The 57,671-nt window shown below is 45.7% G+C and carries 49 protein-coding genes and 1 riboswitch (2 of these 50 cut by a window edge); of the genes, 28 read left to right on the plus strand and 21 right to left on the minus strand.

Features of this window, described 5'->3' with window-relative positions:
• Positions 1-116 carry the 5' portion of a GNAT family N-acetyltransferase gene (locus NB463_RS02040; protein WP_025499054.1) on the minus strand. Its footprint begins 340 nt before the window's first position, so only the first 116 of its 456 coding nucleotides appear in the window; it begins with the start codon at positions 114-116; the stop codon falls past the left edge of the window.
• 25 nt (positions 117-141) lie between these two features.
• A complete protein-coding gene (locus NB463_RS02045) occupies positions 142-612 on the minus strand; it encodes a GNAT family N-acetyltransferase (RefSeq protein ID WP_005499894.1) in 471 nt (156 codons plus the stop codon).
• Between the two features lie 132 nt (positions 613-744).
• Between NB463_RS02045 and NB463_RS02050 the strand changes: the two genes are divergently transcribed.
• The 10 genes from NB463_RS02050 to NB463_RS02095 all read left to right on the plus strand — a co-directional run bounded on the left by NB463_RS02050 (position 745) and on the right by NB463_RS02095 (position 11,944).
• The gene (locus tag NB463_RS02050) at positions 745-1,935 is read left to right on the plus strand and encodes an MFS transporter (protein ID WP_114322763.1); all 1,191 of its coding nucleotides are present in this window, start codon (positions 745-747) and stop codon (positions 1,933-1,935) included.
• On the plus strand, positions 1,910-2,878 hold the full coding sequence (yidZ, locus tag NB463_RS02055) for an HTH-type transcriptional regulator YidZ (protein WP_258432042.1): 969 nt from the start codon (positions 1,910-1,912) through the stop codon (positions 2,876-2,878). The genes NB463_RS02050 and yidZ overlap by 26 nt, the downstream gene beginning before the upstream one ends.
• Before the next feature lie 141 nt (positions 2,879-3,019).
• On the plus strand, positions 3,020-3,889 hold the full coding sequence (locus tag NB463_RS02060; protein WP_258432041.1) for a DMT family transporter: 870 nt from the start codon (positions 3,020-3,022) through the stop codon (positions 3,887-3,889).
• Between the two features lie 388 nt (positions 3,890-4,277).
• A complete protein-coding gene (locus tag NB463_RS02065) occupies positions 4,278-6,452 on the plus strand; it encodes an FUSC family protein (protein ID WP_258432040.1) in 2,175 nt (724 codons plus the stop codon).
• A 10-nt stretch (positions 6,453-6,462) separates the two neighbouring features.
• Positions 6,463-8,106 carry a TolC family protein gene (locus tag NB463_RS02070; protein WP_258432039.1) on the plus strand — a complete coding sequence of 548 codons (1,644 nt, stop codon included), beginning with the start codon at positions 6,463-6,465 and terminating at the stop codon, positions 8,104-8,106.
• Complete coding sequence (locus NB463_RS02075) at positions 8,106-8,309, plus strand: DUF1656 domain-containing protein (protein WP_005462724.1); 204 nt, start codon at positions 8,106-8,108, stop codon at positions 8,307-8,309. Before NB463_RS02070 ends, NB463_RS02075 begins: the two co-directional genes overlap by 1 nt.
• 12 nt (positions 8,310-8,321) lie before the next feature.
• Positions 8,322-9,212: an HlyD family secretion protein gene (locus NB463_RS02080; RefSeq protein ID WP_258432038.1), complete on the plus strand. Its 891-nt coding sequence runs from the start codon at positions 8,322-8,324 to the stop codon at positions 9,210-9,212.
• A 16-nt stretch (positions 9,213-9,228) separates the two neighbouring features.
• On the plus strand, positions 9,229-9,915 hold the full coding sequence (locus tag NB463_RS02085) for a potassium channel family protein (protein ID WP_005396612.1): 687 nt from the start codon (positions 9,229-9,231) through the stop codon (positions 9,913-9,915).
• Positions 9,908-11,056: an AI-2E family transporter gene (locus tag NB463_RS02090; protein WP_005396613.1), complete on the plus strand. Its 1,149-nt coding sequence runs from the start codon at positions 9,908-9,910 to the stop codon at positions 11,054-11,056. Before NB463_RS02085 ends, NB463_RS02090 begins: the two co-directional genes overlap by 8 nt.
• Positions 11,057-11,272: 216 nt before the next feature.
• Positions 11,273-11,944 carry a DUF2057 domain-containing protein gene (locus NB463_RS02095; RefSeq protein WP_237311376.1) on the plus strand — a complete coding sequence of 224 codons (672 nt, stop codon included), beginning with the start codon at positions 11,273-11,275 and terminating at the stop codon, positions 11,942-11,944.
• 134 nt (positions 11,945-12,078) lie between these two features.
• Here the strand turns inward: NB463_RS02095 and NB463_RS02100 are convergent, their stop codons facing one another.
• Positions 12,079-12,843 (minus strand): ferredoxin--NADP reductase, encoded by a 765-nt coding sequence (locus tag NB463_RS02100; RefSeq protein WP_258432037.1) that lies wholly within the window; start codon positions 12,841-12,843, stop codon positions 12,079-12,081.
• Between the two features lie 210 nt (positions 12,844-13,053).
• Here NB463_RS02100 and NB463_RS02105 point away from each other — a divergent pair, with 210 nt between their 5' ends.
• Positions 13,054-13,506: an acyl-CoA thioesterase gene (locus NB463_RS02105; RefSeq protein WP_005374933.1), complete on the plus strand. Its 453-nt coding sequence runs from the start codon at positions 13,054-13,056 to the stop codon at positions 13,504-13,506.
• Between the two features lie 864 nt (positions 13,507-14,370).
• Here the strand turns inward: NB463_RS02105 and NB463_RS02110 are convergent.
• A complete protein-coding gene (locus tag NB463_RS02110) occupies positions 14,371-14,589 on the minus strand; it encodes a VF530 family DNA-binding protein (protein WP_005396617.1) in 219 nt (72 codons plus the stop codon).
• A 150-nt stretch (positions 14,590-14,739) separates the two neighbouring features.
• On the opposite strand from NB463_RS02110, the gene NB463_RS02115 reads away from it, so the two are divergent.
• Positions 14,740-15,663: a LysR family transcriptional regulator gene (locus NB463_RS02115; protein WP_015313624.1), complete on the plus strand. Its 924-nt coding sequence runs from the start codon at positions 14,740-14,742 to the stop codon at positions 15,661-15,663.
• Here the strand turns inward: NB463_RS02115 and NB463_RS02120 are convergent.
• Both NB463_RS02120 and nfsB read right to left on the minus strand, forming a co-directional pair.
• The gene (locus NB463_RS02120) at positions 15,660-15,950 is read right to left on the minus strand and encodes a putative quinol monooxygenase (protein ID WP_021822050.1); all 291 of its coding nucleotides are present in this window, start codon (positions 15,948-15,950) and stop codon (positions 15,660-15,662) included. The genes NB463_RS02115 and NB463_RS02120 overlap by 4 nt on opposite strands.
• A gap of 69 nt (positions 15,951-16,019) precedes the next feature.
• Entirely contained in the window at positions 16,020-16,673 is a 654-nt protein-coding gene (gene nfsB, locus NB463_RS02125; protein ID WP_258432036.1) for an oxygen-insensitive NAD(P)H nitroreductase, read from the minus strand.
• A gap of 167 nt (positions 16,674-16,840) precedes the next feature.
• On the opposite strand from nfsB, the gene NB463_RS02130 reads away from it, so the two are divergent.
• Together NB463_RS02130 and NB463_RS02135 are read left to right on the plus strand one after the other, a co-directional pair.
• Positions 16,841-18,304, plus strand: coding sequence for a helix-turn-helix domain-containing protein (locus NB463_RS02130; protein ID WP_258432035.1), 1,464 nt, complete (start codon positions 16,841-16,843; stop codon positions 18,302-18,304).
• A 129-nt stretch (positions 18,305-18,433) separates the two neighbouring features.
• Positions 18,434-21,091: an alpha-amylase family glycosyl hydrolase gene (locus NB463_RS02135; RefSeq protein ID WP_258432034.1), complete on the plus strand. Its 2,658-nt coding sequence runs from the start codon at positions 18,434-18,436 to the stop codon at positions 21,089-21,091.
• Between the two features lie 146 nt (positions 21,092-21,237).
• Here NB463_RS02135 and NB463_RS02140 read toward each other — a convergent pair whose 3' ends face one another.
• Positions 21,238-22,395: a D-alanyl-D-alanine carboxypeptidase family protein gene (locus tag NB463_RS02140; RefSeq protein ID WP_258432033.1), complete on the minus strand. Its 1,158-nt coding sequence runs from the start codon at positions 22,393-22,395 to the stop codon at positions 21,238-21,240.
• Positions 22,396-22,605: 210 nt separating this feature from the next.
• Between NB463_RS02140 and NB463_RS02145 the strand changes: the two genes are divergently transcribed.
• Complete coding sequence (locus NB463_RS02145; RefSeq protein WP_258432032.1) at positions 22,606-23,901, plus strand: alpha/beta hydrolase; 1,296 nt, start codon at positions 22,606-22,608, stop codon at positions 23,899-23,901.
• Between the two features lie 58 nt (positions 23,902-23,959).
• On the opposite strand, the gene NB463_RS02150 is transcribed toward NB463_RS02145, so the two are convergent.
• Positions 23,960-24,451, minus strand: a complete 492-nt coding sequence (locus NB463_RS02150) for a GNAT family N-acetyltransferase (RefSeq protein WP_258432031.1) — start codon at positions 24,449-24,451, stop codon at positions 23,960-23,962.
• Positions 24,452-24,774: 323 nt separating this feature from the next.
• Here NB463_RS02150 and trhO point away from each other — a divergent pair, with 323 nt between their 5' ends.
• Entirely contained in the window at positions 24,775-25,755 is a 981-nt protein-coding gene (gene trhO / locus NB463_RS02155; protein ID WP_145472286.1) for an oxygen-dependent tRNA uridine(34) hydroxylase TrhO, read from the plus strand.
• A gap of 70 nt (positions 25,756-25,825) precedes the next feature.
• Here the strand turns inward: trhO and NB463_RS02160 are convergent, their stop codons facing one another.
• Positions 25,826-26,131 (minus strand): DUF6482 family protein, encoded by a 306-nt coding sequence (locus tag NB463_RS02160; RefSeq protein ID WP_258432029.1) that lies wholly within the window; start codon positions 26,129-26,131, stop codon positions 25,826-25,828.
• A 108-nt stretch (positions 26,132-26,239) separates the two neighbouring features.
• Here NB463_RS02160 and NB463_RS02165 point away from each other — a divergent pair, with 108 nt between their 5' ends.
• From NB463_RS02165 to gbpA, 3 genes are all read left to right on the plus strand, one after another.
• Complete coding sequence (locus tag NB463_RS02165; RefSeq protein ID WP_258432028.1) at positions 26,240-27,721, plus strand: cryptochrome/deoxyribodipyrimidine photo-lyase family protein; 1,482 nt, start codon at positions 26,240-26,242, stop codon at positions 27,719-27,721.
• Between the two features lie 80 nt (positions 27,722-27,801).
• Complete coding sequence (locus tag NB463_RS02170) at positions 27,802-28,302, plus strand: fasciclin domain-containing protein (protein ID WP_258432027.1); 501 nt, start codon at positions 27,802-27,804, stop codon at positions 28,300-28,302.
• A gap of 272 nt (positions 28,303-28,574) precedes the next feature.
• Positions 28,575-28,675: riboswitch (cyclic di-GMP riboswitch) on the plus strand.
• A 105-nt stretch (positions 28,676-28,780) separates the two neighbouring features.
• Positions 28,781-30,244 (plus strand): N-acetylglucosamine-binding protein GbpA, encoded by a 1,464-nt coding sequence (gene gbpA, locus NB463_RS02175; protein ID WP_258432026.1) that lies wholly within the window; start codon positions 28,781-28,783, stop codon positions 30,242-30,244.
• Between the two features lie 53 nt (positions 30,245-30,297).
• Here the strand turns inward: gbpA and NB463_RS02180 are convergent, their stop codons facing one another.
• A complete protein-coding gene (locus tag NB463_RS02180; RefSeq protein WP_258432025.1) occupies positions 30,298-31,170 on the minus strand; it encodes a patatin-like phospholipase family protein in 873 nt (290 codons plus the stop codon).
• 179 nt (positions 31,171-31,349) lie between these two features.
• On the minus strand, positions 31,350-31,991 hold the full coding sequence (locus NB463_RS02185; RefSeq protein WP_046875716.1) for a MarC family protein: 642 nt from the start codon (positions 31,989-31,991) through the stop codon (positions 31,350-31,352).
• Between the two features lie 195 nt (positions 31,992-32,186).
• Here NB463_RS02185 and nfsA point away from each other — a divergent pair, with 195 nt between their 5' ends.
• Positions 32,187-32,909: an oxygen-insensitive NADPH nitroreductase gene (gene nfsA / locus NB463_RS02190; protein WP_006740796.1), complete on the plus strand. Its 723-nt coding sequence runs from the start codon at positions 32,187-32,189 to the stop codon at positions 32,907-32,909.
• 64 nt (positions 32,910-32,973) lie between these two features.
• Here nfsA and NB463_RS02195 read toward each other — a convergent pair whose 3' ends face one another.
• Positions 32,974-33,867, minus strand: a complete 894-nt coding sequence (locus tag NB463_RS02195) for a hypothetical protein (RefSeq protein WP_005397797.1) — start codon at positions 33,865-33,867, stop codon at positions 32,974-32,976.
• A 455-nt stretch (positions 33,868-34,322) separates the two neighbouring features.
• Here NB463_RS02195 and NB463_RS02200 point away from each other — a divergent pair, with 455 nt between their 5' ends.
• From NB463_RS02200 to NB463_RS02220, 5 genes are all read left to right on the plus strand, one after another.
• Complete coding sequence (locus NB463_RS02200) at positions 34,323-35,441, plus strand: polysaccharide export protein (RefSeq protein WP_006740798.1); 1,119 nt, start codon at positions 34,323-34,325, stop codon at positions 35,439-35,441.
• Between the two features lie 130 nt (positions 35,442-35,571).
• Positions 35,572-36,012, plus strand: coding sequence for an arsenate reductase/protein-tyrosine-phosphatase family protein (locus NB463_RS02205; RefSeq protein ID WP_047009636.1), 441 nt, complete (start codon positions 35,572-35,574; stop codon positions 36,010-36,012).
• 55 nt (positions 36,013-36,067) lie between these two features.
• Positions 36,068-38,233, plus strand: coding sequence for a polysaccharide biosynthesis tyrosine autokinase (locus NB463_RS02210; protein WP_258432024.1), 2,166 nt, complete (start codon positions 36,068-36,070; stop codon positions 38,231-38,233).
• A 366-nt stretch (positions 38,234-38,599) separates the two neighbouring features.
• Complete coding sequence (locus NB463_RS02215) at positions 38,600-39,865, plus strand: DUF1835 domain-containing protein (RefSeq protein WP_258432023.1); 1,266 nt, start codon at positions 38,600-38,602, stop codon at positions 39,863-39,865.
• Between the two features lie 389 nt (positions 39,866-40,254).
• Positions 40,255-41,559, plus strand: a complete 1,305-nt coding sequence (locus NB463_RS02220; RefSeq protein WP_182035969.1) for a dicarboxylate/amino acid:cation symporter — start codon at positions 40,255-40,257, stop codon at positions 41,557-41,559.
• Between the two features lie 104 nt (positions 41,560-41,663).
• Here the strand turns inward: NB463_RS02220 and NB463_RS02225 are convergent, their stop codons facing one another.
• The 4 genes from NB463_RS02225 to NB463_RS02240 all read right to left on the minus strand — a co-directional run bounded on the left by NB463_RS02225 (position 41,664) and on the right by NB463_RS02240 (position 44,542).
• Entirely contained in the window at positions 41,664-42,038 is a 375-nt protein-coding gene (locus NB463_RS02225) for a YkvA family protein (RefSeq protein ID WP_031818445.1), read from the minus strand.
• Positions 42,039-42,203: 165 nt separating this feature from the next.
• Entirely contained in the window at positions 42,204-43,328 is a 1,125-nt protein-coding gene (locus tag NB463_RS02230; RefSeq protein ID WP_258432022.1) for a M20 family metallopeptidase, read from the minus strand.
• Between the two features lie 9 nt (positions 43,329-43,337).
• Positions 43,338-43,805: a YjiG family protein gene (locus NB463_RS02235; RefSeq protein ID WP_005499945.1), complete on the minus strand. Its 468-nt coding sequence runs from the start codon at positions 43,803-43,805 to the stop codon at positions 43,338-43,340.
• Positions 43,805-44,542, minus strand: coding sequence for a nucleoside recognition domain-containing protein (locus tag NB463_RS02240; RefSeq protein WP_124008114.1), 738 nt, complete (start codon positions 44,540-44,542; stop codon positions 43,805-43,807). The genes NB463_RS02235 and NB463_RS02240 overlap by 1 nt, the downstream gene beginning before the upstream one ends.
• A 448-nt stretch (positions 44,543-44,990) precedes the next feature.
• On the opposite strand from NB463_RS02240, the gene NB463_RS02245 reads away from it, so the two are divergent.
• Positions 44,991-45,278, plus strand: coding sequence for a hypothetical protein (locus tag NB463_RS02245; RefSeq protein ID WP_054866868.1), 288 nt, complete (start codon positions 44,991-44,993; stop codon positions 45,276-45,278).
• Between the two features lie 96 nt (positions 45,279-45,374).
• A complete protein-coding gene (locus NB463_RS02250) occupies positions 45,375-46,091 on the plus strand; it encodes a DsbA family protein (RefSeq protein ID WP_145533895.1) in 717 nt (238 codons plus the stop codon).
• A 67-nt stretch (positions 46,092-46,158) separates the two neighbouring features.
• On the opposite strand, the gene NB463_RS02255 is transcribed toward NB463_RS02250, so the two are convergent.
• From NB463_RS02255 to NB463_RS02275, 5 genes are all read right to left on the minus strand, one after another.
• Positions 46,159-48,219, minus strand: coding sequence for an alpha-amylase (locus NB463_RS02255; protein ID WP_145533898.1), 2,061 nt, complete (start codon positions 48,217-48,219; stop codon positions 46,159-46,161).
• 180 nt (positions 48,220-48,399) lie between these two features.
• Complete coding sequence (mtgA, locus tag NB463_RS02260; RefSeq protein ID WP_145533901.1) at positions 48,400-49,077, minus strand: monofunctional biosynthetic peptidoglycan transglycosylase; 678 nt, start codon at positions 49,075-49,077, stop codon at positions 48,400-48,402.
• Between the two features lie 151 nt (positions 49,078-49,228).
• Positions 49,229-51,424 carry a 1,4-alpha-glucan branching protein GlgB gene (gene glgB / locus NB463_RS02265; protein WP_258432021.1) on the minus strand — a complete coding sequence of 732 codons (2,196 nt, stop codon included), beginning with the start codon at positions 51,422-51,424 and terminating at the stop codon, positions 49,229-49,231.
• Between the two features lie 282 nt (positions 51,425-51,706).
• Positions 51,707-53,887 carry a 4-alpha-glucanotransferase gene (malQ, locus tag NB463_RS02270; protein ID WP_258432019.1) on the minus strand — a complete coding sequence of 727 codons (2,181 nt, stop codon included), beginning with the start codon at positions 53,885-53,887 and terminating at the stop codon, positions 51,707-51,709.
• Positions 53,888-54,004: 117 nt separating this feature from the next.
• Complete coding sequence (locus NB463_RS02275; RefSeq protein WP_005396762.1) at positions 54,005-56,458, minus strand: glycogen/starch/alpha-glucan phosphorylase; 2,454 nt, start codon at positions 56,456-56,458, stop codon at positions 54,005-54,007.
• A 734-nt stretch (positions 56,459-57,192) separates the two neighbouring features.
• Between NB463_RS02275 and malT the strand changes: the two genes are divergently transcribed.
• Positions 57,193-57,671, plus strand: the start of a protein-coding gene (malT, locus tag NB463_RS02280) for an HTH-type transcriptional regulator MalT (RefSeq protein WP_005396763.1). The gene runs 2,230 nt beyond the window's last position; the window shows 479 of its 2,709 coding nt (coding positions 1-479); its start codon is at positions 57,193-57,195; the stop codon falls past the right edge of the window.

The raw sequence follows: 57,671 nt of genomic DNA on the forward strand, positions 1-57,671 counted from the left end.
CTTACATCTAACGCATGCACGCTCTCTGGTGGCGATGTAGCGTACATGTCCTGTAAATGCTCTTCCAACAACGCAAGCACCTGCGGCCGTTCTAAATCGTCGATTTCAATTCTCATATTTCCATCCTTGGTGTTTTCCTAGTTAAAGCGGTTGTCTCATAATGTGCTGCGGTCCAACGGGGCCGCCGTGGTAAAGCTCATTGGTATCTTCAAACCCTGATTTTAAATAGCACTGATAAGCAGGTATGTTACGGCAATTCACGGTGAGATAAAGCGCATCAAACTCGGGATAATGGCGTTTGGCGAAATCGGCAAACTGTTGAATGGCTTGCTTGGCGATGCCTTTGCCTTGATGACGGTGATCCACCAGCAAAGCACGTACGCCTAAACTGTTTTTCGGGCAAAAATCGTATTTCTCGCTGTAAGCTGCATCAAATAGAAAAAAGCCAACCACGTCATCGTCTGCCAGAATCAGATGCGGAAGCTCTGTGGGTTCAAGACGTGTAAGCATTTCACCCACATCTGCGACCGTAAACTGCGATTGCTCTTCTAGCACGCTAAGTTCGCAAGTTTGTTCATGTCGCTCAGGCGAATACTTTTCAATGGTAATCATAATCTTCCTTGTTGTTTTTATGCTCAATTCATACAGGGTATGTCGTAAATAGAAATACCTAGTGTCGTATTTCCCACTCGCAGGCAAACGTTTAGCACTCTATTATCCTCGCCATTCGATAGAGAGGTTTCCATGTCCCGTTTTTTACTTTGTAGTTTTGCACTCGTTTTACTCTACCCTACTGCCATTGATTTGTATCTTGTTGGTTTGCCTCAAATTGCGTCAGATCTCAACGCCAGTGAATCTCAGTTGCATATTGCGTTTTCGATCTATTTAGCTGGCATGGCTACCACCATGTTATTCGCGGGAAAAGTTGCAGACTCTGTGGGACGAAAGCCTGTTGCCGTCGTCGGCGCGATGATCTTCGTGCTCGCGTCTTTTCTCGGCGGGATGGCTGAGCAACCAAACACTTTCTTGATTGCTCGCTTTTGCCAAGGCATCGGAGCTGGATCTTGCTATGTCGTCGCATTCGCGATTTTACGCGACACGTTAGACGATGAACGCCGCGCGAAAGTATTGTCGATGCTCAATGGCATCACCTGTATCATTCCAGTGATCGCACCCGTGATTGGTCACTTGATTATGCTGAAATTTCCTTGGCCGAGTTTGTTTACCACAATGGCAGGAATGGGCATTCTCGTCAGTGTATTGGCCATTTTTGTTCTCAAGGAATCACTACCCAGCCAACAAGGTGAAGAACAGACAACGCCAGAGAGCCATCAAGAGACTTTCTTCGAGCGATTTTTTATCAGTAGGCTGATCATTACTGCACTTGGAGTGACCACCATTCTGACCTTTGTTAACGCTTCACCAATTGTCGTGATGAGCATGCTTGGTTTTGATCGCGGCGGCTATTCTTCCATCATGGCAGGGACTGCGACGATCAGCATGTTGATTTCGTTCTCGGCGCCATTGGCATTGGGGATTTTTAAGCAGCGAACCTTAATGATCACCTCTCAAGTATTGCTCGCTTGTGCAGCCATAGTACTCAGTGCTGCCCATTTCCATGATGGACAATCTCTTTACTATGTATTCGGACTTGGGCTGATTTGCGCTGGCTTCGCTTGTGGCTTTGGCGTGGCTATGAGCCAAGCGCTCAGCCCATTCTCTCAACAAGCTGGCGTGGCAAGCTCGTTACTGGGCATTGCTCAAGTTTGTAGTTCCGCGTTCTATATTTGGTTTATGGGTTTCATCGGCGTTAGTGCTCTGAATATGTTGGTGTTTATCTTAGTGTTAGGTAGCGTAATCAGCCTTGCTCTAATACTATTGATTCCAAAGCCTGTTCACGATACCCATTATGAAGAAATCCCTAGCGCGACTTGATTTAAACTTACTGTTCACTCTGCAATTATTGCTGCAAGAGCAAAGCGTCTCGAGAGCCTCGAAAAAGCTGAACGTTACGCCCTCTACCGTAAGTAAGTCGCTCAACAAACTTCGTCATTGGTTCGATGATCCTTTGTTTGTCAAAACACCTAAAGGTCTTGCGCCAACGCCTTTGGCACAAAGCATGGAGCAAGATCTTGCAGAATGGCTGCAAATTGGCAGCCAGATTGCAGAAAAACGCAGCGATATTACGCCTAAAGGAGTGCGTTTTGATATCACGATTGAGTCGCCATTAGTGCTCACGGTGCTGGACAGACTCATCATCGCTATCCACCAGCGATACCCTGAAGCGAAAGTAAAAACCAGTAACTGGGATTACGATTCACTCGACGCCATCATTCGAGGCGAGGCGGATATCGGTTTTACCGGCCGAGAAAGTCACCCGAGATCGAAAGAGTCGTTGGATCTTCTGCCATATTTCTTGGATTTTGAGATTCTATTTTATGACCTGCCGATGGTGTATTTACATAAAAATCATCCGGCATTACAGCAAGAGTGGAATCTCGAGACCTTTCTGAGCTACCAACACATCAATATTGTTTGGGAAAAAAGTGAAACTTGGGCGTTGGATGAAGTGTTAACGGAACTAGGGCTACAGCGCTCTATCGGGCTGACGATGTCCAACTTTGAGCAATCCCTTTTTATGGCAGCGCAGCCGACGCATGGCATGATCACCACCGCGCCGCACTATTGCAAAAGCTACACAGAAAAGCTGCATCTCGATTTGGTGTGCTTGCCAATTCCGTTAGACCAAACTCAACAAGACAAGTTACTGATTCCATTTACCATGATTTGGCATAAACGCAATGCGTACAATCCCAAATTGCTATGGTTGAAAAACACCATCAAGTCATTGTACGAACAACCATCCCTACCACAGTAACACTCAGGCTAAGGTCAGGTTTTCTTTGGTGATTTTTGCTGGTTTTCTCGCTCTGACAGCTATAACTAATCACTTTATCAACTAATGAAAAAGGTCGTTTGACGCTACACTCAATCCATATTTCTGCGTTAAGGGGCAAGGATGTCGACCTTTTTACTCACTGCTATTACGATGCTGGCGTTCGCCGCCAATTCATTATTGTGCCGACTTGCATTGGCCGAAGGGTTAATTGATGCAGGAAGCTTCACTCTCGTCCGATTGATATCTGGCGCGTTTACCTTAATCGCATTGCTTGTCGTGAGAGGTCAGTGGAAAGCCGATCGGCCAACTTCTCGCTTTCGCTTTTTTGCTGGCGTGGCGTTATTTGGTTATGCTGCCCTTTTTTCTTTCGCGTACTTACAACTGGCGACAGGAACTGGTGCTTTGCTTTTGTTTGGTGCCGTGCAACTTACATTACTGGCAATCTATTGGTGGCAAGGTGAGCGCTTTCAGTTTCTCGAAATCATCGGTATCGGCCTTTCGATTGTTGGCTTTGTTTGGTTAATGTTGCCATCAGCCACTCGCCCCGATATCAGTTCTGCACTTCTCATGTTGATTTCTGGCGTTTGTTGGGCTGCGTTTACTGCTCTCGGTAAACAAGCGCCTTCTCCAAGTAGTGGCATCACCTGGGGATTTATCGCTGCATCTATGATTGGCATACTGCTATCGCCGTTGATGCTGTCCTCAATCCATCTCTCTCTGAGTGGAATCTTGCTCGCTATCACGTCTGGCGCCATTACCTCTGGCCTTGGTTATACGCTTTGGTATCAAGTCATGCGTAAGCTCTCTTTACTTCAGGCCGCCGTCAGTCAACTTTCCGTGCCGGCCATTGCTTTGCTGCTAGGCACCGTCGTACTCCACGAGCCTCTTTCACTACACACACTTTTAACCAGTGGCATCATTCTTGGTGGCATCGCTTTGGTTTTTTTATCTCGATCCAAAAAAGCAAGCGAACAATCGGCAAGCCGATAAAAAATAATAACTTTCCCTCTCAAATACCCATTCATCATCTATGCTTTTTAAAGCAGCAAAGCTCATTGCAGATGGTACGAGTGGCCTGCTTTAGTATCAGGCGAAGGATATAAGGTGAGAATTGGCTCACACAACACAACGATTTTGTTTCAAAAGTGAGAATCGTCATAGATCGAGATTTTGCTCGTTTTAGCCGTTTCGTCAATAACGCCAAGGGCTAGCGCGAGATCGAGCCAAATACGCACTTTGTGTTTTGACAAAGGGTTTACAAAGCACACTTTTTCACCCGCTATATTCCGCCCCCCGAATTTATTCAGAACAAGATTCTGATTATTCACATAAGAAATTCATCAACTTATAACGATAAGCCTGAGCAAACTTTGACACTATGAACGACAAAATAAAATTCGCTATTAAAGTATCGCTTAGCCTGACTCTGGCTTATCTGATCCCGTTTGCCATGGGTTGGCCGCAAGCATCGACGGCTGCAACCACAGTGATGCTGATTGCATCCACAGGCAGTCGTCGTGAATCACTCGCCAAAGGTACCTTACGCGTGTTCGGTACGTTGGTTGGCGCCGTCGTTGGCTTGTTACTGGTGGGATTGTTTGCTCAAGACCGCTTGCTGTACATGCTGAGCGTGTCGGTTGTGGTCTCTTTCATTTTTTACTTCCGTAATGCCTATCAAAAAGATCCAACGTTACTCATGCTGACCGGTGTGATGACGCTGATGATGTCCAATGGCGGTGACGCAGAAGGTGCGTTTCTTTATGGCGTTGACCGCGCTTATATGACGGTGTTTGGGGTAGTGGTTTACACGCTCGTGGGGACTTTCTTATTCCCGACCAAAACAGAACAAAATCTAAGACAGCTCATCGAACAACTCAACCAAGCACAACGCGCGTTGTTCACCGCTATCTTGCAAAATTTCGAGCAAAAATCGGCAGGGCAAGTCTCTCCTCAACAAGAGGGAGAAGAAAATCCAGAAGCAGGAGAGCCACAACCTAGCGTGGATTCTCTTATCGAACAGATGTTTGCCGCCCAAAATGCGCTCGAACAGCGTTTTGCCACAGTCAGTATGGAATGCAGCGACGTGTCGGCCTACATGAAAGAGTGGCGCTTGGCGGTTCATTTGAACAAGCAGGTAACGCAACAATTGACCGTCGCGGCGCACAGCCACTTTAGCCACCAGCAAGACCGTGAAAGCATCAGCAACTTTGATCAAGCCGTTGCGGAAATTGACGCGCTATTTGATACCTGCCAACAAGTGTGGGACGAAAAAGAGCCCGCTTTTCGTGCTCAAGAATTCAAAGTCGAATACAACCAAGCGTTGCTTGAAGACGCAGCGCACCTAGAGAAAGGCTCTGCGCTTATGCTGGGGCACCTCTTGGGGCTCATGCATCAAAACTTGTCGCGTTTGGCGGAGAGCATTAGCTGCATTGACTCTGTAACGAACAATGTCTCCTTTGACGTGCCACTGCCGAAACCGAAAGGCAAGTTTCTATGGTGGGACGCAGAAAACTTTAAAACCGCGGTCAAGACCTTTGTCACCTATTGGGTTGCAGGACTAATTTGGATTTATTTCAATCCACCAGGCGGCTACTCGTTCGTGGTCTTCTCGACCATGTTTATGTCTTTGCTGTCGTTCGTGCCTGTGCACCCGATTTTGTTGCTTGTGCTGTTCACTTTCGGCTTCTTGTTCGCGGTGCCTTCTTACGTCTTCATTCTTCCGCAATTGGATCTCGGATTAGAACTTGGCCTGTTTATCTTTATCTACACCTTTATCGGCTTTTATCTGTTTAACGGGCCAGTGACGATTTTCTATATGATTGGCTTGTTTGTTCTCGGTTTAGACAACAACATGTTTTATCACTTCGGGATCCTCATGACGATCATGCTGTTGTTCTACATGGTGGTGTTCATGATTATTTTCGCGCACTACTTCCCGTTTAGCTCACGACCAGAACACCTCTTTTTGACCATAAAAGAACGCTACTTCCGACATACCCGAGAGCTGTTCACTACCTATCAACAGCAGTCTAGCTCGGTTATTACGCCGCTCAAACGGGCCTTGCACTTGGTGACGCTCAATGTCTCATCGAAAAAGCTCAAAGTCTGGGGTTCGAAAATCAACCACAAACACTTTGACAAAACCACGCCAGAAGCGATTGGCGCGTTTAGCAAAGCGTGTGATGTACTCAGTAATCACATCAACATCTTAATGGCCGCCGAGAAAAAGTTGCTGACCAATCCGCTGATCACTCAACTTCGTCAACAACACCGCGATTCCATCATTCCTTTGATGGCGGGCGCTTTAGCCAGCCATCAAGCAACACAAGAACTCGATTCCGTATTCGACCAATACAGTCAGGATTACCAATCATTCGAAGATAAACTGGAAGATTTTTTTAGTGAGTTGGATTTATCTGACTACGCTTATTCTGAGATAGCCGGTTTTTATATCTTGCTGAATTTAAAACGGAACGTGTTCGAAGCAATCAAGCATTGCAAGCAAACCTACGAGGATATCGATTGGGTGAACTTACAACAAAAGCGGTTTTAAAGGTGGGGATATGATGCTTCCAAAACTAACCAAACCAAGCCTCGCCATACTTTCCCTGCTCGGGCTCAGTGCGTGTACCACTGTGGGGCCAGACTATGTTCATCCAAAGCAGGCGCCAATGCCAAGTGACTGGTCGGTGCAAAAAGCAGCCAAAGATACGCAGCAGTCAAAGCAACAGCTACAACAATGGTGGCAGCAATTTAATGACTCCACTCTCAATCAGCTGGTTGAGTTGGCGAATGAGCAAAACCTAGACATCGAAGCCGCGGGGCTGCGCATTGTTCAAGCGCGTTCATTACTTGGCATTTCGACCGGCTTGCAATACCCGCAAGTTCAAACCGTGTCAGGAAATCTAGCGCGTGCCTACGTGAATGATAAGGGTGTAAACAACGCCGCTCTGTCGTTTGATGCTGCGTGGGAAATGGATATTTGGGGCAAATACGCTCGTGGTATCGAATCTGCAGAAGCTGGTTATTACGCATCCATCGCGTCGTATCACGACATCATGGTCACCATCACAGCTGAGGTGGCGCGCAATTACATCAACTATCGCACATTCCAAGAACGTATTTTGCTGTCTCGCCGCAATATCGAGATTCAAGAACGCGTTGTGCACATCACCCAAGTTCAGTTTGATTCCGGCAACGTAACAGAGCTAGACGTACAGCAAGCGAAAAACCAGCTTTACACCACAAAAGCCGCGCAACCAAGCCTCGAAGTCGCAATGAAGCAATCGCGCACGGCACTGGCTTTGTTACTGGGCGTATTGCCTGAAGAAGTAGAGAAATTGCTGCAATCGGACGGTTTGACGCAGCAAATTGCTGACTATGAAGCGCAGTTCAAATCGACGGGCAGAAAATCGGCGCTATCGGGCACCGACGAGCGCTCCATTGTGCCGCGCCCACCGCTGTTGGATACCCAAGTGGACGCGAACTTAGTGATGCGACGTCCTGATTTGCAAGTTTCTGAGATGCAAGCTCGCGCGCAAAGTGCGCAAATTGGCGTGGCGGAAACCGCTCTGTACCCAAGCTTTTCGCTGTTCGGTTCCATCGGTATCGACAGTACGGTTCCCGATGGCAGCAGTTTCAGTTTTAGCGATTCGCTCACCATGGTGGTTGGCCCAACGTTCAGTTGGAATATTTTCCAATACGGACGCGTGAAAAATAACATTCGTTTCGAAGATGCTCGCTTCCAAGAAACACTGACCAACTACAACAAAAAAGTGCTGCAAGCCGTTAATGAAGTCACCAATGCAATCGAAGCGTATGACCTGTATTTGCAGCAAAAAGATTTACGTTTGCAATCGGTCAACTCTTCCATTCGTGCATTCAACATCTCCATGACGCAGTACGAAAATGGCCAAATTTCTTTTGAGCGACTGCTCAACTCGGTAGAGAAAATGACCCGTGCGGAAGACAGCTACGCAACGATCAAAGGGAACGTCGCGAACCAAGTTGTAGCGCTCTACAAAGCCCTAGGTGGAGGCTGGCAAACCCAAACAGGCAAACCCTTCCTCAGTGAATCTATATCCAAGCAAATGACAGAACGTACTGACTGGGATGGTTATTTAAATGAAGAAAACCGCGTATTGCCGCCTTTGCGCCTCGAAACTCAGGCTGAGACCAGTGATGAGAACAAAACGGAGGATCTCTAATGCCTCATGAACTCTCTTGGGGAGACATTTACTTTTCTCCCACGTTACTGGTGCTCTTTCTCGCCGTCACGGCAACGTGGATAACGGTGATGATATTGAACAAGACACGTCTGTCTCGCTTCATTGCTTTTCCGTCTCTGACGTTTATTGCCATCATGGTCGGTTATGTGGTGGCCATCGACAGCTTTTATATTCAATTTTAGGTGCCAAACAAGATGAAAAAACTATTCGTAATCGCACTCAATCTTGTCATTCTTGGTGGCGCAGCTTGGCTCGGCTATCAAAAATTTGAAGAGTATTTTAATAACCCTTGGACACGCGACGGCCAAGTGCGCGCGAACGTCATCAAAGTAGCTCCTCGTGTATCAGGCCCAATTGTAAATGTCGCGGTGCAAGACAACCAAGAAGTGAAAACAGGCGATTTACTGTTTGAAATCGACCCTGCGACTTACGAAGTTGCTTTGTCTCAAGCCGAAGTGGCACTAGAACGCGCCATTGTTAGCTCTCGCGGTAAAAAAATCGAATACGACCGCCTTAAAGATATTCGCGCCAAAGACCGCGGCGCGGTTTCTCACAAGGATCTGATTCGTCGTGAAATCGCTTACGAAGAATCGCTACTGCAAATCAAATCTGCAGAAGAGCAATTAAAATCAGCGCGCCTTAACCTCAGCTTTACCAAAGTTTATGCGACCGTCGATGGTTTTGTGTCTAACCTCGATATTCGAAACGGTACGCAAGCGGTCGCAAACCAGCCACTGCTGGCGCTGATCGACAAGAACAGTTTCTGGGTGTTTGGTTTCTTCCGTGAAAACCAACTCGCGCAAATCGAACCGGGTAGCCAAGCACGTGTCACTTTGATGTCTCACCCAGACACGCCAATTGACGCAACGGTTGACTCTATCGGTTGGGGTATTGCGCCGAAAGACGGCACGGTCGGCTACAACCTTCTTCCAAACGTGAACCCTGTATTTCAGTGGATTCACTTAGCACAACGTATTCCGGTGCGAATCTCAATCCAAGAACTTCCAGAAGATGTTGATCTTCGATTCGGGCTTTCTGCGTCCATCATGGTGATGAAAGATTCATCGGCAGAAAATGAACAATAACTAAGTGAGAAGAACCATGGTCATTGGTAAAAAACTCAAAAACATTAATGAAGAAAACAACTTCTTCTATCTAACTTTAGCGCTGGTGATTTTGTTGCTAGGGAGTGCGATGGCACAAGTGGTAGGTGAAGGTACGATTGAACACATACTGCAGGCGTTCACGGTTCTCACGTTCATTGTCTGTTTTGCCAGCCTTCGCTTCGACAAAATGTGGTCTCGTTTCCTCTATACCCTGTTTGGCGTTTGGGTTCTTGTGATTGTGATCAAGACCGTTTTCAACATCCGAGAGATGAATGTAGTGATGCTTGCCCTCACCTTCGCATTCTTTTTCGGCACTTTTAAATCCATCGCAAGGCAGATTCTTTTCACTGGCCACGTCAATAGCAACAAAGTCATTGGCTCAGTCGCGCTTTTCTTACTGCTTGGTCTGATGTGGGCAATTGCCTATCTCATTCTTCTAGAGTTCTCGCCAACCTCATTCACTGGGATGGAAGCCATTTCTTGGGGGCAGAATTTCTCTAATGCGGCGTATTTCAGTTTCGTCACCTTAACCACGCTTGGTTATGGCGATATCAGCCCTCTAACACCTCTGGCTCAAGTCGTGGTGTATTTAGAGGCCATTACAGGTGTGTTCTATATGGCGATTGTTGTTTCAAGTCTCGTCAGTTCTAACATTGATCATCAGGTAAACAAAAATGGATAAACAATCGGTAAAAATCGACAGTAAGCTTTTCATCAGCAATATGGTGGAATCGGCAATACGCATTGGCTTGATCTTCGTCTTGCTGATGTTTACGTACGACATCATCAAACCCTTCATTCTTCCAGTTATTTGGGGTGCAATTATAGCCGTCGCTTTAATGCCACTTACAAAAAAGCTGGAGCGTGCATATGGCGGTCGTAGAGGCCTGGCAGCCACAACGATTGCTTTACTTGGTATTGCACTCTTAGTCACACCACTTGTTATGGTGTCAGGTTCTATTGTGGATGGTGCAACGCATGCGCTTGAAGTATTGCAAAACGGACAAGTGAAGATCCCAGGTCCAAAACCTTCCGTTGCGGATTGGCCTGTCGTAGGTGATAAGCTCTATGAGGTGTGGACCCTATTCGCGACTAACCTTGAACAAGCGATTCAAACCTTTATGCCGCAGATAAAGTCCGCGCTCACTTCTTTGCTAGGCACACTTGGCGGTGTATTGGGCAGTTTACTGCTTTCAATCTTGTCACTTGCGATTGCAGCAGGTTTTATGACGTACTCTGAATCTGCAGCATCAGGTCTAAGAACCATCGCTATTCGTACCGCTGGTGAAAACGCTAAAAGCTGGACCACGCTTATCGCAGCAACCATTAAAAGCGTACTGCTTGGCGTAGTCGGTGTGGCGGCGATTCAAGCGCTACTGATCGGTGCTGGTTTCTTTGTATTTGGCGTTCCGGCAGCTGGTTTGCTCACTCTGATTCTGATGATCTTATGTATCGCTCAGCTACCAGCGCTGCTTGCCGTACTACCAGTGATTGGCTTCATGTACATGACTCAAGATACAACGACAGCAACCATGTTTACTGTCTGGGTAGTTGTTGCAGCACTTTCTGAAAACCTGTTCAAACCAATGTTAATGGGACGTGGTGTCGACGTACCAATGCCTGTGATTCTGCTCGGTGCCATCGGTGGTATGCTTTTCTACGGCATCGTTGGTCTGTTCTTAGGTGCCGTTATCCTGGCGATTTGGTATGAGTTATTTGTTTGGTGGTTGAGCATTGAGAAAGCACAACAGCAAGAAGAAATGGCAGAACAACAAGACGCTTCTGATGACCAATCAGAGCCTGGACACGGTGCAGGCATATAATAAATCAATAAGTTAGAAAGAAATTTAATCTATAACTTATGATATCAAACCGCTCTATTGCAGCGGTTTGATTCTATTTGGATCACAGTTTCCCCGTAATAAATGCGATAAAAATGACGTTCTTGTTAAATTTTCATACTTCTTACACTTGGGAGTTGCAATCGGGCAATGAACGATGCACTCTCGATGACCACTAATTTGCTTAGGATAAAAACAATGAAATTGATCAAGCCTTTAACTTGTGCGCTTGCTCTCGCAATGAGTGGCATGGCATTCGCAGATGTAACCGTGAGTGTTCCTGACAACGTTTCAGTATTAGCGGCTAACGGTGAAAAAGCAGACCTTTCGGGTGGTTTTTTCGCCTCGGAAAGAACACTAACGTTACCTGATGGCGTTAACCAAGTCGTATTTCGCTTCGCCCCTTACTTTAACCAAGGTAATGACCGTTTAAGTGTTGAAAGCGATGTTATCGTTACACGATTTGACGCTGCCAATGCCGAGCTGACGCTACAAATGCCAGAATACCGCAACCTTCGCGATGCGGAAGAAAAGATCAAGGACTTAGATTGGAAACTGGTTGATGATTCAGGCAACACCGTCGCCGTTGAGCAAGACAAATTGATCAAACCGGGTATGCAAATCGGTCGTGATTACGTACGTGAAGTGGAAAGCTACAACAAAACAGGCGGCGTTGCTGCTATCGCTGTTGCTGGTGCAGCCGTTGCTCAACCAGTCACACTGCCAGCAAAGATTCCTGAAGATATGAAACAAGCGAGAGCGACTGCGGCTAAATCAGATTCGACAGCAGAAGAGATGCTGCACTTCTGGTACCAAAAAGCAGACGCAGAAACCAAAGCTCGCTTTAAAGCGTACGTTAATCAACAATAAGTCTGATTAACTCTATCGATATTAAAAAAGCCACTTCATGTGGCTTTTTTGATCGAACAAGCTAGGACGTTTGAACGACTTTGGTATTGGTGATCATCATGTCTTCAATATGGTTATATCAATTTAACCAAACGCTACCAGTAACGCTCATAGATGATATTGCCTCCTGTTTTAGGACGATACTTTTCCAACCCAAGCCCTTGTAAGACTGGCAAGGTATCTTTGATCATCTGCGGGTTCCCACACATCATGACAAAACTACCCTGAGCAGAGAATGGCACATCAGCAGCGTTGGACAGTCTACCAAATTCGATGAGTTCAGGAATTCGACCTTGTAACTGACCATCCACCACTTCCCTACTGACTATCGGGATGTACTTTAATCTGCCTTCATATCGTTGCTGTAGTTGCTCAATCAGATATTTGTAGACCAGATCTTTTTCGTAGCGAACCGCATGAACAAGCACAATTCGCTCATTATGAGGTGGTAAGTTTATATCATCCAGTAGCGATAAAAACGGTCCAATACCTGTACCTGTAGATAGCAGCCACAGATCATGAGCCTGTTTAGGAATAGAATCGTGGATTAAGTCACCATGTGCGGTCTCACCAACATAAATGCTATCACCAGATTTAAGCTTTTGGAGCCTTGGAGAAAGTTGTCCTTGAGGGTCGGCTACTATTAGGAACTCCAACCAATCGAACTGTTCGCTTGGCGCATTAACCACAGAGTAAGCACGACTGATCAGCTTGCCTTCATCATCAAGCAAAGCAAGCTTGGTGAACTGACCAGCTTTAAAGGAAAGAGGCGCGCCTGAAACCCTTAAACTGAACAGTTCGCCAGTCCAGTCAATGCGTTTTTCCACCTTGGCTAGATTGAAACCTTTCAGCTCAGTCATAAGACACCTCCTATTTGGTTACTCTTAGTTAAACTTACGCCTTCAACTCAATTATGTAAAGTTTCTAGTTTACATAATAAGATCGCCATTTCATTTCACATTTTAAAAACAATTTTATTACATATTAAATGATTACATCTAGAATAAATGCTCAAAGTGATAAGTCGCGTCGCAATTTGTGGCAAAGCAGATGAAAAAGGAGCACTAAAAATGGACACACTGTTAAAAGACTTTCCCGTTATCACAGAGATCAAAGTCGCATGGGGTGAAATGGATGCTCTGCAACACGTCAATAACGTGGTCTATTTTCGCTACTTCGAGACGGCGCGTTTAGATTACTTCAACAAAATTAATCTGCTAGTCGACCTGCAAACCTCGCAAATTGGGCCAGTACTGAGCGAGACGCAATGCCGCTACAAGCTTCCTGTCACTTACCCAGACACGTTATTAGTCGGCTCGCGCGTAATCGACATGCAAGAAGATCGCATCACGATGGAATACCAAGTGCTGAGTAAGAAGTGGGGTAAGATTGCGACCATCGCGACCGCTACTGGTGTGATGTTTGATTTTAAGAACAACGTAAAAGCTGCGATTCCAGACCACGTTCGCCAGTCGATTTTAGACTTGGAAGGAACTGTGGGTAGCACGCATCATTTAGAGTAGCAAGAAACGAGAGATTAAAGGCGAGGTTCTCGACAGCGATTCTTCATCGCTGTCGGGAATAACGTAGGGCTAATCTTCCAACCTACGCGATAAGAGAACTAGCGTCATTCTAGCGAGCCATAGCGAGACGAAGAATCTACTGACAGCTTGCTGCAGACCATAGAGCGATGAATAAACTCAATACAATCTGAGGGTAGATTCTGAATCACGCTCGTTCCTCGCTGTTCAGAATGACGAACCTCGTTTAGGTTCTGACTCTAAAACACTATCTAAAAAAACCATCCCGGACGAGCACAAGCGAGTCATCCGAAACCTCGCTTTAGACGTAATAGCAGAGCTATTCTTCCAGCCTACGGGATAAGAGGACTAGCGTCATTCTAGCGAGCCATAGCGAGACTAAGAATCTATTGATAGCTTGTGCAGACCCTAGAGCGATGAATCTACTCAATACAATCTGAGAGTAGATTCTGAATCACGCTCGTTCCTCGCTGTTCAGAATGACGAACCTCGTTTAGGTTCTGACTCTATAACACTATCTAAGAAAACCATCCCGGACGAGCACAAGCGAGTCATCCGGAATCTCGCTTTAGACTTGATAACAGGGCTACTCTTCTAACCTACGCGATAAGAAAAACTGCGTCATTCTAGCGAGCCATAGCGAGACTAAGAATCTACTTACCGCTTGCTGCAGACCCTAGAGCGATGAATAAACTCAATACAATCTGAGGGTAGATTCTGAATCACGCTTTAGACGTAACAGCAGAGCCACTCTTAAAGCCCACACGATAAGAAAAGTGACGTCATTCTAGCGAGCCAAGGCGAGACTAAGAATCTACATAACGCTTGCTGCAGACCATAGAGTGATCAGCAGAACGTCTCGATATATAGCGCTTCCACCTTATCTCTTGCCCATTGCGTTTTACGCAAAAACTTCAGCGAAGATTTGATCGACGGATCTTTCTTAAAACAGTTCACTCGAACGCGCTCATACAGGCCATTCCAACCAAAGTGTTCAACTAGTCGGGTGACGATTTTTTCTAAACTCAACCCATGCAGAGGGTTATTCGGCTGTTCGTTGCTCATGTTGTTGATCCAGTAGCGATGTAAGTGGCGGGCTAATCTAACTCAAAGTGACCACTTAACCTAATGTTTTCACCTTCAAAGGCGTTTAGCTTGAATTACTTTGCTCATCTCCCCTATAGTAGCTCAAACTTCACAAACATCCTTTTCACGATGAAAGCCCTCAACGACCTCAATATTTTTGTCGAAACAGCGCGCCAAGGCAGCTTTTCAAAAGCTGCTAACAGCATGGACATGACACCTGCCGCCATTAGTGCATCGATTAAGCGTCTTGAGGGGCAAATCGGTTTCCCGCTGTTTGTGCGTTCTACCCGAAGCCTGCGTTTAACCTCAGAGGGCGAACTGTTTTTGGACAAAACCACGCAAGCGTTGGCAACATTGCAAGAGGGGTTGGATCAGATCTCAAGTGCGCGCGGTGAACTGTCTGGTCAGCTACACATTACCGCGCCCTCCGATTTTGGTCGCAACATGTTGCTCGATTGGGTGGATGAGTTCATCGATCTCTACCCAAATGTTTCCATCAAACTAGAGCTGTCCGATAGCTTGACGGATATGTACACCAAGCCTGTCGATATTGCGATTCGCTACGGCGAGCCGGCCGACTCCAATCTGGTCGTATTGGCATTGTGTGGGTCAAACGAACGGATCTTATGTGCATCGCCAGAGTACGTAGCTACACATCCAGAACTCACCTCTCCTGCCGATTTAATGCAACACAACTGCTTGTGCTACATGGTCGCGGATTCGGTCTACAATAAATGGACGCTCACACGTGACGGCGAGAAAGAACAAATCGTGGTCAGCGGTAACTTGATGAGCAACGATAGTGACTTGCCACACCGGTTAGCGATCAAAGGCAAAGGCATTGCGAATAAATCGTTGATGGACATTAGCCGAGACTTAATCGAGGGAAGATTGGTGCGAGTGTTACCAGAGTGGGATTGCGGCCCAGTGCCGCTCTACATGGTATGTGCCGATCGTCGATTATTGACGCCAACGATTCGGACTTTCCGTGACTTTATCCAACAAAAATGCTGCCAGCAACGCGCCAACGTGCTGGCAACCTTCTGTCATTAGGCGATAAATCGAAGAGGACGAATCTGGGTATATTCAACCCAATCGTTCTCTTCCAATGTTTCAAGAAACGTCGCCATGTGCGGGCTTTGCAAATGCTTATCCAAGGCCTCTTGCGATGCCCAAATCTCTTGGAACATAAATAGGCCTTCAACTTTTTCGTCGAGATACAACTCGTATTGGCAACAGCCTTCTTCTTTGCGAGTTGGCTCTAGTAAACCAGCAAGCAAATTCACCACCTGATCCTTGCTGTCCGGGTAGGCTTTCACTTCTGCAACTAAGTGGATCATCGTTTTATCACTCTTTTGCGATTTATATATTGATTACAGGGTTCTACATAACCTGCAAGTAAGCTCGAATTAGATCTCGGTGAATACGGTTTCTGCGTCCCAGCGAGACTTTGGCGTTTTCGCGTTGAAGTCATCTTCCGCGTGGTAGCCCAGCGGCACGATCACAACGCTGGTGTAACCTTTTTCACGCAAGCCAAATTCTTCATCCAGCACTTTCGGATCAAAACCTTCGATTGGCACCGCATCAATTTCTAGTGTTGAAGCGCCCAACAACAACGTACCCACGTTGAGGTAAATCTGTTTCTCCATCCAATGATTAGCATCTTTTAGATCAAAACGGTGCATGTTTACAAAGTAACTACGACCGCCACGTACTGCTGCTTTTGCTTCTTCGGTTGGGAATCGACCGTCTTTTTCTTCCTGCGCCAATAACGCTTCAATGTAGTCGTTATCGATACCCGTTTTGGCACAGAACACCAACACGTGTGACGCATTCAAGATCTTCGCAGCATTGAACGCGTAGTTCTCTTGCGCTGCTTTTGCGATACGTTGCTTGCCCTCTTCTGTACTTGCCAGAATGAAATGCCAAGGTTGAGAGTTCACACTCGATGGACTAAAACGAATCAGCTCTTTAACTGCATCGATTTTTTCTTGAGATAGCTTGCGCGTTGGGTCAAACACTTTCGTTGAGTAACGAGATTTTGCAGCTTGTACGATATCCATGAGGTTCTCCAATTAATGAATTTAAGCTGTGTAACAGCATAACCTCATGAGATAAAGGGAAAAACCGATTTCGATTAAAAACATTTTCAAAATAAATTTGAAAATATAACGATAAGAAAGGCTTTGAGCGTTCTCACTGAACTTCTTCATCTTTTCAGCAATAATGCATGTTTGCTCGCAACCAAACTCAACTCATGCTGCCTCAAGATAACGTTATTACATCCTTTCTGTGCAAAAAGCTCGGTCACAATCACCTTCGAATTGCCGGCGAATATTGGCACATTGAGAAGTTGGTGGCCTTGCAATGCATGATGTTGAAAGAAGCGCCTAACCTCCAAGAAGGGCTGCTTTGGTGGAGTAAAAGTGTCTCATTATTCGACCGCCGTTTGTACGTCACATTGCAACATGGTGATGCCCAAATCCATCTGCAAGTCGAATGCAGAACGGCCGATATGCCAAATTGGGCGGAGTCGGTGTTTGGCTTGCTCAAAATGCAGTTGGAAATGCTTGAGTTAAGCGAATCAATACAGGTACAAGTTCACGCCAACAATCCACTCGCGGCCGATATTTTTCTAAAGGAAACGCGAGATTCTAAAACGAGTTCAAGCGTGTTTGAACTGGTGAAACATGTTTATTTGCTGCTTTCTCACCAGCCAATTGAACAACCCGAATTGCTGAGTGTTTTGAACGCCTTGTTCATCAAAAACAGTAATTACGCGCTCAAGTTAGAGCAAGCGGCAAGGCAACTGGGCGTCTCCAAACGCACCTTGCAACGTCGACTGCAAGAAAAGCAAATGAGCTACTCTCAATGCGTTAATTTCGCTAAAAGAAAGCAAGCACTCACTTTGCTTGCCGACACCCAACTCACAACGCAGCAAATCGCCTATCAACTCGGTTATGAAGAACCATCGAACTTTCACCGCACTTTTCGTCGTTGGTATCCGTTTTCACCCATGCAGTATCGCCAACAATGTTTGGATAACCGAACTCATCTAAATCAGCAACCGATCCGCTTGTACTACGCCAAAGCCAATACCTTCGACGATAACCATATCGACCAACCTGTCGGCAAAATCTGGATGGAAGTAGACAATATTGCTTTTGAGAAAGTGGTCTCGGTAGAATGCCGTGACCGTGATGGCGCATGGCGGCGCTACCCCGCTTTCTTCGAGCGTTTTTTAAGTCATGGCACCGAACTATGGGCAACGACCGAACTTCCGGTAGCGCATCCCCTTACCTTTCGCCTGTGTTATGAAGTCGATGGGGAACGTTACATTGAGAATAACCACCAGCGTGATTATGTGGTTTCTAAGGGGCTTTTAATTGGCGCAACGGAATACATTGTCCCGACTCGGCAGCTTATTAATATTGGGGCGCAATACACGCTCTTTATCGAACTGGCATGCCGACTTGAAAACGTTGTGAGGATTGACTGTTACGTCGATGATGACCCCACACCTCACGCAATGCGCTTAACCCAACACTCGCTATATTATGCTTGTTGGGTGCTGCAATTATCGCTCACTCAAACTGCAAAGCAGTGCCGTTTCCGCCTTTATGATGAATCCGACAACGAGCTCGCGAAAGAGCATTACCCGATACAATATCCTATTGTGCAACCGCTCAATTAAAACTGTCGGTCAGATCAAAGTCGCCGCTTCGTGACATCATTTCACGTCTTTTTTGGCGTGAAATGACACCCTCAATTTCAAACCTTTGCTTTATCGTTTCTGCATTGCTGCATAACGGAGGCAAAAACTGTGTTTGAAACTCTACCTAACCCAATGAATAAAATAAAAATACTTCCTTTAGCGATCGCTCTTGCTCTTTCTGGCTGTGGAAGCGACGAAACCACACCAATCGATACAGGCAGCCACGTGGCATCTCCTGATTGGCAAGATCAAATTATTTACTTCCTGATGATCGACCTTTTTAACGACGGCGACAGCGCTCTTAATGATCAAGGGCAAAACGAATTCGATCCAACTTCGGATAAAAAATTCAGCGGCGGCGACCTCGTTGGCGTGAGTGATAAGTTAAGCTACATCGAAGATCTCGGTGCCACATCGATCTGGATTACTCCGCCAGTTGCTAACCAATGGTGGGATGCAGAGCAAAACTACGGCGGCTATCACGGGTACTGGGCGCGCGATTTCCAAAAAGTGGATGAACACTTTGGTAACATGGAAAGCTACCAAGCGTTAGCACGCGAAGTGCATGCGCGTAACATGTTCTTAATTCAGGACATCGTGACTAACCATGTAGGCAACTTCTTCACCTACGATGATCCTTACAGTTATGATCCAAGCCTACCTTGCCAAGGTTTCCGTTTGATAAAAAATGCACTACCTGCCGGGCAAGAGCTGCCGTACCCACTCAACATGAACGAGTGTAAAACAGACGGCACAGGTAGTTACCATTGGACGCCAACCATCACCGACCACAACGATCCCGTCCAAGAAAAAACCTGGCAGCTCTCTGATTTAGATGACCTTAATACGTCCAATCCTGAAGTACGCGCTTATCTAAAAGAGAGCTACCGAAAATGGATTCGCGAAGTCGGCGTTGACGGTTTCCGTATCGATACCGTGAAGTTTGTTGAGCACGATTTCTGGAACGACTTCCTGCACGCCGATGATGGTGTGATGACTCAAGCCGTTGATACCGGTCGTGACAACTTCCTCACTTTTGGTGAAGTATTCGAAACATCTACGCCTTACAACACCGAAGGCGAAGAGAAGATGCTGACTTACATCGGTGAAAGTGGTTCGCCGAAACAGCTAACCTCGGTACTGAACTTCCCATTGCAAGCGACCATGACGCGCGTATTTGCATCAGGACAACCGACCGACTATTTACGTTTCCGTCTTGAGAAAATGATGGAGATGTTCCCAAATCCATACATCATGCCGAACTTCATTGATAATCACGACATGCCGCGTTTTCTATCGCAAGGCAGTGTCAACGATATGAAGCAAGCTCTGATCACCATGATGAGCGTACCCGGTATTCCTGTGATTTACCAAGGTACAGAGCAAGCGATGTCAGCAGCGCGTGATGCGATGTTCGCCGGAGGGTACCGTGAAGATGGCAACTACGTAGATTCATTCGACCAAAACAGTGAGATGTACTTGTTTATTCAAGAACTTGCCAAGCTACGCACTGAAAACAAAGTCATGACACGTGGCGAAATGAAAGTGATTGGCAGCGATAAAGCGGGCGCGGGCGTCTTCGCCTTTACTAGAACGTTGGATAACGACGAAGTCTTGGTGGTGATGAACACATCCAACTCGCCGATGTTGATGAACCAACTCGATGTAGAACAAGTTGGCGGCACCGTCTTCCAACAACAAATCATGTCGAACTGGGCAGAAGCTCCAGAACAGTTAATCGCCGATGAAAACGGTCACGTAACCCTTGAGCTTCCAGCCAAGTCTGCAGTGATTTACTCAAAAACAAGCAGCAATCAATCGGTAGATACCCCAAACCTCAACATCCAACTGGCACAGGATTGGGAAGGACAAACCATCACTGACGACATCGTGATTGCTGGTACTGCTAATGCAAACGAGAAATTAAACCTCGTCGTGGACGGTAATCTAGAAACCGCACAAGCCGTTACCGTAAGTGCTGACGGTCAATTTAGCGTGACTTTATCTACCCGTCACTTTGCGATTGGCGAACAGCAACACCGCTTCGCGATTTACTCCACTGAGAAAAAAGCAGGCACTGAAGATGTGAACTTTGTGTCGGACTTAAGCTGGTCGAACACGCCAGACGACACTATTGATGACGCAGGTGATGCGCAAGATGGCATGGGCGGTCCTAACGGTAACTACTCGCTACCAACGGACCCAACGTTCGACAAAGACAACAGCCAACTCGCAATCAACAAAGCCGAGGTGTTTACCGTCGGTAGTAATGTGCGCTTGACCTTCACCATGGACAAGATCACCGATACTTGGCTGCCGCCAAACGGCTTTGACCACGTTGGTTTCACCATCTTCATTGATTTACCGGAAGAAGCAGCAACCAACCTAACGGAACTGCCTAAGATCAACGCTTCTATGCCAAGCGGAACATGGAGTCGCAACGCTGTAGTCTTCGGCTGGCAAAGCTCGATTTACAACACCCAAGGAGCAAACGCGACAACATGGGGCGAAGCCGTAACACCGGCACCAATGGTCACGGTAGACAAAGCCAACAACACCATTTCGATGGACTTCGCGAGTGACGCACTAGGTCGACCTGATTCACTGGATGGCATTCGATTCTATGTGACAACTTGGGACTTGGATGGATTGTCTGCCACTTACCGTCCCCTTGAACAAGACAAAGGTCCTTGGAATTTCTCTGGCGGCGCATCAGATGAAAGCAAGATTTGGGATGACTTACCAATCATCACCTTGTCTGAATAATCACTGAACCCGCAATAAACGCGAAAGCAGAATCGACACGAAAGTCGTCTCAGCTATAAAGAAAAAAAAGCAAAAAGCAGCTCACCTTCGAGCTGCTTTTCTTTGTTTGAAATTCTGAAATCACTATTGCGAAACTCGCCCTTGCGCTAGTTAAACAACGACTTCACCCACAGCACTAAACTGTCCCATAACTTCCCAATCCACGAGCCCTCTTCCACTGCTTGGTTACTCACCAACGGATAGCTCGCCACGGTACTGTCATCGCTTTTCCAAACGACCTTACCAATCTCATCTCCTTGCGCGATCGGCGCAATCAATGGTTCATTTAACACCACACTCTTATCAAGCCCAGCCGTCATTGAACGAGGCAGAGTGAGATAGGCATCTTTAGCGAAGATCGCCTCAACTTGATTGGCATTACCCTTCCAAACGCGAACTTTAGACTCAACTTGGCCCTGCTTAGCAACTTGCTTGGTGTCATAAAAACGAAAACCATAGCTGAGTAGATTCTTCGATTGGCTGATCCGAGCCTGTTTACTTGGCGTGCCCATCACTACCGAAATCAACCGCATTTTCCCTTCTTTGGCGGAGCTCACCAAACTGTATCCCGCATTGCTGGTGTAACCGGTTTTGCCCCCGTCGACGTCAATGGAATTGTCCCACAGTAATTTATTGCGGTTGTACTGCGTAATGTCGTTCCACTTGAAGACTTTCTCACTATATAGCGCATACACAGCGGGAACATCGTTGATGATCGACTGCATGAGTTTTGCCATATCGGTGGGTGAGGTTTGGATGCCTTCACTATCGAGACCATGGGAGTTTACAAAATAGGTGTCTTGCAGTCCTAATTTCTCCGCCCAACCATTCATCAAGGCGACAAAGCCGCGTTCACTGCCAGCAACGTGCTCAGCCAGTGCAACGCACGCGTCATTACCCGATTGGATGATCACACCGCGCATTAAGTTCGCAACACTAATTTCATCTTTCGGTTTGATGAACATTTTAGAAGATCCGGGAAACTTGGCCGACCACGCGTTTTCGCTCACGGTGACAACATCATCCCATTTCAAACGCCCCGCTTTGATTTCTTGTCCAACGACGTAAGCGGTCATCAACTTGGTTAAACTAGCCGGAGCAAGGCCTGCTCGCCCGTTATGCTCGGCAATAATGGCACCGGATTGAAAGTCCATTAATACGTAACCTTTCGCCTTTAATTGAGGTGGGTTGGGCGTAACAACGGCAAAAGTAGGTACGCTTATTAAACAAGTCACAATAATCCATCGAGCCAGTGACACTTTCATCCGACTTCCTCCATGCTCTCACTTTGTCGCAACTCTATTGAGCATAGCTCACTCAACCAGTTGCACCAGTCGCTAATCGTTTCATTTTCTTGAACTTACATTGATTTGACCAAGGTATAGAACTGACGAAGCGATTTGGAAATAGCATTGGTTCTTCACGCCATTCGCAGTAAAGTAGCGCTACCCCTCAATAAGGAAATAAAGATAACAATGAACGCTCAATCATTTATCGACGCAGGATTGCATTACACTCCCCACAGTTTTACCGTTCCTCTGGATTACCAAGACGTGAGTAAAGGCACCATTGAAGTCTTCGCTCGTGCGGTTTGCCGAGTTGGCGATGAAGAATCGACCAAACCTTGGTTGGTTTACTTTCAGGGCGGGCCAGGCTTTCCCTCTCCGCGTCAAAACGGCAATAACGGCTGGGTAAAACGCGCGCTGCAAGAGTACCGAGTTTTGCTTCTCGACCAGCGCGGTACGGGCAACAGCAGCGTAATTAATCATCAGACGCTTGCTCACCTCACGCCAGAGCAACAAGCAGACTACTTAAGCCACTTCCGAGCGGATAACATCGTGCACGACGCGGAGTACATTCGTGAGCAATTTGGCGTCGAAAAATGGGCGATCTTAGGTCAAAGCTTTGGTGGTTTTTGCTCCCTCACCTATTTGTCTTTGTTCCCAGACAGCTTGCTGCAAAGCTACATCACAGGTGGCGTGCCATCAGTCTCGCGTCATACCGACGATGTGTATGAAGCCACCTTCAAACGCACCATGGAGAAAAACCAAGCGTTCTTCCAACAATTTCCAAGTGCGCAACAACTTTGCCAAAACATTGCGAATCACTTGCTGGAAAATGAAGAGTACCTACCAAATGGTCAACGCTTCACGGTGGAACAATTTCAACAAATCGGCATCAACTTTGGTGTGAGTGATACTTTCTTACCAACTTACTATTGGTTAGAAAGCGCGTTGATTGAAGTGAACGGCAAACAACAACTTCGCTATGAGTTCTTGAACGATATGTTGGCGCAACAAAACTTCCAAACCAACCCGATTTACGCCATTTTGCATGAATCGATTTATTGCCAAGGTTTTGCGTCAAATTGGAGTGCACACCGTGTTCGCCAAACCCGACCAGAGTTTAATTATGAACCTGGCAAGCCATTTTACTTTACGGGGGAAATGGTATTCCCATGGATGTTCGATCAATACGTCAACCTCAAGCCACTAAAAGATGCCGCTGAAATATTGGCCGCGAAAGAAGATTGGGCTGCACTGTACGATCAAACACAACTGGCTCAAAACAAAGTGCCTGTCAGTTGCGCCGTTTACGCTGATGATATGTTTGTGGAAATGGATATCAGCCGAGAAACGCTCGCGTTAATCCCAAACTCAAAAGCGTGGATCACTAACGAGTACGAGCACAACGGTTTACGTGCCGACGGTGAGCGCGTTTTAGATAAGTTAATTGCGATGGGGAATCAAACCGCCGCTAATTTGAAATAAATACTATAAAAACGCCTCTTCTAGAGGTAAGAGGCGTTTCATTCCTACCATCTTGTTTTTACGAATCTCTTACGCGCTTGGTCATACGTTTCGTCATCACCCGGTAGCCCATTTTATGATAGAAATCCTCACCTTCATGGTTAAATGACGCCACGGTTAAGCCGATTTCTTCTATTCCTTGAGCACACAAATCACTTTCCATCTTATCCATCAGCGATAAACCTATTCCTAAGTTTCGATGGTTCTCTGCAACAATAAGCTCATTAATAAAACCAACGCGTTTTTCTGGTGAAATCAGCGACTGAACGTTACGAACCGAACCAGAGATAAAGCCGACGACCTTTCTTTGCGAACAAGCAATAAAAGCGCTCACGCTCCCGTCAAAATACTTTTCGAAGGTGCCATATGATTCTCTTAGTTGCGCCAATTCCTTGGGTGGACGATAGAAGTTCGGTTCAGCTTCATAGTGCGATGTATCGAGTTCAACGAGTAATTGTTTGAGCAAGGGAGCATCTTCTTCCCTCAGCCGCCTGATATAAAACTGCTGCATGTCCTTTCCTTGCCAACTGATCCGATTATTATTTTGTAGCTCTTGCGCACAACTTTAATGAAGAGCCGAAGAAGGAATCACAGTACAAATTTAAACCAAAAGTGTCGAGTTCAACTTACCTTGTTCTCTACAATTTATGCTTATAATTTGAACACATAGCGATTTTACCCGCGTGACGCTTTGCCGCATCAAAACACCGCTACATCCTGCCTAGCCATAATATCCGCATAATTTGTCCGTATTTCCGACTAATTTAGTCAGGTATACTTCGTGCCGCTAAAATTTTAAGGTCGTTGACCACCTGTATTTTTAAAGGAAACCTCATGAGTCAGTATGTAGTTTGTGCGCTGTACAAGTTTGTTGAGCTGAATAACTATCAAGAACTACGCGAGCCATTACTTGCGTTGATGGAAAAACACCATATTCGCGGAACATTACTGCTGGCAAGTGAGGGCATCAACGGCACTGTTGCCTCTGATCGTGCAGGTATTGATACGCTACTGGAGTGGCTAAACAACGAGCCTCGTTTGACAGGCACCGTATACAAAGAGTCGTATTCTGAGACCCAGCCATTCAATCGCACCAAAGTAAAATTGAAAAAAGAGATCGTAACATTGGGTGTCGAAGGCATCGACCCTCGCCACGTAGTGGGTACTTACGTGAGACCTCAAGAGTGGAACGATCTTATTGCTGATCCTGAAGTGTTTGTTGTCGATACACGTAATGATTACGAAATCGAGATCGGCACATTCAAAGGCGCTGTAAACCCAAATACTGAAACCTTTCGTGAATTCCCAGACTATGTAAAAGAAAACATGGACCCGGAAAAGCATAAGAAAGTGGCGATGTTCTGTACAGGTGGTATCCGCTGCGAAAAATCAACTGCTTACATGAAAGAACAGGGCTTTGATGAGGTCTACCACTTAGAAGGCGGCATTCTAAAGTACCTTGAAGAGGTACCAGAGGAAGAGAGTATGTGGGAAGGCGATTGTTACGTGTTTGATGGCCGTGTTGCAGTAAACCACCAGCTAGAAAAAGCAGATTACGACTTATGTAACGCTTGTCGCCTACCGATCACAGAAGAAGACAAACAGTCTGATTTGTTCGAGCAAGGCGTGAGCTGCCCGAAATGTCACGGCACGCACTCAGAAGAGCAAATTGCTCGATTCCGCGAACGTGAAAAACAAATTGTTCTTGCAGAACAGCGAGGCGAGCAGCATGTTGGTGGCGAAAGTGCCAAGCAAAGAGAAGCTCGACGTGCCGCTAAGTACGCACAAAAAGAAGCTCAGCGTAAACAAGACTAAGCTCGACTCTAATTCTATTTTAAGCGAGCTGCCGTAAGGTGGCTCGCTTTTACTATGCACCAACACTCTTTCAATACAGTTTTGTATCCCTCACCAAAACCTCTAGTTGATTGTCTCTTTTGCCTTCGGGTAGCCCCACCATCTCGTCATAAGCACTTTTATGTACTAAAACCTGCTTATTTGCTTTGATATTCTTGCACTTCTTTTGCATCTCGATAAGGGAATGAGCCCTCAAAAAGATACCGTTGTCATCAGTGATGAATTGCGCTTTCCCATCAACTACGACAGATGCTTGATACAATGCGAGATCAAGCGAGTGAATGATCAATTTATCTACGTAGCAGAACTTTTCTAACTTACTCAGTGGTATCGACATATCTCACCTCCTTGTGAGCAACCTCTACGTTTTAATGAACAAAACCGATCATTAGGTGAGATCTCTTCGGATCATTTGCGTACAACATCGGAAACAAAGAGGATTCCGATGCAAACAATCAATGTCGTGTGGTTAAAACGAGATTTAAGACTGACTGACCACCAGCCCTTAACACAAGCATTGTCGTCAAAGCACCCAACGGTACTTTTATATATTGTTGAACCGTTGCTGTTAAACAACCCTCACTATTCTGAGCGTCACTGGCGATTTGTTTGGCAATCATTGCAAGACATGAATGAAACGCTCAAAGCCTACGGACATCGCATCACGGTTCTGTTTGGCGATGCCTTAGCATGTTTTCAATCAATTCAAATGCAATATCAAATCAACGCTGTGTTTTCTCATCAGGAAATAGGGCTCAACTGCACCTTTGAGCGCGATAAGCAAATTGCCGACTGGCTGCATGAGCAGAACATCACGTGGTTTGAGTTCGAGCACGGTGCTGTTATTAGAGGAGCAAAAGACCGGCAGGGTTGGGACAAACATTGGGATTTGGTCATGAGAGCCTCCATAAGCCCTCTTGAGCTGCAAACCAACTTGTTGCATTCATTGGATGCAGAATCACTCGGCTGCGCGTTTTCGCCACCTTCATCCTGGCTATCAAAATGCAAAGGAATGCAAACGGGAGGAAGCCAACTCGCTTGGAAAACACTGGAAGATTTTTTCAATCGTCGAGGTCGCGATTATTATCGAAGCATCTCTAATCCTACGGCCTCACGTACAGCCTGTACTCGCCTTTCTCCATACCTCGCTTGGGGTAATATATCCTTGCGTGAAGTTTATCAATACCTATTGAAACACTGGCAAGTAGCTGGGTTTCGTCGCAGCTTAATTGCGTTGTCTTCACGGCTGCATTGGCACTGTCACTTCATCCAAAAATTCGAGTCGGAATACGACATGGAGTTTTACTGTGTTAACCGGGCTTACGAACCGTTGATTAAACAAAGTAGCACTTTCGATGAAGAAAAGTTAGCAGCATGGAAATCTGGATATACAGGCATACCTTTGATCGATGCCTGTATGCGCTGTTTGCATCAGACTGGCTATATAAACTTTCGCATGCGTGCCATGCTGGTTAGTTTTCTCACTCATCACATGAACACGGATTGGCGAACTGGCGTGACGCATTTAGCGCAACTATTCCTCGACTTTGAGCCTGGTATTCATTACCCACAATTCCAAATGCAAGCCGGGGTAACTGGGACCAATACAATCCGGATTTACAACCCGGTTAAGCAAGCCCAAGAACATGACCCTGATGGCGCGTTCATCTATAAATGGGTGCCTGAATTGCAAATGGTCCCCACCCCACTATTGTTCGAGCCCTGGACAATGACACAGATGGAAACCGTCATGTACCACTTGAAACCGGATAGCCGTTACCTAGCGCCTATTGTCGACCTAAATAGCGCAGCTAAAGACGCAAGGGAGCGTCTATGGGCATGGCGGAAACGGGCCGATGTAAAACAAGAAGGCAAACGGATTTTAACGCGACACGTGAGGCAATCGAAAGAAAGCAGGGCTCGTTGATCATCTTTTCATTTAGATGCGTACAAACAAAGACATTCTCTAGGGAAACCGTTGTACCCCCAACTCGTAAGGAACACATTATGTTTAAACGTATCTTGGTTATCACGGCTACATTGATGGCGACTTTATCTTTTATGCTTCCCGTCAAGGCTCATGAGCATGGCATGATGAAGGCTGATATTGTCGACGTTGCCACTGAAAACGGCTCTTTCAATACACTTGTCGCTGCAGTGAAAGCGGCTGATCTAGTCGATACACTCAAAGGAGAAGGCCCATTTACTGTTTTTGCACCAACGGATGACGCTTTTGCAAAACTGCCTGACGGTACAGTCGATATGCTCTTAATGCCGGAAAACAAAGACAAGTTAGTATCCATTTTGACTTATCACGTCGTCCCAGGGAAAGTAATGGCTGCCGATGTTGTTAAGCTGGACAAAGCAACTACGGTTCAGGGGCAAGACGTGATGATTAAAACCATGGGCGACAAAGTCATGGTCAACGATGCAAATGTAATGGCAACCGATGTGAAAGCTAAAAACGGCGTCATTCATGTTATTGATACCGTCATTATGCCTAAATAAAATGATTCAGAGGGCGGTATATTCCGCCCTTTAAACGGTGCTTCTTCTATCCTTAATACTGCCCCTTCCCACCTTCAACCCAACAACTAGCAACCCATTCACTCCAACTATAAAAAACACAAAAACAACATCAAAACCAATACCTTAGAAACAAAACAGCACAATATCAATGAGGTTGGCGTACCGTTACCTTTCAATTTGAGAACATGATTCCATGTCAGTGCCGTTTACTTTTCCACATGTAAATTCTTGAGCTAAATTTTGGCTGCTCAATCACATTTCGGCAAACCATTCGAAAGGGTGGGACGCAAAGCTTCCGGTCTGTCAGCATTCCATCATCAAAAGTAATGCTCATGATAGCGGGGTTGCCATGTTGCAACACTACATTATCCAAAGTAAGGATGCATGCAGCGTTGCTTCGTGCTCAGCATGCGCCGAGGTGTGACATTAATTTGTCAGCCATAACAGAGGACATGTGATGAAATCCTTTCCAACCAAATCCGTACTTGCGTTAGCACTTGCAAGCATTAGCTCAGGTGCAGCGGCTCACGGCTACGTATCAGAAACCAATGATGGTGTCGCTGCAAGTCGCGCGGCACTATGTAAGTATCCAACACCTGATACTAACGAAAAAAATAATAACTGCGGTGCCATTCAATACGAGCCACAAAGTGTTGAAGGTCCTGATGGTTTTCCACAAACAGGGCCTCGCGATGGAAAAATAGCAAGTGCCGAAACCGCTCTAGCTGCCGCTCTTGATGAACAAACTGCCGACCGCTGGGTTAAACGTCCTATTCAATCAGGTACACAGACTTTTGAATGGACATTTACAGCTAACCATGTGACGCGTGACTGGAAATATTACATCACCAAACCTGATTGGAACCCAAATGCCTCACTATCACGCGACTCGTTTGATCTGACTCCTTTCTGTGTAGTCGACGGCAATATGGTTCAACCTCCAAAACAGGTGAGCCATCAATGTAATGTGCCTACGCGAGAGGGGTATCACGTCATTCTGGCGGTATGGGATGTTGGCGACACAGCGGCTTCATTTTATAACGTGATCGATGTGAAATTTGATGGTGACAGTCCAGTCATTCCAGATTGGACGCAAGGCGGTCAAATTATTCCGACGATGGATTTAAATGTTGGAGATTCGGTTTATACACGCGTATTTGATCAGGCGGGTGAAAACATAGCTTATCGAACCGAGCTAGAAATTACCGATGCAGTCATGGGCAAAGCGAAAAATTGGTCTTACGCTCTAGCAACGAAGATCAACCAAGAGCAAACTAAACTGCAAGCTGGACAGTATGCCGAGGATAAATTCACTCCTGTTTATGGTACTAACCCGGTGTACCTGCAAGCTAATAGCGGCCTTGAGCGTGTAGAAATCGGCTACAAGATAGAAACTCCCGCTCCAGAGTACTCACTCACAGTAGATGGCTTAGCAGACGAATATATTATTGAGTCAACACCGACAACGTTGGATCTGACACTCACTGCTGAAGGCGATTTAAACGCAGAACTCACCGTGTACAATCACCACCGTGAGCCACTTGCAAGCTGGGCAGATGAAATGAAAGACGGTTCGGTGGAGGCTGTATCGCTCGCTTTAAGCAAATCAGAGCCTGGTCACCATATGCTCGTGACTCGTATTAAAGACAAAGATGGCAACTTGGTGGATCAGCAAACGCTCGACTTTCACTTAAAAGAAGAGTCAGTAACGCCACCACCATCTGGCGAGTACGATTTTGTCTTTCCTGAAGGGCTATCTAGCTACACGGCGGGCACAAACGTGCTTGCAAGCGACGGTGCCATTTACCAATGTAAACCTTTCCCATACTCTGGTTACTGTGTACAGTGGAAAGAAAGCGCAAACCAATACGAACCAGGAACTGGTTCACACTGGGAAATGGCTTGGGATAAAGTCAACTAAATCGCCCTTTGAACGTTAAGTAAAAAGAGCCTCGCTATGAGGCTCTTTCATTATCAAACGCAAAAATGGCAGTTTTCCCGATCTAACCCATGAACACCTGACAAATTAGCCAAATGAGCCCGCCCTTCAATCAGCCCCATTTCATAACCTTCCAATAGAACGGTTTGTCGCATTGATAAGCGCTGAACAGGAAAATTATCTGGTGGTGCAATCACTCTGACATGCGTTCCCGGTGGAGGGTTACGAATAAATTCCAACGATTGATTGTAGTTATCTGCACGTCTTAACATCGCGTCCGCCATTTTAGGATGTTCGGCAAATAACTTCTTCATCAGCCATGTGGTTTTTACTGGCTTCTTGGCATAATTTAGCGGGTGAGAAAGCACAACGGTTATGTCGCGAGCCCCGCGACGATAAGCCTCACGCACCGGGATAGAATCTGCAACCCCACCATCGGTATAGCAGCCTCCAGAAAAGCAAGGGGTGTGCTTGTATGCAATGGGTAACGCTGTCGTCGCTTCAATCGCATGGTGAAAATTATCACGCGTCACGCGATAATAATCTGCCTGTCCTGTATCTACATTCGTCGTCGCTGCCAGAAAAGGAATACCATTAAACAGTTGATTTTCATCGACGGGATACAAACGATTAGACTCTTCAAACAGCCACTTCACATCAATGAGATCCCCACCTTTAACAAATCGAGTCGGATCAAAAAAGCGTTTACTCGTTGCCAGCTTAGTAATGACATTAATGCTGCGATGCGGATAGTCGGTCAAATAACCAATCAAGTTTGATGCGCCAGCAGATACACCAATGGCAAAATCAAACGGTTTATAACTCTGCTCTAAAAAAGCATCTAGCACTCCGCTTGCGAAGACACCTCGCATCGCGCCACCTTCCACTACAATTGCTTTTGTTGCCATATTTCCCCCATTATTCTTGCCAAAAGAGTAATGAAATTCGTGCAATCAAAACAATTGAATATTCTTATTATTGAAATAGGTGAAGTCTATTTATTTCTTTCTTAGAAAGTGAAAACTAAAGTTCAAAAAATCCACACCAGCTAGAAATGTAGGTGGGGATTTAGACGAGATGGAAACGCCTAAGAGAAAACAGTTTTATAGGCTTCGCCCGCGCCATCAATAAACATTTGAGTACCGATAACCGCTAGGATTAAGCCCATCATTTTCGTCACGACGTTCAGAGCACTCGGTCCAACTGCTTTGACCAATTTGTCTCCAAATAAAAACAGTATATAGGTAATAACACACAACACAGCAAAAGAAACGATGGTAATAATGGTTTGATCAAAACCACCCGCCGTAGCAAAGTTCATCGCGGTAGCAATCGTTCCAGGCCCTGCTAATATCGGCATTGCAAGTGGAGAAACGGCAATGCTCAACGCCGCCTGCTGCTGCGCTGGAGAATACGCTTTCTCTTTAGTTTTCTGATGCGTCGAATCACCTTGAAGCATATTAAAACCGATCAAAAACACCAAGATACCGCCCGTTATTCGCAAGGCGTACAGCGTGATACCAAACAAATCAAAAATTAATTTACCGGCGATCGAAAATATCGCAATGATGACAAATGCAATAAAAACCGAACGAAGCGCCATGGAACGTACGGTTTCTCTATCCTCATCAGCCGTTAAACTCAAAAAGATAGGAATATTGGCGATGGGGTTCATGATCGCAAAGAAGCCCATAAACACCGTGACTGTATGAACGATGAGTTCTTTCATATTTTCCACTGCAGTTAAATTGTTGATTCTAAAAACAGTATATACGCTCTCAAGCAGAACGAGTGATGTATTCTCTATTCATCTTCACACTTATGCGCTAAGCATTGTTTTTCTTTTGAGATAGTTTACCGACTCATCAAATATCGCTAAGGTGAGGCTTCAGCCTTTACATGTAACAGGGGATGTTAAGTCACCATGAACAGTACGATACAAACAATTCTCAATCACCGCTCAATTCGAAAGTTCACCTCGCAACCTATTGAAAGCGAACAATTAGAAACGATTCTACAAGCTGGCCTTGCGGCGTCTTCATCAAGTATGTTGCAAGTCGTCTCAATTATCCGCGTGACCGACAAAGAAAAGCGTACGCTATTGGCACAATATGCGGGGAATCAAGGGTACGTTGAAAGCGCTGCTGAGTTTTTGGTGTTTTGCATTGATTACCAGCGCCACGCAAGTATCAATCCTGATGTGCAAGCTGATTTCACCGAGTTAACACTTATCGGTGCTGTTGATTCTGGCATCATGGCACAAAACTGCTTACTTGCAGCAGAGTCTATGGGACTAGGAGGCGTGTATATTGGTGGCTTACGAAACAATGCTCAAAAAGTCGACGAGTTATTAGGCTTACCTAAAAATACAGCCATTTTATTTGGTATGTGTCTTGGTCATCCAGATCAAGCCCCTGAAGTTAAGCCACGTCTACCTGCTCATGTCGTGGTGCATGAGAATCAATATCAAGACCTAAATTTGGATGATATTCAGGCTTATGACCAAACCATGCAAAACTACTATGCAAACCGTTCGAGCAATCAAAAACAAAGCACTTGGTCACAAGAAGTCACCAGTAAACTAGCTGGCGAATCACGTCCGCACATCCTGCCTTACTTGAACAGTAAAGGACTCACTAAAAGGTGATGACCACAGTACGATAGGATCAAAAAAGGCCTCTGAGAGGCCTTTTAATTATCAGTACAGTTAATTAGTTACCGCCTGAACCACCTGATGGCGGATCAACAGGATCAACTGGTTTGCCTGGCTTCGCATCTGGAATCGGTGGCACTACCGGTTTGAAATCATCTACAGGTTTTCCTGCTTCGATCTCTTTTTCAACCTGGTTAACAACATCTTTAGTATCTTCTTCAGATACCTCTACGTAAATAACCTCACCAGAATCATTTTTAGGGTAATTTGGGTTCTTCTTAATTACCTCTTCAGTTACAGCTTTAGCTGCTACTGAAATTGCTTTCGGAGAAGCCGTAGGGTTCGCTTTAATGACATCTGAAACTACATTCGCTGTAGCAACCAGTTTAGTCGCTAATGCTTTTGTTGCAGCATCACCACTCTCATCTAACTGCTTAACTACACTTTCAGTATTGCGAAGCAAATCATTAACGGAAACGCCCATCGCATTAACATCAAGACCTAAGTCAGCAAACACTTGCTCTGCAACCTCTGGCGTGTAAATTGCACCTTCTTCCAAAGTATCCGTTACTAGAGTAGTAAACGGTGAACCTGTTACAGGTGCATCTGCTTGCGCTAGACCTTTTGGAATTTTGTAATCAGTTGTAATACGTTTACCATTAGATGCATCTACACTCTTATCAGTGTGCTTTAATGTGAAAGTACACTCACTTGGAGCACTAACTACATCTATGTGACTAATGCGCGCATAGCCAACCATACCTTTGTAGTTTGTTGTCAGTTCATCAGCCTTACCTTTTAAATCTCCACCACAGTCGTAAGAGACTTCCATGCCGATAACAGCTGGATCATAAGCCTGTACTGAGTATGTTTTTACCTCAGGATCGCTGTCACTACCACAACCTGCTAGTAGGACTGCAGCCACACTTGCCGTTAAAAGTTTGATTTTCAAAATTAGCTCCAATATTTGTTGTTATATCCGACCGCAACAGGAAGCATAACGGCAGTTGCATATGGTGTAAATAGGATGCATACAACTTTGGCATGAGTTTTTTCACATTCCTGCCTGTTTACATGTGCAAAATCATGCATTCATCTCAATAACGCTAAATAGACATAATTTTGTCATGTATTCGTAAGTATTTTTTAAGTATGTAGTTGCCTTTATTGCAACCAGATGGATAATGGTTGACTATTTTTGTGGGGTAGATTTTTCACCTTCATAAATGAAACTAAGAGCTCTAAGTCGCTAGCAGCCATTTGGAGTGTTTATTACACAAATAATTCTGAATGGACTCGCTTTCTAAAGGCTTAAAACTGCAGTAAATCGTCAACATTGATGAAATGCAGTTCAATTAGAATGAACCAATTTCAGTCGGCAAACTTTCTTTCGGTAGTTATAAACCAATGAACACATTTAATAAATTTTTGGGGATATCAGTACTTCCTATCCTTCTTACAGGGTGTACTCTGCCTGGTAGCCACCTTTCGGTCAGTGACAAAACAGTAATGAGCACTGAATCGAGTGATATAGAATCGCAGGTTACGGTTTATCCTTTAACTTTGGAGCGAGTGACCTCTTTAAATTCAATAGATCCTTTTTCAAAGCCAAATCCAGAGTTAGATATTGAAATCGCCAAGTATGAATACGAAGTAGGACCTGGCGATATCTTAAATATTACTATTTGGGACCACCCAGAGCTCACGATCCCAGCTGGCTCATATCGTAGTTCAGCCGAAGCAGGTAACTGGGTGCATTCGGATGGCACGATCTTCTACCCTTACATTGGCGTTGTACACGTTGAAGGTAAAAACGTTCGCCAAATTCGTGCAGACATTGCCAACCGTCTTGCAAAATACATTGAGAGCCCGCAAGTCGATGTAAGCGTTGCAGCATTTCGCTCTAAAAAGACTTATGTGACTGGCGAAGTGAACAAGCCAGGGCAACAACCAATCACAAACATTCCTCTTACACTTCTTGATGCCGTGAATAGAGCAGGCGGACTGGCAGCCGAAGCCGATTGGCGTAATGCAACACTGACGCGAAACGGTGTGGTTGAAAATGTCTCTTTGTATGCTCTGATGCAACAAGGCGACTTAACTCAAAACCGTCTTCTAAAGCCAGGTGATATTGTTCATATTCCCCGTAACGATGCACAAAAAGTATTTGTTATGGGCGAAGTTAACGATCCAAAACTACTCAAAATTGATCGCAGCGGTATGAGCCTTACTGAAGCTCTAAGTAGCGTTGGTGGTATTAATGAAATCTCCGCCGATGCTACTGGCGTTTTCGTCATCAGACGTTCAAAAGAAGAAGCTAAAATGGCGGACATCTATCAGTTAGATGTTTCTGATGCTTCTGCTTTGGTGATTGGAACAGAGTTTGATCTCAACCCATACGACATAGTCTATGTAACAGCTGCGCCTGTTAGCCGTTGGAACCGCGTTATTGCTCAACTTGTTCCAACCATTTCCGGCTTTAACGAATTAACCGAAGGTGTACTACGAGTACGCACTTGGCCGTAAAAACGACGTGCCGCAAGAAAGTTATCTCTTGCGGCATGCATTCAATAGTTACGTAGCTCAATTGTGCAATATAAAGAAGCAAGCAATTCAGTTGGGATCATAGGCATACAATTTAAAATAGGGTAAGCATTTGTTTTCTAATATTCTTGTCGTCTGTGTAGGTAATATTTGCCGCTCTCCAACAGGAGAGCGGCTTTTGCAGTCTTTACTACCAAACAAACATGTCGCGTCAGCGGGAATCGCGGTGGATAAAAGTCATTTAACAGGAAAAGCTGCTGATGATATGGCAACCACCATCGCGAACGAACATGGCGTAAGCTTAGATGGACACGAAGCACGACAATTAACACCTGAGCTTTGCGCTCAATACGATCTGATATTGGTTATGGAAAAAGGTCATTTAGAAGCCTTAACCAAAGTCGCTCCTGAGGCACGAGGTAAAACGATGCTGTTTGGACAATGGATAAATGAAAAAAACATCCCAGATCCATACAGACAAAGTAGAGAAGCCTTCGAACATGCTTATACGCTTATAGAAAAAGCAGCAAAAGCGTGGTCTCAAAAACTATAAGCCGCAAGGCTAAATAAATAAACGCCAATGGCAAGGTATTTAAGAAGTTAAAGTAATGACAACACAAACTATTAAGCAATCACGTCAAGCCGACGATGAGATCGATTTGGGAAAGTTATTTGGGATCATTCTTGATGCCAAATGGCTCATTCTATGTACCGTAGTCCTATTTTCAATTATAGGCGTCGGCGTTGCCATTCTATCAACACCTATCTACAAAGCTGACGCTCTTATCCAAATTGAAAGTAAGAGCTCCGGTGGTATTTCAGCGATGGTTGGTGATATGGGAGAGCTGTTTTCAGCAGAGTCATCAGCGACAACAGAAATTGAGATCATTAAATCTCGTATGATTTTGGGTGGTACAGTTGATAAGTTCAACTTAACCACGGTCGTCTCTCCGAATTACATGCCTATCATCGGTAAGGGCTTAGCTCGACTGCAAGGCGAACAAATCAGTCTGAGCGTTTCACGATTTAATACCCCTTCTTACGCAGTTGGAATTCCTCTAACTCTCGAAGTTATTGATTCTGAAAAACAGACGTTCAGACTTATAGAAGATGACAATAACGTCATTTTAGAAGGTAAGGTTGGCGAGCTCATTGAAAAGAACGGCTATCAATTCTTAGCTACAGAAATGATAGCGCAAGACGGCGCATCGTTTACCGTGAGTAAAGTCAGCAAATTAGATGCAATCAATGCACTGCAACAAAACTTATCGATTAGCGAACGTGGTAAGCAAACCGGGATTATTTCTTTAAGCTTCTCTGGTGAAGATCGCGCTAAGATTCAAGCTATCTTGAACGATATTAGCCAGAACTACTTCTTGCAAAACGTTCAAAGAAACTCAGCAGAGGCAGAACAAAGTCTCGAGTTCTTGAAAGGCCACCTTCCTGACATCAAAACAAAACTGACCGCTTCTGAAGACGTTTTAAATCGATTCCGTCAAGAAAATGAATCTATCGACTTAGGCCTTGAAGCTCAATCAACGCTGAAAGTGATGGTTGAATTAGAAGCGCAGTTAAATGAGCTGACATTCAAAGAGAGTGAAATCAGCCAGCGCTTTACACAAGATCACCCGGCTTATAAGTCTCTGCTTGATAAACGTGAGACGCTACTCAAAGAGAAAGAGCGTCTTAATAAACAAGTTCAAAAGTTACCGAAAACACAGCGTGAAGTTCTACGCATGACGCGCGATGTAGAAGTAAACCAACAAATCTACATCCAGCTATTGAACAAGGTTCAAGAGCTCAACATCATTAAAGCAGGAACCGTTGGCAACGTTCGAATCTTAGATAACGCTCAATCGTTCTCGAAGCCAATCAAGCCGAAAAAAGCGCTTATCGTTGTGCTAGCAACACTGCTTGGCGGCATGGCAGGCGTGGCTTTCGTATTAATTCGAGCGGCATTCCACCGTGGTGTAGAAACACCAGATCAAATTGAGCAGATTGGTATGCCTGTTTACGCTAGCGTTCCAAAATCTATTCAACAACTGGAATTTGCAAACAAGCTTAAACGAAACAAAGGCAGCAACGATGAGCTAGTCCTTCTTGCTGAAGCTAACCCGGCCGATCTTTCCATCGAGGCCCTGCGTAGTCTTCGTACTAGCCTGCACTTTGCGATGATGGAAGCGAAGAACAATGTTCTTATGATTTCAGGTCCAGCACCATCTATCGGTAAAACGTTCGTATCGACAAACTTTGCAGCCGTCGCTGCGAAAACAGGTCAGAAAGTACTGCTTATCGATGCGGATATGCGTAAAGGTTATTTGCAGCAATGTTTTGGTTTACGTTGGGATAACGGCCTTTCTGATTATTTGAGCGGCAAGACATCCCATAGCAATATTATTAAATCAACATCCATCGACAATCTAGATGTGGTTACTCGTGGCCAAGTACCACCAAACCCGTCAGAGCTTTTGATGCATCCTCGCTTTAAGAGCTTTGTTGACGAAATGTCGGCGCAGTATGATCTTGTGATCATCGATACGCCGCCTGTACTCGCGGTTACCGACCCAAGCATTGTTGGTGCAATCGCAGGAACAACACTGATGGTAGCTCGTTTTGATCAAACGACTTTGAAGGAAATTGAAGTCGCACAAGGCCGCTTTGAACAATCCGGCGTGGAAGTAAAAGGCGTGATTCTAAACGCCGTAGAGAAGAAAGCGTCAAACTCATACGGATATGGTTACGGTTACTATAACTACGCTTACAAGAGCGAGTAATTAATATCTACATGTATTACAAAGCCCTGCTAGACCTAGCAGGGCTTTTTTATTACTGGATCCTGTAATGCATATCTACTAGAAAACGGATGGTCTTTAACATCTACATAGGCATTGGCTGTCAAACTATTCAGCACTTCTTTAATGGGGCTGATATTTTGTGATGCGGTTCTCTCATGAATAGTTGCATGATGGATTGTGAAACCCTACTATCAGTCTGCTCACGCCTAAAGCCCCCAACACTCGCGGAAAGAACTTGGTTCACGGCAACTCTTCCACCCTGCTCTGTATAGCAGGAACAATCTGTTTTTACCTTCTTTTTAGCTTCTATTTAGGCGAGTGTGGAAGAGATAAGAAAGGTGAAAAATGAACTCTACAAATAGCTTCTTAATCAACATTAACCAACAAAAATCCGTTGCTAAAAAAAGGCTCAAAGCTATACGTCAACACGATGATGAGATGTTGGATCGAGTTAAGCGATTTCACTCCAAACCAGAATCATTAGCTCCCAATACAATTCAATTAGCTGACGTTCAACATTCGCTAGCCAGAGAATTAGGTTTACCAAGTTGGAGTAAATTAAAAGCGCATGTCGAAGAGTTAGAAGCTCACAAAGACGCCATCAAAAATCACTTCCCTCCTCTTGATAGCGAACTAAAAACGCTCCATGTCCGCTGTGGGCATGATATTCAGCAACGGCATAAAGACAGCGGATTCGAGGGGACATTTTTAGCCCTGATAGATCCGCTTTGTATGGGTCCAATCCCAGCAACACCAAAAAACTTCCTTGCCATTCGTGCCCAATATGTCGTAGAGACTCTGCTGCCCGTGATGAAGCGTGAGGATTCAGTGCAAGATATTGTCAAATTTGAGCAAGCTAATATTGATACGCTGCTCAGTGATACATTTGAACGAATCGTCTTTTGGGTCGAACATGACAGCTATGATCAATTGATGCTAATTCGTGCTCTAACACAGTTAGAGAATGTAGAGAATAAAGTGATAGAGATCATTGAGTTGAACCAGTTCCCGGGCACTGAACGATTCATCGGCTTTGGGCAGTTGCCTGAAGAAGCTATTCGTTCTTGTTGGCGATATCGTAAACCTGTGACAGCAAAATTATTCAGTCAGGCTAAACGGTGTTGGCACGCTATTACATCACCGACACCTATTTCCATAGTTAATTTGATTCAGCAGCATAACCTGGATTGCTTGCCCAATATACTCAACGTGCTTAAACGCCATTTGCAAGAGTTACCTAATTCACAAACTGGATTGAGCTTGACACAACACCTCGCACTAAAGGTCTTGAGCTCGCAAAATCGTTCAATTCCCATCAAAGATTGGTTTGAGCAATATCAACAACTAGAACCTCTTCCTTACCTAGGAGACGTGATGTTTTACGCGTTACTCCTCCCTCTAGCACAGTGTCAAACACCTTTGATCACGATTGAGTCACGTGAAAGGCACTGGTGGGAACAGAGCGTCCGTATCACTGAGGCTGGCAAGCAGTGTTTGGAGGGTTTAATACGAGCGAAACAATGCTATTGGGTTGGAGGGATTAAAAATACCAGTCAAAGTTATTGGAGCTGGGATCACCTCCAACTAACTACACTTGCCAACCATCATTGAGTAGACAAATATGAAAGCATAAAGGGTTCGTTGGCTATGATGAACACTCAATACTAAATTATCCCTAAAGAAGCGACCGCTAGCCTGAATATAACTTAAATAGTTATGCAGAAATGCATCCACTCAAAGAGAGTATGCACTCTATCTCTTATTAAAATTTATTGTAAATCCTCTTTGTTATCGGTTGTATATTCGATAAAAGTGTTAAAATACAAACTTTTCATCCGGCCAATTCGTTAATATTTGGTTAAAATCCTATTTTTATTAGTGATAAAGTTCACATCTATTAACCATTTAGAGGATTATTCTTTCGTATTTTCTCACTCCGCTGCTAATCTGCTCGCCGCTTTGAAGTGAACTCAAGGTGCATAACTATAAGGAGTGTTCTCATGAATACCAAGAAACCGATGTCGCTTACCAGCCGCGTAATTTTAGGGATGGTAGCAGGTATCTTGACAGGATTTGCAATTCGCACACTTTTTGCCGACAACGGATTTGTCGACGCATACATTGTTAATGGATTATTCGAAGTTGGTGGACAGATCTTCGTTGCCAGCTTAAAAATGCTTGTTGTACCGCTAGTATTTGTTTCGTTAGTTTGTGGTACTAGCTCCCTCAAAGACCTCTCTACACTGGGTCGCATGGGCGGTAAAACCCTCGCTTTCTACGTTACGACAACGGCTATCGCGATTACGCTTGCTCTAACTATGGGTACTCTATTCCAGCCAGGTGCAGGGGCAGATCTAACGGCAGCAAGTTCATTCAAATCAGCCGAAGCGCCATCTTTAGGTCAGGTGATCATCGATATGTTCCCGACCAACCCAATCAGCGCAATGGCAGAAGGTAAAACTCTGCAAGTTATCGTGTTCGCCGTGCTATTCGGTATCGCGATCAGTGCTGCGGGTAAACCAGGCGAACGCATCGCAGCATTCTTCTCTGATCTGAATGAAGTGATCATGAAACTGGTCGCGATTTTGATGAACTTGGCGCCTTATGGGGTGTTCTTCTTAATGGCGAAGCTATTTACTGGTCTTGGTCTGGGCGCGATCGTCAATCTGGCAGAGTACTTCTTAGTACTGGCTGGTACGCTTGTCCTACACGGTCTAGTTACTTATAGCTTAATGTTAAAAGGTTTCACAGGTCTAAACCCAATTACGTTCCTACGCAAGATGGAAGACGCGATCATGTTTGCTTTTTCTACAGCATCATCGAACGCAACAATTCCAGTAACAATGGAAACGGTTAAGCACCGAATGGGTGTTGAGAACCGCGTATCATCGTTCACAGTACCACTTGGTGCAACCGTGAACATGGACGGTACGGCGATCATGCAAGGTGTAGCAACCGCCTTTATTGCTCAAGCCTTCAATATTGATTTAACTATGGGCGATTACCTAATGGTAATCATGACAGCTACATTGGCATCTATCGGTACTGCGGGTGTCCCTGGTGTTGGCCTTGTAATGCTAGCCATGGTATTGAACCAAGTTGGTCTGCCTCTTGAAGGTATCGCGCTCATCATGGGTGTTGACCGTCTACTTGATATGATTCGTACCGCGGTAAACATCACTGGTGACAGTGCAGTTACCGTCATTGTCGCAAAATCAGAAGGTGCATTGGATGAAGCTCGCTTCAACGATCCAATGGCAGGCGTAGCCGAAGAAGAAGTGCATCTTAAACGCGCTGACGCCTAAATCGTTCTACGATTACCATTCTGAAATTATATAGTCCTGTCTAAAAGAAAGCCCCGATGGAAACATCGGGGCTTTTGTTTTCTCCGCGTCTAGAAACGCTCTTTCTAATCCGCCATCGAATTCAATTTTTCTCTGGCTTGTTCTTCGTGTTCTTCAGTAATGGCATTGCCGACTGAGTTAGCGGCTAAGGTAAGCGCTGCCATGTCATCGGTAAAGCCGACGCCTGCTAACACATCTGGCACCATATCGGTGGGTAATACGAAGTAAGCCAATGCGCCACCTAAAATCGCCTTATGGCGAACGGCGGTGTTGGAATCTGTCATCGCGAGCCATGATTTGATGCCCATAACGGCAATTTCTTCACCCGCTTTCTTCACCGACCCTTTCATTTTGCGCCAGAATGTTTTCTCATCTGGCGCTTGCATCGTTTGATCTTTGGCGTCTTTCGGCGCCGATTTTACAGACATTGTTGTGGTCATCGTTGCCTCCGAAATTTATGACTGTGGCCAACATATTAATAAATCGAACCTGAACGCAAGATTAATAACAAGAAATGATAGTAAAGTGAAACAAAAACACAGATAGAAAAATCCCCAAACCGAAGTCTGGGGATCGTGATATTGGGAACTAAGTTGTCGAGTGCGCTACTGAGCTATCTTCTCCAGTACACGCATCAGCATTTTGATACGTGGTTCGATAGACTCAAGCAACAAGTACTCTTGGTCACTGTGAAAACCTGCACCGATAGGTCCTAGACCATCCAAAGTTGGAACGCCAAGAATTGCCGTATTGTTTGCATCAGAGCCGCCACCCACTTCTTTCCAGTTGATGTCGATAGCCAGTTCACTTGCTGCGTCTTCAACTAATGCCATCAGGCTTTCGGTTTGCGCGCTTGGCACCATAGAAGGTTTGTAAGCTTCACGAACCAACTCGATGCTAACGCCATCAACGAATGGTGTTTCCAGCATGCCGTTTAGCTTGCTATCGACATCATCGTATTCTTCATTACTCCAGAAACGCACATCCACGATCGCTTCAGCGTGCTCAGGGACGATGTTTGCGCCGTTACCGCCAGACACAATACCCACGTTTAATGTGGTGCCAGATTCGAAGTTCGTCATAGCATTGATTGCGAGAATCCAGTTCGCCATCTCGGTAATTGCACTGCGGCCATTTTCTGGCTCGTTGCCAGCGTGGGCTGCAATGCCATTAAACGTGATTTTATAACGCGCCATGCCTTTGCGCGCTTTGACTAAACCGCCGTCTGCGCGTGCTGCTTCTGCCACCAATACGTTTTTCGCGTTTTTTGCAACAGATTGAATCCAGTCGACCGAATCTAACGATCCGGTTTCTTCGTCTGGGTTCATGCAGATACAAATCGACAGTTTATCCAATATCGCTTGGTCGAGGTTACGCATCGCGTACACAATATTCAGCAAGCCAGATTTCATGTCCGACACACCCGGACCGTACGCTTTTTCAGCGTCTTGAGACATAGGGCGTAATCCAGCGGTACCGACAGGGAACACTGTATCCATGTGACCAATCAGCATCACGTCAACTTGCTCAGCTTCAGGCTTGTTTCGAACTTCAAGACCGATACCCGCTCTGCCACAGTCGATGCGTTTTACGCTCCAACCTGACATCGCTTGGTACTTCCCTTCAAATTGAGAAGCGATGAACTCAATGCCATCAGTGGTGTACGTGCCACAATCGACATTGATGAGAGGACGAAGTTCTTCGAGATATTCATTGAGAGAAAACTGCATGATTGCCCCCTAAACAAACAAGTTCATGACTAGCATTGCGCCAAATGCGTTCAATACGGAAATCGCAATCATGACTGGGATGTAACGACCTTCAGTACCGATAGGTCCCATAATTCGACCCATGTACTGAACCTGTGAGCCCATTAGGTAAATTGCAGGTGCAAGAATCGCGATGTGCGTGCCGTTCAAGATGCCTTGGTCAAACAATGTGATAACCACGCCAACTGCGCCGCCCATCGACATCCAAGCACCAATCAGCACCGCAGCTGCTTCACCTGGCAAACCAAAAACCGCCATTACTGGAGAAAATACCGAGCCCATCAAATCCAACGCGCCAGTAATCTGCAACGCTTTAATGATGACAAACGCCATAAGAACGTTAGGCACAGTTGATGTTGTCGCAATAACCCAGCCTTTTTTAGCGCCTTCAACGAAAATATCTGTCACCATCGGCTTACTTACTTTTACGTCACTCATTACGCCGTCTCCTCTTTTAAGTTCTCAGATTTGTTTTGCTCTTGCTTGTCTTCTTTACCTTCTGTGATGTTCAGATAGATACGGAATAAGTTCGCACCCACAATTTTAAACAAGAACATCACCACAACCGCCAAACCAATAGAAGACGTTACGGCAAGCGAGCCATCCGCCATCGTCAGCGTAAACAGCACCGCACCTGAGGAAAAAAAGTTAACAATGGTGGCACCAGCGGTGAACTGGAACATAGTGAACACATCGGTTTCGCGTTTGGTAAGATGGCCTTCATCTTTAAGCTGACGAGTCATCGCCGCACCTGCATCGGTACTCTGCAGCGAAGCGATAAGAGCCAAACCAGAATTACCCGGAATACCCATAATTGGACGAAGAAGCGGCGTTAACAGTTTGCGTGCTGCTTCTAGTGCGCCATAGTGCTCAAGTACATTGATCATACCCAATGCGAACATAACGGTAGGAATCAAAGTAAGTGCAAAAATGAAACCGTCACGTGCACCGCTACCACCAGTACCACGAAGCGACGTTGTTGCAACTTGCACACCGTCAGCCGTTTCGGTGACGCCATAAGCCACCTTGCCGAAAGAGCCATTCAACGTGGTGAAATCAAATACGCCATACCATTCATTCGATTGCATGAGACCAGAAAAGAAGACGACCGCAAACGCCAGTGCAACGTAGCACCCCAGCGTAACCTTGCGCTCGGTTTGAACAGGATTTTTCATAACATTACCTACACATGTGGGACAGGACACATATGTTCACTCGAATAATGTGCTAGAGAGATGATCAAAATCAATCCGCCTGCCGAACATTCTAGCGACTCAGTTATGAAGTTTTGTTTTATGATTTTAATCACATTTGAAAGATAATAAAAATTTGTGCTAACAATTAGGTATATTAATCTATATCGATGCCTCAGGACTTCTTCATCAACCCGACCAATGATTCTGACGAACATTGCTTTCTACAACATTCATGACGTACTTCATACTTTGGCATTGAGGCGATATCGATTAACTCGAAAGTAACATTCCATAATGAAATTTAGGTTAGGATTGTCCGGTCATATACAAACGGCATAAACCAGAATCAACAGGACTAGGCAGCCCATTGTTACGCTCACAACCTAAAATAGCCAAGTGGACACTCGCCCTCGTGTTTTGGGTGGTGATGGTATGTTTAAGCCAAAACTCCGGCTTCTCGAAAAGCTGCCCTAAGGCTCACCAAATACAGAGTCAGCAAGATGAAAGTGTGAATTTATCACCATCTTGCGACCTTTCAGAGAAGCTGGTTCAAGCGTACCAACACCAGTTGGACCATATTCTTATTCCATTTTTTCTGTTTGCTTTGATTGTGGCGCTGCCGATGGCATCCACAGCAATTCATTATCTGGAATACACAGAACCGATACCGGAAAAGTGTCGGGTTCACCTAAAACTTTGCGTGTTTAGAGAATAAACCTAGCAAGGCGAAAGACCTTATCGCCTGACTTTTGTACGTATTTTATTCACTTCACATAACAAACAACGAAATCTAAAAGTTTTAGGAAATATTATGACATTCACTCGTACACTTTTGACGTTAATGATGGCTATCGTACCTGCCGTATCTTTCGCATCAGAAAAGACCGCAGAACAAAAGCTAGAGGAAGTTACTCAGATACTAAAAGAGAATCCTCAAATTCTTGATTCATTGCACCAAAACCTTCAAGAGTACATTGCGTATCAACAGTCATTTGGAGACACCTTGAAGGAAGTTCGTCACTATCTAAGTGATGGCAAACATTCCTCTTTTGGTGCTGAAAACCCTGAGTTAACCATTATTAACGTAACGGACTACAGTTGCCCTTTTTGTAAACGTTTAGAAGGAGAACTGGTCAAAGTTGGTGAGGAATATCCGCAGATAAAAGTGCTTAACCTCAATGTCTCTTTTAAAGAACAATACGAGAAAAACGGCTACAACTCGGCAAGTTACGCATTAAATGTTTGGCAAAACCAGCGAGATAAGTACGAACAAGTGCATGAGTTATTGGTGAAAAAACCGGGCGCACATGATGCACGCTCGTTAAAGCAAATCGCGAAGAAAACGGGGACAGAAGCGCAGCTTGTCGACGACAAAGAGACCAAAGCGCTGCTTGATAAGAACTATCAGTATTTCACGCAACTTGGTTTACGCGGCACGCCTGCGTTGATCATTAATGATCAAGTCATTCCTGGCTATGTGCCGTTTGACGAGCTAGAAAAAGTCATCGACCAAGAACTGGCGAACTAAAACAACAAAGCCCTTCCTTGATAACTCAAGGAAGGGCTTTTTATTTATCGACATAAAGAGCGTTTAGTTACTTATCACGTCCTACAAACGCCACGACGACTTTGTCATTGCCAAGCGAACGAGAGAAAACGTACGCGCCTTCCTGTTCAATCACTCGATGCTGACCTGCGCCAATGGCAGGGTGTGCTTGACGGAACTGACCAAGGGTTTGCCAATGTTTGAGCAGCGCTTGCTTCTCATCCGATAGTTTCCAAACCATGTCTGAACGTGTGCCTTGGTGGAAATCATCCGCGTAAGGACCAATGTTACGACCCACTTCATCACCGTAGTAAACCTGAACAGCACCTGGGCTCAGAAGCAGTGCATTCGCGGCGTTACGCTGCATGCCGTGGTCTTTGAAGCGAGAGAAGAATAACTCGGTATCGTGGGAAGACATGTAGCTCACTGGGTTGAAGTCTTTCTCGTTCGCGATAGTTTCCGCATAGCTTTGGTAAGTGTCTGCCATTTGGCTAAAGCACGCCGCGCCTTTGTCTAGCTTCTTCTGCATATCGAAGTTGATCAACGCGTCAAAACCATCATCGAAATAAGGGCTGCGATACGCGGTGTGTCCCCAGACTTCGCCCATCATCCAGAACGGCTGACCTGATTTGCCATTTTCTTTACGCCACTGTTCTAAGCTGTTCGATGCTTCTTCTTTTAGATGCTTCCAAACTTCACCTTCGACGTGTTTCACCGTATCGACGCGATAACCATCAATGCCGAAGCGTTTCACCCAGTCAGTTTGCCACTCAATCAAGTAATCCGCCACAGTGTAGTTGTTACGAGCTTCTACGCGAGTGCCAGGGTTATTCAATAGCCATTGCGCTGGCTTCACGGTTTTGTCTGATTCGGTGATAAAGTCAGGCAAACCCGCCAATGACATAGTGATATCACTGCTACCCGGAGCTGGGTATCCCGGTAGACCTGTTCTTACCCAGTCACCGCCCCACCATTTCGACCAGTTAGGACTCTGATAATCAATATTCTGGTGATAGCTATGCCAATTTTCACCCGCTTTTGGTTGCCAGTCGCCCCATTTCTTGGGCAGATCGGCATTAGGCTTTAACACCTCAATACCGTCAAATTGCAAATCGGCTAACGTTGAGTAACCAGTGTGGTTGATTACTGCGTCCATCAAGACTTTAAGGCCACGCTTGTGCGCCTCTTCCACCAGCGTTTTTAAATCTTCTTCGTTACCGAAGTTCTCATCAATCTTGGTGAAATCGCGCGTCCAGTAGCCGTGGTATGCATAAAACGGAAATGAACCACTATCGCCACCACCGACAAAGCCGTGCACTTGCTCAACGATTGGCGACAACCAAATCGCGTCTGTACCTAGGCTCTTAATGTAATCCAGTTTCTCAATCACGCCTTTAAGGTCACCGCCGTGGAAAGTACCTATCTCTTCTTTGCCGTCTTTTTTGCGACCATAACTGTTGTCGTTACTTGCGTCTGCGTTGTTGAAACGGTCAACCATCACGAAGTAAATGTTCGCGTTTCGGTAATCAAATAGCACCGCTTCTTTGGTTTTCTGTACAGGCTCTAAAAGCACTAGGCCGCCAGAGTCTTTGCTTGGCGTCAGCGATACTTGCTGATCTTGCACTTCAACCATTTGACCAGAATAGGCATCACGCAACTTGGTACCTTCAGGAAAGCTATCCCCCAGATCGATCGTCACTTCACCGCCTTGGTAAACCTCACATTGCACTTGTGGGATTGGGCGTTTGAATTCAGTTTTGGCGGCTTTCTTAGGTTCACGCTTAAAACGCAATGTTTTGGCTTCTGCATCAAAAGCAAAAGAGTAATCGCCGGTAAAGCGGATTTTTAACGGCAGTTCCGTTGGTTTTCCGCAGTTCAGCGCAAGAGGTTTGTTGAACTTCACTTTCTGACCATCGGGTGCAACGCAATCACCTTCAACGCCCGTGATTTTAAGCGTGTATCCGTCTTTGGTTAGAGGCACAACCAAAGGCTGCTCTGCACTTAACGGGAAGTCACGGCTGTTGGTCGTGGTAGAAATGGTGATGTTAGGCTCGGCGATGGCACTTGCCGACGCAAGCAGTAAAGTAGTGGTAATCAGGTTCAGTTTCATCGTTCAGTCCATTGGCAGCACATGGTAACCATGCACATTTATTAGTTTTATTCACACTAATTGTGCCTAGATAAGAAACTGAACACATCATTCTAATTGCCTACGCCCCAAAGGTTGTGACGCTTCACATTTTATTGATATAGGGGCGTAGTTCTATTTAAGCGCAATGGATTGAGGGACTTAAAGTTGCACGCTGCCAAGATTGCTCATTTGGTTCATCGCCCATCTTGTGCGGCGAGCAGTGTAATCACTTTGTGGGTAGACTTTGATTCGATATGGGTTTGGCAACACCACGGCTAAACGCGCTGCTTGCCACTTCGAGAGTTGCTTTGCACTGACACCAAAATAATTCTGCGCCGCTGCTTCAGCACCGTAAATACCGGGACCAAATTCAACCACATTTAGATACACTTCGAGAATGCGCTCTTTACTCCACATCAGCTCCATCAGCAAAGCAAAGTAAAGCTCGTAAGCCTTGCGAGCGTAGGAGTGAGAAGGAAACAAAAACACATTTTTCGCGGCTTGTTGGGTAATCGTGCTCGCGCCTCTCGACGGGCCATTGTCACCTGCCTCGGCAATCACGTCGAATAGCGATTCGAAGTCCAATCCATAGTGATGAGGGAATTTTTGGTCTTCGGTCGCAATCACCGCTAACTGCATATTTTTTGAAATACGCGACAAGGATACCCATTCGTGTTGGCTGCTGTCTGGATAGTTCTTTGGTGGCACAACAATGCGGCTTAACTTCCATCCCCATATTGGCGGATCGATATATTTCACCACACCAACCAAAACGACTGGGGCGATCAGCAAGATCAACACCATTTTAAATAGAAATGACTTAAGCCTTTTCAACATGTGTGGCTCCCCAATGCATTAGCGATTGATGATAAACAAACCAGCGAGCTTGCCTGATTCAATCAGGAACAACAAGTTTTTGAGGTAAAAAATAGGTCAAAAAAAGCCCGATTTACAATGTAAAACGGGCTTAGAATTTGATTAGACTGAATTATTTATTCAGCTTGTAGAACACGGTTGAAAGTGGTGGTAAACGAAGCTCAAGTGATTGAGGCAGTGATTCACTTTCGACTTTTTCCGTTTTCACACTGGTCTGCACTTTAAAATCGCTGCCGCCGTATTTGCTGTCGTCCGTGTTCAGCAGTAGTTCGTATTGACCTGCATTTGGAACGCCTAAACGAAAACGCTCGTGTGGTACGGGCGTAAAGTTGGTGATGATCAAAATACGCTCACCTTCTTTACTGATACGCTCGTGCGCTAGGATACTCGCATCCGCTTCGTCTTGTAGACGCCACTCAAAACCAGCAGGAACACAATCTTGATCGTGCATCGCCGCTTCATTTCGGTACAAGTGGTTCAAATCGCGCATCAGCTTTTGAACGCCTTGATGACGTTCGTATTCCAACAAGAACCATTGCAACTGATCATCGTGGTTCCACTCCGCCGTTTGGCCGATTTCCGCGCCCATGAAGTTCAGCTTTTTGCCCGGTTGACCATACATGTAACCGTAGTATGCACGTAGGTTTGCTGTTTGCTGCCATTCATCACCTGGCATCTTGTTATGGATAGAGCCTTTTCCGTACACCACCTCATCGTGAGAGAGAGACAAGACGTAGTTTTCGCTGTGCGCATAAACCAGCGGGAATGTGATGGTATTGTGGTGGTATTTGCGGTGAACAGGATCTTCTTTGATGTATGAAAGACTGTCGTGCATCCACCCCATATTCCATTTGAAGCCAAAACCTAAACCACCCATAAAGGTTGGCGCAGACACCCCCGGAAACGCCGTTGACTCTTCCGCAATCGTCATCGCATTCGGGAAGTGCTTGTACACTTCTTCGTTCATCCATTTTAAGGTTGCGATTGCGTCGTAGTTTTCGTTGCCACCGTCGACGTTCGGTACCCACTGATCGTGGCTACGTGAATAATCGAGATAGAGCATCGATGCGACTGCGTCCACGCGAATGCCATCAATATGGAATTGTTCAAACCAGTACAGCGCATTCGATACAAGGAAGCGACGCACATGTTCACGACCGAGATCGTAGATGTATGAGTTCCAATCTTGGTGCCAACCGCGACGTGGGTCCGGGTCGTGGAACAACGGTGTGCCGTCAAAGTTTGCTAAGCCATGATCATCCGATGGGAAGTGCGCCGGAACCCAATCCAGCACTACACCGATACCAGCTTGGTGACACGCATCCACGAAGAATTTGAAATCATCAGGTGAGCCAAAACGGCTGGTTGGCGCAAACAAGCCAACGGGTTGATAGCCCCATGAACCGTAGAATGGATGCTCAGACACAGGCATCAGCTCAACGTGGGTGTAGCCCATATCCACAAGGTATGGCACCAACTGCTCCGCGAGTTCGCGGTAGTTGAGGAAATCGCCTTTCTCGTTGCGCTTCCATGACCCTGCATGCAGCTCATAAAACGATAACGCTTCATCACGCTTTTGTGTCACTGCGCGATTTTGCCATTTCGCATCTTGCCATTGGTAACGCTTGTGATCGTAAGTAATGGATGCGAACGATGGGTACTGCTCAGAGTAGAAACCCCAAGGGTCTTGTTTGTGTGGCAGCCCTTCCCCATTTGGCCCTTTGAGCTCAAATTTGTACTGAACGCCTTCTTCTAAGCCAGGAATGAACAAACCCCAAATGCCATAATCTAAACGTTGCATTGGGTGACGACGACCGTCCCATTGGTTGAAGCAACCCACAAGGCTAACAGCCGATGCATGCGGTGCGTAGACAAGGAAGCGAACACCGGAGATGTTTTCACCGCCACGTTCTAGCGTGACAAAGTGTGCGCCCATATAGTGATACATGTCTTTGGGCGTATGCAGATGATCGTACTCTTGGTAAATATTGTGGTACTGGTACGGGTCATCAATAATTTGTTCAACACCATTCCAATAGACCGCCAAACGGTAGTGGGTCAGGTGTAAATCGAGTTGTTCTTTTAAGATAAAACCGCTGTCACCATCACGCTCAAGCGCCACGCGAGGTTCGCCATTAACAAGCAGTTCAACCTTGTTTGCGCCCGGCATCCACACTCGCAGCGATCCTTCGCCATCATCAATGAATGGCCCCAACGCCGAAAATGGGTCTGAGTAAGCCGCCTCAGCAAGCAGTTCATATGCGCGTTCGTGTTGTTTCTTTATTTTCTTGGTTTTGGTGGTTTTCAAATCTTTCTCCCTAGAGCCAATATCCTTTTCAAGACCAGAAATCTGAATCAAACATCGGTTTCTCCACAGCCAACGTTGTGAACTCACAAAAGACTTCGCTTAAAACATGTATGCATCAAGCGATGTCAAAAACAAAAAATGCCCGCTATTGTCGCGGGCATAATAACGGTACTTCATCCTAACGGATTGTGTTTTCGGAATGAGTGACCTAGACGGAACTTTCGTACCTCTGAGCTAACAAAATTGGTAATCCGCTCATTCATCTACGTCACTCTACGCATCTTATTTGCTCGCCTGTGCGCGAACTTCAGTGAGGCGTTTAGAAATGCGATTCACATCTTCACGGCTGAAGATTTCATCTAGGTTCATCGACAGCTTACGACGCCAGTTTGGATACTCATCCACCGTGCCTGGAATGTTGACCGGTTGATCCATTTCTAGCCAGTCTTCAAGCTGAACGCTAAGCAGTGCAGAGTCACCCGCTGCTACGTGCAGTTGCAGCGCTTCGCTTAGGTACGAGTCCATCGGTACGTACTGAGCATCATGACCAATGCCTTCTGGCAAATAGCCGTGCCAGCGAACGCTGTCTAAGATGCCTTGCTTGCACTTCAAGCGATCAGCAAATAAGCCTTCCAACTGTTTTTCATCTGGGTAAAGACCAATCTCACGACCCATTTTCAAATCATCGCAGTGCCAGAAACCACGCAGGGTTGGCATGTCATGCGTACACAGTGCCGCCATCGATTGCTCTGCGTAGTGCTTCGGAGAAATGAACCCACCGTCTTCTTTCGAAGTTTCGAAGAAGAATACTTTGTATGAGTGCACACCTGCATCGTGTAGGATATCGACGATTTCATCTGGCACAGTACCCAAGTCTTCACCAATCACTGAACACTGATGACGGTGAGATTCCAACGCTAGGATTGCTAGCATGTCTTCCACTGGATAGTACAGGTATGCGCCTTCTGTCGCTTTCTCGCCTTTTGGAATCCACCAAAGGCGAAGCAGGCCAAGTACGTGGTCGATACGCAATGCACCACAATGCTTCATGTTAGCACGTAGCAACTTGATGTACGCGTCGTAACCCGTCGCTTCTAAAACTTGAGGGTTAAGCGGAGGCAGACCCCAGTTTTGACCCAGAGGACCAAGTACATCCGGCGGCGCACCGATGCTGGCGTCTAACACTAAGTTACCGTCGTCGGCCCATGTTTCGCTACCTGAGTCGGCAACACCGACAGCAAGGTCACGGTATAAGCCCACAGCCATGCCTTTTTCTTCTGCCAGTGACTGCGCTTCTTTGATTTGATCGTCTGCGATCCACTGAAGATACATGTACAAGTGAACGCGGTCTTGATTGTCTTTGATGTATTTCTGAGTGCCGGCTGCGTCGAATGTGCGGTATTTCTCAGGGAATACAGGCCAACCCCACATGTTTGAATCTTCTGCGTGTAAATCCGCATGAAGCGCATCGAATGCAGCTTGGTGTAACAAGCTATCGCCGCCTTTTTCTACAAAATCCAAGAATGCACGAGCGCGGTCGGTGTTTTTGTCTAAATGGCGAGCTTTAAACTCACTAAACAGCAGCGGAAGAACGCTCATTTTCAGTTGCGAAACTTCTGTGTAGTTCACCCAATGAGAGTCACGTGCTTTTTGTAGACGCTGTTGAAACTCTGCACTGCCAACACGTTGCTGAGCTTCAGCACTCAGTGCGAATTCAGGTACAGAACTTACGTCGATGTACATGATATTCAACCAACGACGAGAAGACGGGCTGTATGGGCTCGCGCCTTCTGGGTTCGCTGGGAACAGTGAGTGAATCGGGTTCAAACCAATGAAGTCACCGCCACGAGAAGCGATATCGCTCACCAACTGTTTTAGGTCACCAAAATCACCGATACCCCAGTTGTGCTGAGTACGCAGTGTGTAAAGCTGGATACTAGGACCCCATAGCTTTTTATGTTGGTTTAGATCGTCTTGTTTGAAACACGCTTTCGGCGTGATGATCAATGACATCTCGTAAGGCGTTTTACGACGCTTACGGCTGACAATCAATTTGTGATAACCCCAAGCCAAGTTCTTTGGCAATGCAAACACTAGAGGGCCACCCTCAGCACGCTCATCACGAACAATTTGGGACTGAAGATAGCCTTCAAGTACCTCTCCTTGTTCTGTTTCTAAACGCCAGCTGAATTCACTCTCACGAGCACTCGTACCTAGGTTTAGTTCCACTTCGACTGGTTCGCCGTCGCGTAAAACAAGAACAGGGGCTAGTACGTCTTTTTTATGTTTCTTTTCAGCAGAAGCCAATAGTTTTTCATCGCTGCTAGTATCGTAGCCAAGCGAAGCGAGCAAGCGGCGTAGCGTCTCCTCAGACACTTTTGCCTCATCTCCCCAAGCACTGACATAGCTATCAGCCAATCTCGCCATTTCCGCGACTTTCTTTAATGCTGTTTGTTCTTTCATCGCTTTCTCCGAAGGTAATACCAACACCTTCCATGTAGGGTTTTATTGTTATCAATAACTTCTTTTGGAAAATGACCAAAGGTAGCGCTTGGCTACCTTGGTCTTAACTCTGTTCTATTAACGGTGAACCGCTTTTAGTTTCCAGATGTTGTTCACATAGTCGCGAATTGAGCGATCTGAGGTGAACTTGCCGACAAGGGCGGTATTAAGAATGGCTTTCTTCGCCCAGCCAGCTTGGTCTTTGTATTGTTCGCTCATGTCTTCGTGCGCTTTCACGTAAGATGCGAAGTCCGCAAGACATAAGTACGGGTCACCACCATCTAGTAGGCTGTCGTACGTTGCACGCAGTAAGCCTGGTTGACCTGGAGTGAATTCTTCACCCAGTAGTAGGTCCATAGACGCTTTGAGTAGATGATCCGCATTGTAGTAATCAAATGGGTTGTAACCTTGAGCTTTCAGCGCTTTCACACCTTCAACGTCTAGACCGAAGATGTAGATGTTCTCATCGCCTACTTCTTCACGAATCTCAACGTTAGCACCATCCATCGTACCGATCGTTAGGGCACCGTTAAGCGCCATCTTCATGTTACCAGTACCTGATGCTTCTTTACCCGCAAGTGAAATTTGTTGTGATACGTCCGCCGCAGGAATAATAATTTCAGCCATGCTCACGCGGTAATCAGGAATGAAGACCACTTTCAGCTTGTTGCCGATGCGAGGGTCGTTGTTCACTTTCTCAGCAATTTTGTTAATAGCGAAAATGATTTCTTTCGCTAGGTGGTAACCCGGTGCCGCTTTCGCTGCGAAGAACACAACGCGAGGCACACATTCGAAGCCTGGTTCGTTAATAATGCGATGGTACAGAGACAGTACGTGTAGAAGGTCTAAGTGCTGACGCTTGTACTCGTGCAGACGCTTGATTTGAACATCGAAGATCGCATTAGTATCGAGTTCGATACCCATGTTCTCTTTCACCCAGTTAGCTAGGCGTTCTTTGTTCTCTTTCTTCACTGCCATGAATTCTTTCTGGAATTTCTCGTCAGTGGCGTACTTAGCGATGCCTTCTAGTTGCTCTAGTTTCGCTGGCCATTCTGGGCCGACTTTCTCTGTGATTAGCTTAGAAAGACCTGGGTTACAGAACTTCAACCAACGACGTGGCGTAATACCGTTCGTTACGTTGTGTAGACGTGTTGGGTACATTTCGTGGAACTCTGGGAATAGGTCTTTCTTAACCAATTCAGAGTGAAGTGCCGCTACACCGTTTACTGCGTAAGAGCCAATTACACATAGGTTTGCCATGCGAACCATGCGGTGAAAACCTTCTTCGATGATAGAAAGCTTCTGTTGTTTCGCGACATCACCCGGCCACATTGCACGTACGTCTTGTAGGAAGCGGTGGTTGATCTCGTAAATGATCTCCATGTGACGTGGTAGTAGGTGCTGGATTAGCGACTCTGGCCATGTCTCTAGTGCTTCTGGAAGTAGCGTGTGGTTTGTGTACGCGAAGGTTTGAGAGCTGATTTCCCAAGCCGCTTCCCAAGTTAAACCTTTTTCGTCCATCAGGATGCGCATTAGCTCAGGAATCGCAATCGTTGGGTGCGTATCGTTAAGCTGGATAGTCTCTTGCTTCGGTAGATCCGCTAGCGAGTAGCCAGCTGCTTCGTGGCGACGTAGGATGTCACGTACAGACGCAGCTGAGTGGAAGTACTGTTGCATTAGACGCAGTGTTTTACCTTTCTCGTGGTTGTCGTTCGGGTAAAGCACTTTAGTGATGTTGCCCGCGTCGATCAGTGCGTGCTGCGCTTCGAAGTAGTCACCGTTGTTAAAACTTGCTAGCGAGAATGGTGCAATTGCCTGACATTCCCAAAGACGTAGCGGGTAAACCGTGTCTGATTCGTAACCTACGATTGGTAGATCCCAAGGCATTGCTCTTACAGACATGCCAGGAACCCATTTGCGAACTTCTTTACCGTTCTCGTTAACTACTTCAACGTGACCGTAGAAACCGATCTCTTGAGCAAGTTCTGGACGAGCAATTTCCCAAGGGTAGCCTTCTACACCACGCCATGCGTCAGGTGCTTCTTGCTGGCGACCATCTTTAAAAGACTGTTTGAACAAACCGTATTCGTAGTGCAAGCCGTAACCAACGGTTGGGAATTCTTGCGCCGCACATGAATCCATGAAACATGCCGCTAGACGACCAAGACCACCGTTACCCAATGATGGGTCACGTTCTTCTTCTAGCAGGTCAGTTAGGTTGTAACCCAGTTCAGCCATTGCTTCTGTTACTTGTTCGTACAGACCCATGCTGATTAGGTTGTTACCCGTCAAACGACCGATAAGGAACTCTAGAGAAAGGTAGTTAACGCTCTTCGCACTTTTAATGCGTGGATCTTCTTCAGTAGCAAGCAAATCTAAAGTAGTGAATTCAGCCAGTGCATGACCCATTGCTAGGTACCAAGCGCGGCTGTCTGCGTTTTCAATCGTGTGAGCGTAAGTTACAGATAGGTGTTTCTTTACGCTTTCTTGGAACGACTTCTTGTCAAATTGTTTTTGTTGAGTAGGTTTCATTACGAAATTCTCACGTCTTTTGGTAATTCATCTGCCATACATCGTGCATTTACCTCTGTGAATAAACATCCTCCTAATTCTCCTCCTTTGAAGGAGGAGGGCTGAGGGCGTAGAGGGGGTACCATTGCTAGGTTAGTGATCCAAATCTCAACAAAGTGAACTTTGCTCTAGTTCTTAGTGATTTTGATCACAATGGAATATGAGAAAGGTTAAAACCCGTTCATGACGCTTTTTATAGCCCACTCATCTGATGATGTGAAAATTGCAATATTGGTCACATTAACTTGGTTAACATGGAAAGATTTTTCATAATCGATGTGCAACGAGATCTTAATACACTCGACACAAAAGATATTTAAGTGACAATAATCACAAATAAAGGGCGTAGTTGATGGTAAATCCATCAACCCTTGAGAATTAGGAAGTGGATCAAAGTAACGGACATTTCTGATGTCGTAACATCCCACACGGCTCACAGGATTGTACGCTTTTTATACAAACTAGAATTAGGCGGTGTGAGTTATTTCTAGTTTTCGCTAGCTTTTATATCTAAGTGACCGTATGGAATGGTTTTCCAGACGGATGCAAGCCCCAACAAGAGGCGACATTAACCGCATTCAAGCAGTTTTTGATGCTGATGGCATCATTCAGTAAGACGAAGCTTTCGAGGGGGCCTTACTGAAATGATCACGTCGCAATCACTTGGGTATACATAAATAAGGACATAATTACTAATGTGGATTCCATCTAAGCTTACTCGACCAGGACGCCTGCACAATGCCATCGTGCGCCCACGAGTGTTGGACTTACTACAGCAAGCGCCTTACTACAAATTGGTTTTATTCCGCTCCCCAGCAGGTTACGGAAAAACCACCATGGCAGCGCAGTGGCTATCCGATAAACCAAACGTCGGTTGGTACAGCATTGATGACAGCGATAACGACGGCTTTCGCTTTGTAAATTACCTGCTTCAAGCATTAAACAAAGCCACCAACTTCAGTTGCTCTAACGCACAAAAACTGGCGGAAAAACGCCAGATCTCTTCTCTACGTTCTTTATTCAGCGAAGTATTCGCGGAAATGGCTGATTTTCATCAAGAGTGCTACGTGGTGCTAGATGACTATCACTTGATCACCAACGATGAAATCCATGAATCCATGCGTTTCTTCTTAAAACACATGCCAGACAACCTCACCGTTGTGGTAACAAGTCG

Source organism: Vibrio sp. RM-41-2B (assembly GCF_024744415.1).
Classification (GTDB): Bacteria; Pseudomonadota; Gammaproteobacteria; order Enterobacterales; family Vibrionaceae; genus Vibrio; species Vibrio diabolicus.

Excerpts from the sequence above, each read along its gene's own strand:
- malQ (WP_258432019.1), bottom strand. The coding sequence starts at position 53,887 with ATGAAAGAACAAACAGCATTAAAGAAAGTCGCGGAAATGGCGAGATTG.
- NB463_RS02075 (WP_005462724.1), top strand. The coding sequence starts at position 8,106 with ATGCCTCATGAACTCTCTTGGGGAGACATTTACTTTTCTCCCACGTTA.
- NB463_RS02085 (WP_005396612.1), top strand. The coding sequence starts at position 9,229 with ATGGTCATTGGTAAAAAACTCAAAAACATTAATGAAGAAAACAACTTC.
- NB463_RS02170 (WP_258432027.1), top strand. The coding sequence starts at position 27,802 with ATGTTTAAACGTATCTTGGTTATCACGGCTACATTGATGGCGACTTTA.
- NB463_RS02215 (WP_258432023.1), top strand. The coding sequence starts at position 38,600 with ATGAACTCTACAAATAGCTTCTTAATCAACATTAACCAACAAAAATCC.
- nfsA (WP_006740796.1), top strand. The coding sequence starts at position 32,187 with ATGAACAGTACGATACAAACAATTCTCAATCACCGCTCAATTCGAAAG.
- NB463_RS02255 (WP_145533898.1), bottom strand. The coding sequence starts at position 48,219 with ATGAAACTGAACCTGATTACCACTACTTTACTGCTTGCGTCGGCAAGT.
- NB463_RS02165 (WP_258432028.1), top strand. The coding sequence starts at position 26,240 with ATGCAAACAATCAATGTCGTGTGGTTAAAACGAGATTTAAGACTGACT.
- NB463_RS02275 (WP_005396762.1), bottom strand. The coding sequence starts at position 56,458 with ATGAAACCTACTCAACAAAAACAATTTGACAAGAAGTCGTTCCAAGAA.
- NB463_RS02080 (WP_258432038.1), top strand. The coding sequence starts at position 8,322 with ATGAAAAAACTATTCGTAATCGCACTCAATCTTGTCATTCTTGGTGGC.
- NB463_RS02070 (WP_258432039.1), top strand. The coding sequence starts at position 6,463 with ATGATGCTTCCAAAACTAACCAAACCAAGCCTCGCCATACTTTCCCTG.
- NB463_RS02160 (WP_258432029.1), bottom strand. The coding sequence starts at position 26,131 with ATGTCGATACCACTGAGTAAGTTAGAAAAGTTCTGCTACGTAGATAAA.
- trhO (WP_145472286.1), top strand. The coding sequence starts at position 24,775 with ATGAGTCAGTATGTAGTTTGTGCGCTGTACAAGTTTGTTGAGCTGAAT.
- NB463_RS02140 (WP_258432033.1), bottom strand. The coding sequence starts at position 22,395 with ATGAAAGTGTCACTGGCTCGATGGATTATTGTGACTTGTTTAATAAGC.
- NB463_RS02090 (WP_005396613.1), top strand. The coding sequence starts at position 9,908 with ATGGATAAACAATCGGTAAAAATCGACAGTAAGCTTTTCATCAGCAAT.
- NB463_RS02145 (WP_258432032.1), top strand. The coding sequence starts at position 22,606 with ATGAACGCTCAATCATTTATCGACGCAGGATTGCATTACACTCCCCAC.
- NB463_RS02110 (WP_005396617.1), bottom strand. The coding sequence starts at position 14,589 with ATGAGCAACGAACAGCCGAATAACCCTCTGCATGGGTTGAGTTTAGAA.
- NB463_RS02245 (WP_054866868.1), top strand. The coding sequence starts at position 44,991 with ATGGTATGTTTAAGCCAAAACTCCGGCTTCTCGAAAAGCTGCCCTAAG.
- yidZ (WP_258432042.1), top strand. The coding sequence starts at position 1,910 with ATGAAGAAATCCCTAGCGCGACTTGATTTAAACTTACTGTTCACTCTG.
- NB463_RS02060 (WP_258432041.1), top strand. The coding sequence starts at position 3,020 with ATGTCGACCTTTTTACTCACTGCTATTACGATGCTGGCGTTCGCCGCC.
- NB463_RS02065 (WP_258432040.1), top strand. The coding sequence starts at position 4,278 with ATGAACGACAAAATAAAATTCGCTATTAAAGTATCGCTTAGCCTGACT.
- NB463_RS02225 (WP_031818445.1), bottom strand. The coding sequence starts at position 42,038 with ATGACCACAACAATGTCTGTAAAATCGGCGCCGAAAGACGCCAAAGAT.
- NB463_RS02240 (WP_124008114.1), bottom strand. The coding sequence starts at position 44,542 with ATGAAAAATCCTGTTCAAACCGAGCGCAAGGTTACGCTGGGGTGCTAC.
- NB463_RS02250 (WP_145533895.1), top strand. The coding sequence starts at position 45,375 with ATGACATTCACTCGTACACTTTTGACGTTAATGATGGCTATCGTACCT.
- NB463_RS02230 (WP_258432022.1), bottom strand. The coding sequence starts at position 43,328 with ATGCAGTTTTCTCTCAATGAATATCTCGAAGAACTTCGTCCTCTCATC.
- NB463_RS02130 (WP_258432035.1), top strand. The coding sequence starts at position 16,841 with ATGTTTGCTCGCAACCAAACTCAACTCATGCTGCCTCAAGATAACGTT.
- NB463_RS02045 (WP_005499894.1), bottom strand. The coding sequence starts at position 612 with ATGATTACCATTGAAAAGTATTCGCCTGAGCGACATGAACAAACTTGC.
- NB463_RS02095 (WP_237311376.1), top strand. The coding sequence starts at position 11,273 with ATGAAATTGATCAAGCCTTTAACTTGTGCGCTTGCTCTCGCAATGAGT.
- NB463_RS02235 (WP_005499945.1), bottom strand. The coding sequence starts at position 43,805 with ATGAGTGACGTAAAAGTAAGTAAGCCGATGGTGACAGATATTTTCGTT.
- NB463_RS02050 (WP_114322763.1), top strand. The coding sequence starts at position 745 with ATGTCCCGTTTTTTACTTTGTAGTTTTGCACTCGTTTTACTCTACCCT.
- NB463_RS02185 (WP_046875716.1), bottom strand. The coding sequence starts at position 31,991 with ATGAAAGAACTCATCGTTCATACAGTCACGGTGTTTATGGGCTTCTTT.
- NB463_RS02180 (WP_258432025.1), bottom strand. The coding sequence starts at position 31,170 with ATGGCAACAAAAGCAATTGTAGTGGAAGGTGGCGCGATGCGAGGTGTC.
- NB463_RS02120 (WP_021822050.1), bottom strand. The coding sequence starts at position 15,950 with ATGATCCACTTAGTTGCAGAAGTGAAAGCCTACCCGGACAGCAAGGAT.
- NB463_RS02100 (WP_258432037.1), bottom strand. The coding sequence starts at position 12,843 with ATGACTGAGCTGAAAGGTTTCAATCTAGCCAAGGTGGAAAAACGCATT.
- NB463_RS02200 (WP_006740798.1), top strand. The coding sequence starts at position 34,323 with ATGAACACATTTAATAAATTTTTGGGGATATCAGTACTTCCTATCCTT.
- gbpA (WP_258432026.1), top strand. The coding sequence starts at position 28,781 with ATGAAATCCTTTCCAACCAAATCCGTACTTGCGTTAGCACTTGCAAGC.
- NB463_RS02220 (WP_182035969.1), top strand. The coding sequence starts at position 40,255 with ATGAATACCAAGAAACCGATGTCGCTTACCAGCCGCGTAATTTTAGGG.
- NB463_RS02105 (WP_005374933.1), top strand. The coding sequence starts at position 13,054 with ATGGACACACTGTTAAAAGACTTTCCCGTTATCACAGAGATCAAAGTC.
- NB463_RS02115 (WP_015313624.1), top strand. The coding sequence starts at position 14,740 with ATGAAAGCCCTCAACGACCTCAATATTTTTGTCGAAACAGCGCGCCAA.
- NB463_RS02150 (WP_258432031.1), bottom strand. The coding sequence starts at position 24,451 with ATGCAGCAGTTTTATATCAGGCGGCTGAGGGAAGAAGATGCTCCCTTG.
- mtgA (WP_145533901.1), bottom strand. The coding sequence starts at position 49,077 with ATGTTGAAAAGGCTTAAGTCATTTCTATTTAAAATGGTGTTGATCTTG.
- NB463_RS02210 (WP_258432024.1), top strand. The coding sequence starts at position 36,068 with ATGACAACACAAACTATTAAGCAATCACGTCAAGCCGACGATGAGATC.
- nfsB (WP_258432036.1), bottom strand. The coding sequence starts at position 16,673 with ATGGATATCGTACAAGCTGCAAAATCTCGTTACTCAACGAAAGTGTTT.